Source organism: Sphingobium sp. HDIP04 (assembly GCF_000445085.1).
Classification (GTDB): Bacteria; Pseudomonadota; Alphaproteobacteria; order Sphingomonadales; family Sphingomonadaceae; genus Sphingobium; species Sphingobium indicum.
On the sequence record NZ_ATDO01000095.1, the window covers coordinates 1 to 57,671 of the forward strand.

The 57,671-nt window shown below is 65.2% G+C and carries 48 protein-coding genes and 1 riboswitch (1 of these 49 running past the window's edge); of the genes, 22 read left to right on the plus strand and 26 right to left on the minus strand.

The annotated features are described in order from the left end of the window. The coding region (gene cobT / locus L286_RS37460) for a nicotinate-nucleotide--dimethylbenzimidazole phosphoribosyltransferase (protein ID WP_021223583.1) at positions 1 to 944 on the minus strand (944 nt) is incomplete at its 3' end. Further along, positions 941 to 1,348, minus strand: coding sequence for a DUF1636 domain-containing protein (locus tag L286_RS37465; protein ID WP_021223584.1), 408 nt, complete (start codon positions 1,346 to 1,348; stop codon positions 941 to 943). The genes L286_RS37465 and cobT, both read right to left, overlap by 4 nt. Positions 1,349 to 1,542: 194 nt before the next feature. Then, positions 1,543 to 1,733: riboswitch (cobalamin riboswitch) on the minus strand. Here L286_RS37465 and L286_RS37470 point away from each other — a divergent pair. Together L286_RS37470 and L286_RS37475 are read left to right on the plus strand one after the other, a co-directional pair. Then, on the plus strand, positions 1,726 to 2,358 hold the full coding sequence (locus L286_RS37470; RefSeq protein WP_020819520.1) for an MgtC/SapB family protein: 633 nt from the start codon (positions 1,726 to 1,728) through the stop codon (positions 2,356 to 2,358). (Overlaps the previous riboswitch by 8 nt.) Positions 2,359 to 2,508: 150 nt before the next feature. Next, a complete protein-coding gene (locus L286_RS37475) occupies positions 2,509 to 3,690 on the plus strand; it encodes an acetyl-CoA C-acyltransferase (RefSeq protein ID WP_007686088.1) in 1,182 nt (393 codons plus the stop codon). A gap of 111 nt (positions 3,691 to 3,801) precedes the next feature. Here L286_RS37475 and L286_RS37480 read toward each other — a convergent pair whose 3' ends face one another. The 9 genes from L286_RS37480 to L286_RS37520 form a co-directional block, all read right to left on the minus strand. After that, the gene (locus L286_RS37480) at positions 3,802 to 5,088 is read right to left on the minus strand and encodes a DUF3422 domain-containing protein (protein ID WP_020819519.1); all 1,287 of its coding nucleotides are present in this window, start codon (positions 5,086 to 5,088) and stop codon (positions 3,802 to 3,804) included. 152 nt (positions 5,089 to 5,240) lie between these two features. Then, a complete protein-coding gene (locus tag L286_RS37485; protein ID WP_020819518.1) occupies positions 5,241 to 6,476 on the minus strand; it encodes an SGNH/GDSL hydrolase family protein in 1,236 nt (411 codons plus the stop codon). Positions 6,477 to 6,545: 69 nt separating this feature from the next. Continuing rightward, positions 6,546 to 9,476 carry a TonB-dependent receptor gene (locus tag L286_RS37490; RefSeq protein WP_020819517.1) on the minus strand — a complete coding sequence of 977 codons (2,931 nt, stop codon included), beginning with the start codon at positions 9,474 to 9,476 and terminating at the stop codon, positions 6,546 to 6,548. Between the two features lie 339 nt (positions 9,477 to 9,815). Continuing rightward, positions 9,816 to 11,288: a mannitol dehydrogenase family protein gene (locus L286_RS37495; protein WP_020819516.1), complete on the minus strand. Its 1,473-nt coding sequence runs from the start codon at positions 11,286 to 11,288 to the stop codon at positions 9,816 to 9,818. Continuing rightward, positions 11,285 to 12,697: a glucuronate isomerase gene (gene uxaC / locus L286_RS37500; RefSeq protein WP_020819515.1), complete on the minus strand. Its 1,413-nt coding sequence runs from the start codon at positions 12,695 to 12,697 to the stop codon at positions 11,285 to 11,287. Before uxaC ends, L286_RS37495 begins: the two co-directional genes overlap by 4 nt. Further along, positions 12,694 to 13,971: an MFS transporter gene (locus L286_RS37505; RefSeq protein ID WP_020819514.1), complete on the minus strand. Its 1,278-nt coding sequence runs from the start codon at positions 13,969 to 13,971 to the stop codon at positions 12,694 to 12,696. Before L286_RS37505 ends, uxaC begins: the two co-directional genes overlap by 4 nt. A gap of 127 nt (positions 13,972 to 14,098) precedes the next feature. Further along, the gene (manD, locus tag L286_RS37510) at positions 14,099 to 15,310 is read right to left on the minus strand and encodes a D-mannonate dehydratase ManD (protein ID WP_013053919.1); all 1,212 of its coding nucleotides are present in this window, start codon (positions 15,308 to 15,310) and stop codon (positions 14,099 to 14,101) included. 14 nt (positions 15,311 to 15,324) lie between these two features. Further along, entirely contained in the window at positions 15,325 to 17,697 is a 2,373-nt protein-coding gene (locus L286_RS37515) for a glycoside hydrolase family 3 N-terminal domain-containing protein (RefSeq protein ID WP_020819593.1), read from the minus strand. Beyond that, a complete protein-coding gene (locus L286_RS37520; RefSeq protein WP_020819592.1) occupies positions 17,694 to 20,069 on the minus strand; it encodes a glycoside hydrolase family 3 N-terminal domain-containing protein in 2,376 nt (791 codons plus the stop codon). Before L286_RS37520 ends, L286_RS37515 begins: the two co-directional genes overlap by 4 nt. Positions 20,070 to 20,227: 158 nt before the next feature. On the opposite strand from L286_RS37520, the gene L286_RS37525 reads away from it, so the two are divergent. Then, positions 20,228 to 22,360 (plus strand): alpha-glucuronidase family glycosyl hydrolase, encoded by a 2,133-nt coding sequence (locus L286_RS37525; protein WP_020819591.1) that lies wholly within the window; start codon positions 20,228 to 20,230, stop codon positions 22,358 to 22,360. Positions 22,361 to 22,400: 40 nt separating this feature from the next. Further along, complete coding sequence (locus tag L286_RS37530; RefSeq protein ID WP_020819590.1) at positions 22,401 to 23,441, plus strand: LacI family DNA-binding transcriptional regulator; 1,041 nt, start codon at positions 22,401 to 22,403, stop codon at positions 23,439 to 23,441. A gap of 118 nt (positions 23,442 to 23,559) precedes the next feature. Here the strand turns inward: L286_RS37530 and L286_RS37535 are convergent, their stop codons facing one another. After that, a complete protein-coding gene (locus L286_RS37535; RefSeq protein ID WP_007686114.1) occupies positions 23,560 to 23,973 on the minus strand; it encodes a MarR family winged helix-turn-helix transcriptional regulator in 414 nt (137 codons plus the stop codon). A 364-nt stretch (positions 23,974 to 24,337) separates the two neighbouring features. Here L286_RS37535 and L286_RS37540 point away from each other — a divergent pair, with 364 nt between their 5' ends. The 4 genes from L286_RS37540 (at position 24,338) to L286_RS37555 (ending at position 27,839) form a co-directional block, all read left to right on the plus strand. Further along, positions 24,338 to 25,186, plus strand: coding sequence for a ThuA domain-containing protein (locus L286_RS37540; RefSeq protein ID WP_020819589.1), 849 nt, complete (start codon positions 24,338 to 24,340; stop codon positions 25,184 to 25,186). A 71-nt stretch (positions 25,187 to 25,257) separates the two neighbouring features. Beyond that, positions 25,258 to 26,244 (plus strand): RraA family protein, encoded by a 987-nt coding sequence (locus L286_RS37545; protein WP_020819588.1) that lies wholly within the window; start codon positions 25,258 to 25,260, stop codon positions 26,242 to 26,244. A gap of 55 nt (positions 26,245 to 26,299) precedes the next feature. Beyond that, positions 26,300 to 26,737, plus strand: coding sequence for a hypothetical protein (locus L286_RS37550; protein WP_007686117.1), 438 nt, complete (start codon positions 26,300 to 26,302; stop codon positions 26,735 to 26,737). A gap of 85 nt (positions 26,738 to 26,822) precedes the next feature. Beyond that, positions 26,823 to 27,839, plus strand: coding sequence for a fatty acid desaturase family protein (locus L286_RS37555; RefSeq protein WP_020819587.1), 1,017 nt, complete (start codon positions 26,823 to 26,825; stop codon positions 27,837 to 27,839). A gap of 58 nt (positions 27,840 to 27,897) precedes the next feature. On the opposite strand, the gene L286_RS37560 is transcribed toward L286_RS37555, so the two are convergent. After that, complete coding sequence (locus L286_RS37560; protein WP_007686119.1) at positions 27,898 to 28,608, minus strand: GntR family transcriptional regulator; 711 nt, start codon at positions 28,606 to 28,608, stop codon at positions 27,898 to 27,900. A gap of 54 nt (positions 28,609 to 28,662) precedes the next feature. Further along, complete coding sequence (locus tag L286_RS37565) at positions 28,663 to 29,967, minus strand: MFS transporter (RefSeq protein WP_013053928.1); 1,305 nt, start codon at positions 29,965 to 29,967, stop codon at positions 28,663 to 28,665. A gap of 100 nt (positions 29,968 to 30,067) precedes the next feature. Between L286_RS37565 and L286_RS37570 the strand changes: the two genes are divergently transcribed. Continuing rightward, a complete protein-coding gene (locus tag L286_RS37570) occupies positions 30,068 to 31,054 on the plus strand; it encodes a ketopantoate reductase family protein (protein WP_031286323.1) in 987 nt (328 codons plus the stop codon). A gap of 96 nt (positions 31,055 to 31,150) precedes the next feature. Next, positions 31,151 to 32,680 (plus strand): acyl-CoA synthetase, encoded by a 1,530-nt coding sequence (locus L286_RS37575; RefSeq protein WP_025160651.1) that lies wholly within the window; start codon positions 31,151 to 31,153, stop codon positions 32,678 to 32,680. A 37-nt stretch (positions 32,681 to 32,717) separates the two neighbouring features. On the opposite strand, the gene L286_RS37580 is transcribed toward L286_RS37575, so the two are convergent. Together L286_RS37580 and L286_RS37585 are read right to left on the minus strand one after the other, a co-directional pair. Further along, entirely contained in the window at positions 32,718 to 33,515 is a 798-nt protein-coding gene (locus L286_RS37580) for a hydroxypyruvate isomerase family protein (protein WP_025160650.1), read from the minus strand. Positions 33,516 to 33,528: 13 nt separating this feature from the next. After that, positions 33,529 to 34,419 carry an NAD(P)-dependent oxidoreductase gene (locus tag L286_RS37585; RefSeq protein ID WP_013053932.1) on the minus strand — a complete coding sequence of 297 codons (891 nt, stop codon included), beginning with the start codon at positions 34,417 to 34,419 and terminating at the stop codon, positions 33,529 to 33,531. Between the two features lie 99 nt (positions 34,420 to 34,518). On the opposite strand from L286_RS37585, the gene L286_RS37590 reads away from it, so the two are divergent. Together L286_RS37590 and L286_RS37595 are read left to right on the plus strand one after the other, a co-directional pair. Next, a complete protein-coding gene (locus L286_RS37590; protein WP_020819583.1) occupies positions 34,519 to 35,481 on the plus strand; it encodes a fumarylacetoacetate hydrolase family protein in 963 nt (320 codons plus the stop codon). A 169-nt stretch (positions 35,482 to 35,650) separates the two neighbouring features. Continuing rightward, on the plus strand, positions 35,651 to 38,707 hold the full coding sequence (locus L286_RS37595) for a TonB-dependent receptor (protein WP_013053934.1): 3,057 nt from the start codon (positions 35,651 to 35,653) through the stop codon (positions 38,705 to 38,707). A 76-nt stretch (positions 38,708 to 38,783) separates the two neighbouring features. Here L286_RS37595 and L286_RS37600 read toward each other — a convergent pair whose 3' ends face one another. Continuing rightward, positions 38,784 to 39,908 (minus strand): MBL fold metallo-hydrolase, encoded by a 1,125-nt coding sequence (locus L286_RS37600; RefSeq protein ID WP_020819582.1) that lies wholly within the window; start codon positions 39,906 to 39,908, stop codon positions 38,784 to 38,786. 3 nt (positions 39,909 to 39,911) lie between these two features. Next, positions 39,912 to 40,541 (minus strand): TetR/AcrR family transcriptional regulator, encoded by a 630-nt coding sequence (locus tag L286_RS37605; RefSeq protein ID WP_007683234.1) that lies wholly within the window; start codon positions 40,539 to 40,541, stop codon positions 39,912 to 39,914. Between the two features lie 167 nt (positions 40,542 to 40,708). On the opposite strand from L286_RS37605, the gene L286_RS37610 reads away from it, so the two are divergent. Continuing rightward, the gene (locus L286_RS37610) at positions 40,709 to 41,602 is read left to right on the plus strand and encodes a type 1 glutamine amidotransferase domain-containing protein (protein WP_025160649.1); all 894 of its coding nucleotides are present in this window, start codon (positions 40,709 to 40,711) and stop codon (positions 41,600 to 41,602) included. Positions 41,603 to 41,658: 56 nt separating this feature from the next. Here the strand turns inward: L286_RS37610 and bla are convergent, their stop codons facing one another. Continuing rightward, positions 41,659 to 42,582 (minus strand): subclass B3 metallo-beta-lactamase, encoded by a 924-nt coding sequence (gene bla, locus L286_RS37615; protein WP_020819580.1) that lies wholly within the window; start codon positions 42,580 to 42,582, stop codon positions 41,659 to 41,661. Between the two features lie 94 nt (positions 42,583 to 42,676). On the opposite strand from bla, the gene L286_RS37620 reads away from it, so the two are divergent. Further along, a complete protein-coding gene (locus tag L286_RS37620) occupies positions 42,677 to 43,600 on the plus strand; it encodes a LysR family transcriptional regulator (protein ID WP_020819579.1) in 924 nt (307 codons plus the stop codon). Here the strand turns inward: L286_RS37620 and L286_RS37625 are convergent. From L286_RS37625 to L286_RS37640, 4 genes are all read right to left on the minus strand, one after another. Further along, positions 43,561 to 44,064 (minus strand): flavin reductase family protein, encoded by a 504-nt coding sequence (locus L286_RS37625; RefSeq protein ID WP_020819578.1) that lies wholly within the window; start codon positions 44,062 to 44,064, stop codon positions 43,561 to 43,563. The two genes, L286_RS37620 and L286_RS37625, sit on opposite strands and share 40 nt — an antisense overlap. 138 nt (positions 44,065 to 44,202) lie before the next feature. Further along, positions 44,203 to 44,577, minus strand: coding sequence for an EthD domain-containing protein (locus tag L286_RS37630; protein ID WP_233448190.1), 375 nt, complete (start codon positions 44,575 to 44,577; stop codon positions 44,203 to 44,205). A gap of 42 nt (positions 44,578 to 44,619) precedes the next feature. Further along, complete coding sequence (locus tag L286_RS37635; protein ID WP_021223589.1) at positions 44,620 to 45,378, minus strand: SDR family NAD(P)-dependent oxidoreductase; 759 nt, start codon at positions 45,376 to 45,378, stop codon at positions 44,620 to 44,622. Beyond that, positions 45,375 to 47,750, minus strand: coding sequence for a TonB-dependent receptor (locus L286_RS37640; RefSeq protein ID WP_020819575.1), 2,376 nt, complete (start codon positions 47,748 to 47,750; stop codon positions 45,375 to 45,377). Before L286_RS37640 ends, L286_RS37635 begins: the two co-directional genes overlap by 4 nt. Before the next feature lie 267 nt (positions 47,751 to 48,017). On the opposite strand from L286_RS37640, the gene L286_RS37645 reads away from it, so the two are divergent. Both L286_RS37645 and L286_RS37650 read left to right on the plus strand, forming a co-directional pair. Then, positions 48,018 to 49,247 (plus strand): aromatic ring-hydroxylating oxygenase subunit alpha, encoded by a 1,230-nt coding sequence (locus L286_RS37645; protein WP_020819574.1) that lies wholly within the window; start codon positions 48,018 to 48,020, stop codon positions 49,245 to 49,247. 40 nt (positions 49,248 to 49,287) lie between these two features. Continuing rightward, positions 49,288 to 49,620 (plus strand): hypothetical protein, encoded by a 333-nt coding sequence (locus tag L286_RS37650; RefSeq protein ID WP_013053945.1) that lies wholly within the window; start codon positions 49,288 to 49,290, stop codon positions 49,618 to 49,620. A gap of 39 nt (positions 49,621 to 49,659) precedes the next feature. Here the strand turns inward: L286_RS37650 and L286_RS37655 are convergent, their stop codons facing one another. Together L286_RS37655 and L286_RS37660 are read right to left on the minus strand one after the other, a co-directional pair. Beyond that, entirely contained in the window at positions 49,660 to 50,472 is an 813-nt protein-coding gene (locus L286_RS37655; RefSeq protein WP_025160648.1) for an SDR family NAD(P)-dependent oxidoreductase, read from the minus strand. Between the two features lie 295 nt (positions 50,473 to 50,767). Further along, the gene (locus L286_RS37660) at positions 50,768 to 51,466 is read right to left on the minus strand and encodes a TetR/AcrR family transcriptional regulator (RefSeq protein WP_233431822.1); all 699 of its coding nucleotides are present in this window, start codon (positions 51,464 to 51,466) and stop codon (positions 50,768 to 50,770) included. Positions 51,467 to 51,817: 351 nt separating this feature from the next. Between L286_RS37660 and L286_RS0124715 the strand changes: the two genes are divergently transcribed. From L286_RS0124715 to L286_RS37685, 6 genes are all read left to right on the plus strand, one after another. Further along, complete coding sequence (locus L286_RS0124715; RefSeq protein WP_025160647.1) at positions 51,818 to 52,393, plus strand: VOC family protein; 576 nt, start codon at positions 51,818 to 51,820, stop codon at positions 52,391 to 52,393. A 150-nt stretch (positions 52,394 to 52,543) separates the two neighbouring features. Then, the gene (locus L286_RS37665; protein WP_020819571.1) at positions 52,544 to 54,190 is read left to right on the plus strand and encodes an FAD-dependent monooxygenase; all 1,647 of its coding nucleotides are present in this window, start codon (positions 52,544 to 52,546) and stop codon (positions 54,188 to 54,190) included. 55 nt (positions 54,191 to 54,245) lie between these two features. Next, entirely contained in the window at positions 54,246 to 54,668 is a 423-nt protein-coding gene (locus L286_RS37670; protein ID WP_020819570.1) for a nuclear transport factor 2 family protein, read from the plus strand. Between the two features lie 44 nt (positions 54,669 to 54,712). Next, positions 54,713 to 55,054, plus strand: coding sequence for a hypothetical protein (locus L286_RS37675; protein WP_013053951.1), 342 nt, complete (start codon positions 54,713 to 54,715; stop codon positions 55,052 to 55,054). Then, entirely contained in the window at positions 55,051 to 55,890 is an 840-nt protein-coding gene (locus tag L286_RS37680; RefSeq protein WP_020819569.1) for an SDR family NAD(P)-dependent oxidoreductase, read from the plus strand. The genes L286_RS37675 and L286_RS37680 overlap by 4 nt, the downstream gene beginning before the upstream one ends. An 18-nt stretch (positions 55,891 to 55,908) precedes the next feature. Then, the gene (locus L286_RS37685) at positions 55,909 to 56,637 is read left to right on the plus strand and encodes a hypothetical protein (RefSeq protein WP_020819568.1); all 729 of its coding nucleotides are present in this window, start codon (positions 55,909 to 55,911) and stop codon (positions 56,635 to 56,637) included. Positions 56,638 to 56,759: 122 nt separating this feature from the next. On the opposite strand, the gene L286_RS37690 is transcribed toward L286_RS37685, so the two are convergent. Continuing rightward, positions 56,760 to 57,671, minus strand: partial view of a 4-hydroxyphenylacetate 3-hydroxylase N-terminal domain-containing protein gene (locus tag L286_RS37690; RefSeq protein ID WP_020819567.1) — the 3' portion only. The gene runs 498 nt beyond the window's last position; only the last 912 of its 1,410 coding nucleotides appear in the window; its start codon lies beyond the right edge, outside the window — the gene reads right to left on this strand; its stop codon occupies positions 56,760 to 56,762.

Below are 57,671 nucleotides of genomic sequence, written 5' to 3' on the forward strand. Positions count from 1 at the left end.
ATCTGCGCGGCGACCGCGGCGCCGCTCCCCTCGCCCAGCCGCATGTCGAGCCGCAGCAGCGGCTCCAGCGCCAGAGCGGCCAGCAGGCGTTCATGCCCCGCTTCCGCCGACATATGGGCGGCCATGCAATGGTCGACGATCGCCGGATTATCCTTCGCCAGCGGCGCGACCGCCGCGCAGCCTATGAACCCGTCCAGCATGACCGGCACGCGCAGCATCCGCGCCGCCAGCACTGCGCCGGCCAGCGCCGCGATCTCGCGCCCGCCCAGCCTCCGCAAGGTTTCGAAGGCGTCGGCGCAATGCGCCCCGTGCAGGGCGAGCGCCAGCGATACCGCATCGGCCTTGCGCGCCAGCCCTTCGCCATCCACGCCTGTCCCGCGCCCCACCCAATGGGCCGCCGCACCCCCAAAGGCCTGCGCGCAGAGCGCCGCCGCCGGCGTGCTGTTGGCAATGCCCATCTCGCCCGGCAACAGCAGGTCGAGGCCCTCTTCCGCCGCCGCCGCTCCGGCATTGATCGCGCTCAGGCAATCCGCCTCGCTCATGGCCGCCTCCGCGCAGATGTCGCCGGTCGGCCGTTCCAGATCGAGCGCGACGACGGCCAGTTCCGCGCCGCAGGCCTGGGCCAGCGCGTTGATCGCCGCGCCGCCATGACGGAAATTGGCCACCATCTGCGCCGTGACCTCTGCCGGGAAGGCGCTGACGCCCCGCGCCGCGACGCCATGATTCCCCGCGAAGATAGCGGCGCGGATGCGCTCCGCCCGGGGCCGTTCCCGCCGCTGCCAGCCCGCCATGAACAGGGCGATCTCCTCCAGCCGCCCCAGCGAACCGGCGGGCTTCGTCAGCACCCGCTGCCGCTCCGCCGCCGCTGCGGCAGCGCCTGCGTCCAGGGCGGGAAGCTCCGCCAGAGCGGCGGCAAAGGCGGCCCGGTCGACGAAGCGGATCATGAACAGACGAAGCCGTCGGGCGGCGTGCGGACGATGAAATGCCCCTTCACCCCCTGCGGCCAGTCGGCATAGCGCACCACGCCCTCCTCGCTTTCGGCGTGGCGCGCCGCATAGTCCAGTATCGCCCGCGCGGCTTCCTCATCGGGGGTGAAGTCGCCCAGCACATAGCCGACCTTTCCGGTCCCGCGCACATGCACCGCGCAATGGCGATCGCAGGCGAAGAGGCAGGGCATGTCCTGCACCGCGACAGCCGCATAGGCGGGATCGCCGTCGCGAACCCTGTGAAGCGCCTCGACCAGCAGGGCGCCGCCTCGCCGCCCTGCCGCATCCGCCCGCTGCTCCGCCGAAAGACGGCAGGTCGAACAGACGACCACCGACGCCCCAGGCCCGACAGCCCGCAGCATCAGCAATGGCCCCGCAAATCAGTCATTCCACATCCTCCAGCCCGGCGGCATGCGCCCCATCGGGAACCGGGCAAGGGAGGACAGGCCGGCACCAGGGCAGGCGACAGGACTCCCCCCCGCGCGGTCGCACCGGCAAGGCGATGGCTGTCGCTCGGCGAGGAGACCCCCGTTCGCCCGGCACACCCTGTCCGGTCGAAGAACGACGGCGTCAGGCAGGTCTCCTGGCTCGCGGGTCGATGCTGTCCGGCCGCCTTCTCGAAACCCTGTCGGTTCAATGGCGCGATGGCCGGAAGGCTCGCCGCTTACAGTTGCAGGGGCAGCGCGGGCATTTCACCCGACTTCCCTTTTCATCCCCTTGCAGGGAACCTGTCGCGCCAGTGCTGATAAAGCCGGCTTCGATCAATCGCAAGGCCGGAAATGGGAGGGTGGCGACGCGGTCGGGCCTCGGCTTCCGCTGCCGTCCGTCCTGGAGGGAACGGCAGCCGCCCTTCGCGGGTTTCATGGCCATGTTGGCCAACGATTTCGGCACCACGCTCGTCCGCCTTGTCCTTGCGACGCTGCTCGGCCTTGCCCTGGGCTTCGAGCGGGAACGCAACGGCCATGATGCGGGCCTGCGCACCCATGGCCTGGTGTCGCTGAGTTCGGCCATGCTGACGCTGTCGGCGCTCGAATTGGTGGAAGTGCACCCGGACGGGGATCCGATCCGCGTGGTTCAGGGACTTGCGCAGGCGATCGGCTTCATTGCGGGCGGCCTTATCTTCGTGCGCGGCGGGGATGTGCGCAACATGACCACGGCCGCCAGCCTGTGGATGGCTGCGGCCGTCGGCATCACGGCCGGGGCGGGCCAATATGTGCTCGTGCTCGTCGGATCGCTGATCGCGCTGATGCTGCTTTCCTTGCTCCTCCTGGTCGAAAAGCGCATCGCCCGGCGAAGCCGCAAGGCGGACAGGCTGGAGGGCGACGCCATGCCCAACCGGCGCGGTTCCGTGGTCCCGGATCGCGAGGGTTGAACGGCAAATCCGCGCCGCCTTCCCCGGCTGCGCGCCCGGCGGTATAGGAAAAGAGCGAACCGATGCGAATGGAAAATCAGGGTTGCGATTCGCCTGCGACGCCGCGCTTCGCCCCGTCCGGAATCTGCCCAGGCGCCTGAGGAAAGAAAAATGAACAAGGACATCATCATCGCGGGCTATGCCCGGACGCCCATGGGCGGTTTTCAGGGCGCACTGGCCAGCGTCTCCGCCCCGGAACTGGGCGCCGTGGCGGTCAAGGCGGCGGTCGAACGCTCCGGCGCCGCGCCGGAAGCCATAGACCGCATCTATATGGGCTGCGTCCTGCCCGCCGCGCTTGGCCAGGCGCCAGCGCGGCAGGCGGCGCTGGGCGCGGGCCTGCCTCAATCCGTCGAAGCGACCACGGTCAACAAGATGTGCGGTTCGGGCATGCAGGCCGCGATCATGGCGGCCGAAGCGCTGAGCGCCGGGACGGTGGACATCGTCGTCGCCGGCGGCATGGAGAGCATGACCAACGCGCCCTATGCGCTGCCCAAGCATCGCTCCGGCGCGCGCATCGGCCATGATCGGATCATCGACACGATGATGATGGATGGGCTGGAGGACGCCTATGACCGCGGCAAGCCCATGGGCGCCTTTGCCGAGGACACGGCCCGCGACTATCAGTTCACCCGCGCGGAAATGGACGCCTATGCGATCGAAAGCCTCGCCCGCGCCAATGCGGCGATCGACAGCGGCGCCTTCGCTGGAGAGGTGGTGCCGGTCATCGTCAGGACGCGCGGCGGCGAGGTCCAGGTCGACAAGGACGAACAGCCCGGCAATGCAAGGCCGGAGAAGATTCCGTCGCTCAAGCCCGCCTTCGCCAGCGACGGCGCGATCACCGCGGCATCCTCCGCCTCCATCTCCGACGGTGCGGCCGCGCTGGTGCTGACCCGCGCCGACGTGGCGGAGAAGCTGGGCCTGGCGAGGGAAGCGCGCATCGTCGCCGCCGCAGCTCATGCCCATGCTCCCGCGCTGTTCACCACGGCCCCGGTCTTCGCGATCCGCAAGGTGCTGGAGAAGGCGGGCTGGTCCTCCGGCGATGTCGACCTCTACGAAGTGAACGAGGCGTTCGCCGCCGTCGCCATGATCGCGATGCGCGACCTCGATATTCCGCGCGACAGGATCAACGTCAATGGCGGCGCCACGGCGCTGGGCCACCCCATCGGCGCAAGCGGCGCGCGCATCATCGCAACGCTGGTGGCGGCGTTGAAGGCGCGGGGCCTCAAGAAAGGCGTCGCGGCGCTCTGCATCGGCGGCGGCGAAGCGACCGCCGTCGCCCTCGAAATCCTGTAAGCGACATCCGGGGCCGGCGCGATCCGGCAGGCGCCTGTCCTTGATCCATGTCCATCAAGTCATGAATTTGGCGTAGCGCAACTTGTCGCGAGGGAAGGTTCTGCACGCGGCCTAATGCCCGCTGCCGTATGGCCGCTTGACCTTCCTGATCTGGCCGATTCCCAGGAAGACCGTGACGATCGTCACCGGGAACAGCGCGACATCGATCCAGGCGGGCAGGTGCCATCCCTGAAGCTCCAGCGCTTCCTTCAGATGGTGCCAAAGGCCAAGGGCATAATAGCTGATGGCCACCACCGACAGCCCCTCCACCGTATGTTGCAGCCGCAATTGCAGCGCGGTCCGGCGGTCCATGGAAGCCAGCAGGTCGCGGTTCCGGCGGGCAAGGGCGGTGTCGACCCGCGTGCGCAGCAAGGCGCTGGTCCAGGCGGTCCGCTGCGCCAGATCCTCCAGCCGGCGGGTGAAGGCATCGCAGGTGCGCATGGCCGGCAGCAGTCGCCGCTCGGTGAAGTCGTCGAGCGAGCGGTAGCCCCGCACCGGCGCGACGGCGAGGCGGCGAATGCGGTCGCGGCAGATTTCCGCATAGGCCTGCGTCGCGCTCATGCGGTAGCGGGTGCGCGCCACGATCCCGGCCAGCTCCGCGCTCAATGCGGAAAGTTGCTCCAACACCTGATCGGCATCCGCATCCTTCTGCGCGACGCGGCTCGTGATCGCCGTCAGCCGCTGTTCCAGCGCGGTGAGCAAGGGCGTCGCCTGTTGCGCTTCGGGCAGGCCCAGCAAAGCGATCTTGCGATAATTGCCCAGTTCCTGAAGCCGCTGGACCAGTTGCGAACTTTCGCCGCCCTGCAATCCCTTGTCATGGATGAGCAGCCGGCCGAAGCCGTCGGCGTGCAGGCGAAAGTCGCTCCAGATGCGGGCTTGGCCGTCCGCCACGTCGGAAATGATGAGGTCGTCGGTGGCGAAATGCGCCGCGATCGCAGCGGGCGGCAGCTCGTTCATGACCATCGCGATCTGGGTGGAACGGATCACCCTGCCCGGCATGTCCGCCATCCATGCGGGCACATCGCCAAATGGCGAGAGGTCGAACAGCGTCGCGCCCTCGACCGCCGCCAGGAAGCTGTAGGTCATGAATTCGGTATGACGCTCCCAGGAGAAATGGAGGTCGCCGATCCGCGCCGCGAGGAAGCGGTCGCCGGGCTTGAGAGCGGGAAAACGGTCGGACAGGAGGGCGATGCCCTTCTCGGCCTGCTGCTCGTCGACCAGCAGCACGAATTGCAGGGCAAGGGCAGGCGCATCGAACCGGGGCAGGCCGCGAATATGCATTTCCCGCGACAGGGAAGCCCGCAGCGGATGGTCCCGCTGGCTGAGCGCCGCAAAGGGATCGCTGGTCATGTCGTCCATGGGCCGGTTCTTCCTTGGCAGGCTTGCGTTATTAAGTCCGACAATATCGTCCTTGTCGATTCATAATGCGGCGGGATCGCCATTGGCAATCCGCCCTGCCCTAAAGGATGACAGGCAAATGGGCGGAGATCGGTCAGGCCGCCCGGCCCCTGCTATTTGAACAGGTCGAGCGGGATCGCCTCGGCCATGGCGCGATAGCCTTCGGGCGAAGGATGCAGCGCATCCCCGACATCATAGCGCGGAAGCAGGCGGTCGGGACGGGCGGGATCGCGCATCGCCCGGTCGAAATCGATCACCCCGTCGAAATTCCCCGGCTCGCGAATCCAGCGGTTGACGGCCTGCCGGTCGGCTTCGTTGCGGGCGTCGGGATGATAATAGTCGTTGCCCACGAAGGGCAATATGGTTCCGCCGATCACCTTGATGCCCCTGGCGCGCGCCCGCATGACGATCTGGCGATAGGCGCCGATGATGCGCGATACCAGCCGCGCATGTTCCGCATCGCTCACCTGCGTTTCACGCGTCAGCGTGCCGATGTCGTTGATGCCCTCCAGCAGGATCAGAAAGCGCGCGCCCGGCTGCGCCAGGACGTCGCGGTCGAGCCGGGCCAGCGCATTGGGGCCAAGGCCGTCGTTCAGCAGGCGGTTGCCGCCTATGCCCTGGTTGACGATGGCCAGATGCCGCGTCGCCGGATCGGCCTGGAGCCGCCGGGCGAGATTGTCGGTCCAGCGGTCGTTGCCGTTCGTGGTCGACCCTCGTCCATCGGTAATGGAATCGCCCAGCGCGACGATCAGTTGCGCCGCCGCGCAGCGCTCCACCTCCAGCCCGGCGAGCGAGAACCAATGCTCCACCGTCTGCGCGCCCGCCATGGCGGGGTCGGTCAGATGATCGCCCTTGAGCAGCCAGGAGGTCGCCCGCGATCCGGGGTGAGAGGTCTGGCCCGAAGGCTCCTCATCAAAGGCGATGCTGATCGCCAGATCGTCAAAGGCGCGGACCGGCAGCGCCACCGGATCGGACAGATATTCGGCGCCGGCCGGGATCGTCACATCGCCGCGCCCGTCGAAGCGTAGCGGAATGAGGGTCTTCGCATCGATGGCCGGCGATCCGGCACGCAGCGCCCGCGCAATGCTGGCGCCCCTTATGTGCAGGGGGGCGGTGCCGGCGAGGTTGGACAGGCGCACGCGCAGCCGGTCGCCCGCGATGGAGGGCCGGACGATCTGCCGCAGGCTGCTGTCCGCCAGCATGCCCGGCGCCAGCGCATTGTCCCCGGTCGGCGCCATCTGGGCGGAGGCCCAGGCCGCCGTCCAATGTCCCGGGCATGACGCCGCCCAGGCCGGGGTCGCGACGCAGGCCGCCAGCGGGAGGAGAAAGGCGGCAAGGGTCAACCGCATGGGCTTGTCCTCATCGAATGAAGAAAGGGGGCCGGTCTTGCGACCGGCCCCAGGCTCCTTGGGGGAGGATCAGAAATTCGCGCGAATGCCCGCCAATATGGTCCGCCCCGGATAGTAGATCGAATAGGGCGCATTATCATATTCGAAGGTGGTGCGGATCGGCTCGTTGGCGATGTTCAGCACATCCAGCGTCAGGCGCATCGCCTTGTTGAGGAAGGGCAGTTGATACCCCGCCGACAGGTCGAGCTGACCACGGGCATCATTGCGCAGGGCGGCGCCGGTAATGCCGTTCTGCGGCGCGTTGACCGCGATCGACTTGTCGTTCCAGACATAGTTCAGACTGACGGACAGGCCGTTATTTTCATAGAAGCCCTGGAGATTGTACGACCATTTGGAAACGCCGGTCGCCACCAGCCTGGTCGCCTGACCCGGCATCAGCTTCGACGATTGCTTGAGGTAAGTGCCGTTGGCGGAGAAGCCCAGGCCCTTCACCAGGAAGTCGAGCGGCTGCACCCAGGTCGCCTCGACGCCCTTGATCTTGAGGTCGCTGAGGTTGATCGGCCGGTTCACCGAAACGATCAGGTCGTTGATCGCAACGCCGGTCGATGCCGCGCGGTTGGTCAGCGCCTGCTGCTGGGTTGCGATCAGGCTGTCATAGGGGATGTTGAGCGACCCGAAGGTGACGTCCTGGGACTGGGTGACGGTGAAGCCCTGGACATTCTTCTGGAACAGCGACAGCCCGACATAGCCGATGCCGCCGGTGTAGATTTCGCCGCCCAGATCGTAATTGTCGGAAGTATAGGGCTTCAGCGTCGGATTGCCAGCGGTCGCCACCAGCGCCGATGGATCGGTGAAGGTCACGCCCGGCAGGATCTGGCTGGCGTCCGGCCGCGTCATGGTCCGCGAGGCGGAGGCGCGCAGCTTCACATTGTCGGCGATGTCGTAGGTCAGGTTGATGGACGGCAGGAAATTGTCATATTTCGACCGCGAAGTGATGTCGACGATCGCCGTGCCCACCTGGCTGGGACCGACCACCAACTGGTCCGTGGCGGCGTAGCGCATGCCGGCATTGATGTGCAGGTCGCGATCCGCGATGGTGGTGACGCCGTTCAGTTCAAAATAGGCGCCCCACACCTTTTCGTCCATGTCGCCGGTTGCGCCGCCGGTCACCGCGCCGCGCGTTTCCGGCGCGCTGTCGCGATAGCTGTAATAGTCGGTCGCATCCTTGATCGCGCCGAAATCAGGCATGATGAAGGCGTTATAGCCGATATTGCGGTTCGCCAGATGGCCGAAATTGCCCACCGTCATCGGCATCAGATATTGCGGAATGGCGCTGGTCGGAATCGATCCGGTGGCGCCGGTGCAACCCGTGCCGCAGACCGAAAGCTGATAGGCCTGGCTGTTATCATAGGCGCGGATCGAACGGGTCGCCCGGTCATAAGCGGCCCCGACCTTCACGTTGAACGCGGCATCGCCCAGCATGACGTCCAGATGCGCGCCCTTGGTTTCCGTCTTGCGACGGACCAATGCGATGTTCTGGCGATACCATTGCCAGCCCAGATTGGGATCGTTCAGGTCGACATTGGTGGTGATCGACGGATAGTAGCCCTGCATGTTGTCATAATAGACGTCGACGCCGGAATTGGGCGGCGTCTGGAACGCGAAGGTCGGCTGCTCGCGGAAGAAGCGGCTCTTGGAATAATTGGCGCTGAGATCGACCTTCAACGTGTCGGTCGGCTGCCAGCTCAGGCTGGGATTGATGTTCCAGAATTTGGTGGTCTGCTTGAATTGGCTCGCCTCCAGGAAGAAGGAGGAGTTGGCGAAGGTGCCCGACGTCACGACGCCGTTGTCGTCGACGGTGAGGTCGATCGGAATCATGCCGCCGGTCGCCTGCGCGCCTGTGCCCGGGCCGGAATTGCGGACCTGCCAGTTCATGTTGATGCGTGAATAGTCGCGCTTCGACCTGGCCCAGATGCCGTCCAGGGCAAAATGCAGCGTATCGCTGGGCCGCCATTCGAGCGAGGCCAGGGCGGAGATGCGCGAACGGTCGCCATCGGTCAGCGTATTGCGGCCCAGGCGCGGCAGCAGCGCGGTGCTCAGCTGGTTGCGGGTCAGGCCGGATGTCGCGACGACATCGACCGGCTGACCGGGGATGAGGCCATGCCCGGCATTGGCGGGCACGGTCGATGCCCAAAAGAAGTTGTTGCCGCCAGCATCGGGCACGCCATTGACCGGACCCAGATTGCCGTCGGTCCAGCCGACCGTGTCGAAGCCGTCGATGCGCGTCTTCGTCTTGACGCCAGCGACGCCCACCAGGATGCCGAACGTGTCGGTCGTATGGCTGGCGACGATCGCGCCGCGCGGGCTCAGCTTTTCATTGCTGTCGGTATATTGGCCCTGCGCGACCACGGTGACATGGGTGCCCGGCTTGTCGAAGGGGCGGGCGTTGCGCAGGTTGACGGTGCCCGCAATGCCGCCTTCCAGCGTAGAGGGCGATGGCGTCTTGGCAAGGTCGAGGCGGGTGAAGAGTTCGGACGGGAAGAAGTCGAGGTCGACTTCGCGATTGGCGCTGCCGCCGTTCGTGCCGCCGTCCGACGCGACCTGAAGCTGCGATCCGTTCAGCAGCACGCGGGTGAAGCTGGGGCCAAGGCCGCGAATCGCGACCTGCGTGCCTTCGCCGCTGATGTCGCGGTTCAGGCGCACGCCCGGCATGCGGTTCAGCGTTTCAGCCAGGTTGGTGGCGGGCAGCTTGCCGATGTCTTCGGCAAAGATGGAATCGCCGAAGGCTACGGCGTTCTTCTTGGCGTTGGTCGCGCTCTGCAAGCTGCCGCGAATGCCGGTCACGACGATGTCGGCGGCTTCATCCTGCTGGGCGACGGGTTGAGCGGCGGGCTGGGCCGCGCTGTCCTGGGCGATCGCCGCCTGGGCCAGCGTCAGCGCGCCGAAGGCCGAGGCCGCGCAAAGCGCCATGCGGAAAGAACGAATATGAGAATCGGCCATCAAAAATCCCCTCCTGAGCGCAGCTTCCGCCTATCCGGTAAGCCTGTCTGGTAGCGCTATCAGTCAGCCTTTGATAAACCCTGAGTTATTTTTGTCAAGCCCGGAACCGACTTTATTGGTAACGGTACAAGCGGACTTTCTGGATCTGGAAGTCCCAGGCGCAATCGATCCCGGCGAGACTCGGACCAGCTTCCACAGGCGCCAAGGTGACGGCGATGCCCGGCCGGCGATCGGTCGATCCTCTGGCCCTGTCTGTATGACGCCACCTGCGTTAACGGTATCAGGCGTTGCAACGAGTCTCTGAATGCCGGGCGCCAAAGTCGACCCTGGCGAATTGCATCATATCCGTTCCTGGAAGGTGGAGAGCGCCGCCAACGCCCCGTGCGTTTCGAGGATGGCGAGCCACCGGATCAGCGCCATGCGGAAAGCCGCATTCGCGGCCAGGGCGGGCGGCACCACCGCGTCGAGGCGCAGGATCGCGGCGACCCGCTCCTCCGCCGTATCGGCATCCGCGAGGCGGGCAGCGATCGCGCCTGCCAGGGGATCGTCGACACCATGCGCGTTGCCCAGATCGTCCCGGCCCGCCTGCCAACGCATCCAGGCCGCGACGGCGAGCGAGAGCGCCTCTATCCCCTGCCCCGCCGCCAGCCTCGCGGCGATGGGGGCGAGCAGGCGCTGGGGCAGCTTCTGCGATCCGTCCATGGCGATCTGGCGCGTGCGATGGCGCAGCGTCGGATTGTCGAAGCGGGCCATCAACGCGTCGCGATAGGCGGCGAGGTCCAGTTCCGGCGGCGGCGACAGCGTCGTCTGCGCCTCGTCCCACAGCGCCTCGACAAAGGCGCGGATCGCCGGCAGCGCCAGCGCCTCATGCACATGGTCGATGCCCGCAAGGCCGCCCAGATAGGCGATGCCGCTATGCGCGCCATTCAGCAGACGCAGCTTCGCCTCCTCCCACGGGGCGACGGCGGCGGTCAATTGCACCCCTGCTCCGAATTTCGGGCACGGGCCGCAAAATCGGTCCTCGATCACCCATTGGATGAAGGGTTCGGTCTTGACCATCGCCCGGTCTTCCACCTCCAGCCGCACGGCGAGCGCGGCGACATCGTCCGACGTGGTGGCGGGCACGATGCGGTCGACCATGGTTTCGGGAAAGGCCCCCTCTTCCCCGATCCATTCGGCCAGCGCGGGATCGTGGCGGCGCGCCAGCGCCAGCACGGCATTGCGCAACCGCTGCCCGTTATGCGGCAGATTGTCGCAGGAAATCGCCGTGAAGGGCGGCAGGCCCAGGGCCTTCCGCATCGCCAGGGCCGCCACCAGATAGCCCGGCGCCGTCTGCGGCCTGGCCAGCGAGGCGAGATCGGCCGCCAGTTGCGGATCGTCCTCGATCAGCGCGCCGGTCGCTGGATCGAGCCTGTAGCCCTTCTCGGTAATGGTCAGCGTCACGACATGGGTGTCGGGCGACGCCAGGGCGTCCAGCAAGGCCTGCGGCTCCTCCGGCGCGACGATGACCCGCTGGACCGCGCCGATGATCCGCACCCGCTCGGACGAGCCGTCCCGCACCAGCATGGCGTAGAGGCCGTCCTGCGGCACCATCTGGTCGCGCACCTGCGGCGAGCGCAAGGAGGCGGCGATAATGCCCCAGCGCAGGTCGCCGGCATTCAGCACGTCGTCGAAAACCGCCGCCTGATGGGCGCGGTGGAAGGCGCCGATGCCCAGATGAACGACGCCAGCCCTCACCGCAGCGCGATCATAGGCAGGCCGGATCACATCGGCGGGCAATGTGCCGAGCGTCGCGGAGGATAGGCGCCTCACAGCTTATAGGCCTGCTTCACCAGGTCGTAGGACAGGGCGCGGGCGAGTTCGAAGGCCTCGTCTTCTTCCAGTCGGTGTTCGGCCACCAGCCGCGCCAGCCAGGCGCAGTCCATCCGCCGCGCCATGTCGTGCCGCGCCGGAATCGACAGGAAGGCGCGGGTGTCGTCGTTGAAGCCGACCGTGTTGTAGAAGCCCGCCGTCTCGGTCGCGCGCTCGCGGAAGCGGCGCATTCCTTCCGGACTGTCATGGAACCACCAGGGCGGACCCAGCCTCAGGGCGGGGTAATGGCCCGCCAGCGGCGCGAGTTCGCGGGAATAGACATCCTCGTCCAGGGTGAAGAGGATCAGCGTCAGGCGCGGATCGTTGCCGTAGAGGTCGAGCAGGGGCTTGAGCGCCTGGACGAACTCTCCGGCCGCCGGAATGTCGCCGCCCTTGTCCCTGCCGAAACGCGCCAGAACGGCTGCATTATGGCTGCGATGCACGCCTGGATGAAGCTGCATCACCATGCCGTCCTCGATCGACATGCGCGCCATTTCCACCAGCATATGGCCACGGAACAATTCGGCGTCGCGGTCGCTGACGGGACCGGACATGACGCTGGCATAAAGCGCCTCGATCTCCGCCTTGCCGAGATGCGCAGTGAAGGCCGTGGGATGGCCATGATCGGTGGAGGTCGCCCCGGCGGCGCGGAAATCGGCGCGACGCCTTTCATGGGCACGCAGATAGCCGGCGAAACTGCCCGCATCCTCCCCCGCCATGGCGCAGAAGGCGCGGACATTGTCGGCAAAGCCGCGCACCGCCGGATCCATCACCGGGTCGGGCCGATAGGCGGTGATCACCCTGCCGCCCCAGCCGGACGCCCGGATCGCGCGGTGATGGTCCAGCGGGTCCAGCGGTCCTTCGGTGGTGGCGATGACCTCTATGCCATGGCGTTCGAACAGGGCGCGGGGACGGAAAGCGGGCGTCTTCAGCGCAGCGTCGATGATGTCGTAATAATGGTCGGCGGTGTCCGCCCCTAGCCGGACGTCGATGCCGAAGGTTTCGGCGAAGACCCAGTCGAGCCACATGCGGGACGGCGTGCCCCGGAACAGGTGATAATGGGCGGCGAACCTGTGCCAGATGGCGCGGGGATCGGTTTCCGTGGGGCTGCCGTCCCTGGTCGGAACGCCCAGCTCCTCCAGCTTCACGCCCTGGCTCATCAGCATGCGGAAGACATAATGATCCGGGACGATCAGCAGTTCGGACGGATTGGGGAAGGGGTCGTCATAGGCGAACCAGCGCGGATCGGTATGCCCGTGCGGGCTGACGATGGGCAAATCCCTGACCGTGGCATGGAGCGCGCGGGCGATGTCGCGGGTGCGCGGCTCGGCGGGGAAAAGGCGGTCGGGGTGGAGCTTCAGCGGCTTCATGAACGGGGTTCCGAAAGGGTGACGGGCGCGTAGCGCGGCACGATGAGGTGGACGACCAGCAGCGCGACCAGATAGGCGCAGGCCGCGACGATGAAGATCGGCTGGAAGCTGCCGACGCTTTCCAGGATCATGCCGGCGAACTTCGCCATCAGCATGCCGCCGATGGCGCCCGACAGCCCGCCAAGGCCGATGACCGATCCCGCCATCCAGCGGGGAAAGAGGTCGCCCGGCAGCGCATAGACATTGGCGGAAAACCCCTGGTGCCCGGCGCAGGCAAGGCCGATCAGCCCGACCGCCACCCACAGGGCCGGCGCCTGCGCAGCGAAGGCGATGGGAAGGGCGCAGAGCGCAGCGCAGAACATGGCCGTCTTGCGGGCGCGGTTGATGCTCATGCCCCGGCCCATCAGGCGCGACGACAGCCAGCCGCCCGTGACCGACCCGACGTCCGCCAGCAGATAGACGGCGATCAGCGGCGGGCCGAAGTCCAGCATCTTGACGCCATATTGCTTGTTGAAGAAGTCCGGCAGCCAGAAGAGGAAGGTCCACCACACCGGATCGATCAGGAAGCGGGCGGCGATATAGGCCCAGGTCTGGCGGTGGCGGAACAGGGTGCGCCATTTGACCGGGCGCTGCGGCTCCTGCGGATCGGCTTCGATCCAGGCGAGTTCCTCCTGCGACAGGCCCTTCTTCTCCCGCGGGCGGCGATAGAAGCCGAGCCATGCCGCCAGCCAGGCCACCGTCAGCAGGCCGGTCAGGATGAAGGCCCAGCGCCAGCCCATGGTGACGGCGATGACGGGCACGATCAGCGGCGTCAGGATCGCGCCGACATTGGACCCGGCATTGAAGATGCCGATGGCGAAGGCGCGCTCCTTCTTGGGGAACCACTCATTGGTCGCGGCGATGGCGGCGGGGAAGGTTCCCGCCTCCCCGACGGCCAGCGGAATGCGCGCAAGCAGCATCCCCGCCGTAGAGGTGAAGAAGATGTGCATGACGTGGCCGACGGTCCACAGCCCGACTGCCAGCGCATAGCCCGCCCGCGCCCCGATGCGGTCGATCAGCCGCCCGAAGAAGACATAGGCGATGCCGTAGCCCGCCTGGAACCAGATGGCGAGGTCGGCATAGCCGCTCTCGCTCCAGCCGTAGCGGGCCTGGAGATCGGGCTTGAGCGTCGGCAGGACCAGCCGGTCGACATAGCTCAGCACCACCGCCGCGAACAGCAGGGCGCAGACGATCCAGCGGACCTTGCCGGAGGGTTTGGGGATGGATCGGGTCATGGTCGGTCCCTATGATCCGTCATCCCCGCGCAGGCGGCGATCCATTTCACGCCCCAAGTCCCGCCGAACGCCGGGAGATGGATTCCCGCCTGCGCGGGAATGACGGAGAAAGAGGGGCAGGCACGGATCACCAACTGAACATCGTGCCGTCTTCCAGCCGGTTCACCGGCAGGAAGGCGCGCTTATATTCATATCCGGCGGCCAGTTTCTCGTCGATGTCGACGCCCAGGCCCGGCGCCTCGCCCGGATGCATCATGCCGTCGGAGAAAGTGTAGGCATGGGGAAAGACCGCGTCGGTCTCAGGCGTGTGCCGCATATATTCCTGAATGCCGAAATTGGGGACGCTGAGGTCGAAATGCAGCGCTGCGGCCATGCACACCGGCGACAGGTCGGTCGCGCCATGGCAGCCGGTGCGCACCTGATAGAGATCGGCCAGCGCGGCGATCCGGCGCAGATGGGTGATCCCGCCCGCATGGACCACGGTCGCGCGGATATAGTCGATAAGCTGGTTCTGGATCAGATCCTTCGCGTCCCAGATCGAATTGAAGATCTCCCCCACCGCCAGCGGCGCGGTGGTGTGCTGGCGGATCAGCCGGAACGCCTCCTGGTTTTCCGCCGGCGTCGCATCCTCCAGCCAGAAGGGGCGATATGGCTCCAGATCCCGGCCCAGACGTCCGGCCTCTATGGGGGTCAGGCGGTGATGGATGTCGTGCAGCAGGTGCACGTCCCAGCCCAGCGCTTCGCGGGCGGCCTTGAACAGTTCGGGGACGACGCGAAGATATTTGGACGTGTTCCAGACATTTTCGGTCGGCAGGTCGGCGTCGGCGGGTTCGTAGAAATATTTGTCTTTCGACACGCCATAGGTCGACGCCATGCCCGGCACGCCGCATTGCAGGCGGATCGCCTTGTAACCCTGCGCCTGATATTCCAGCGCGGCGTTGATCGTGTCCTCTATGGTCGTGCCGTTGGCGTGACCATAGACCATCGCCCCCTCCCGGCTGGCCCCGCCCAGAAGCTGATAGACCGGCAGGCCCGCAATCTTGCCCTTGATGTCCCACAGCGCCATGTCGACCGCCGCGATGGCGGTCATCGTCACCGGACCGCGCCGCCAATAGGCGCCCTTGTAGAGATATTGCCAGATGTCCTCGATCCGGTGCGCGTCGCGCCCGATCAGGCAGGGAACGACATGATCGGCCAGATAGCTCCCCACCGCCAGTTCCCGGCCGTTGAGCGTGGCGTCGCCCACGCCATGGACGCCTTCATCGGTGATGATCTTGAGCGTGACGAAATTGCGGCCGGGACAGGTGACGATGACCTTGGCATCGATGATCTTGGGCATTGGGATGGTCCTGTTCAGATGATTTCGAGCGTGGTTTTCTGGAGGTTTTCGCTGTCCGGCCCGGTCATGATGTCGAACAGGCCGGGTTCGACCACTTCCTCCATGTCCAGATTCCAGAACGCGAAGGCGGCGGGCTTCAGAGTCATGCGCACGGCGCGGCTCTCGCCGGGGGCCAGCGTGACGCGTTCGAAGCCCTTTAGCTCCTTGATCGGCCGTGTGACGCTGGCGGTCCGGTCGCGGACGTAAAGCTGGACGACCTCGTCGCCGGGCCTCTGCCCCATATTGCGGACGTCGACCTCCACCGTCACCTCGCCGCCCGTGCCGATGCGCGGCGACGACAGGCGGGGCGGCCCAAACTCGAAACGGGTGTAGCTGAGGCCGAAGCCGAAGGGGAAAAGCGGCGAAATATCCTCGAACACATAGCCGCGCCGGGCGGACGGCTTGCGGTTGTAGAAGATCGGAATCTGCCCCGCATCGCGCGCCACGGTGACGGGCAGCTTCGCGCCGGGATTGACGTCCCCGAAAAGGATGTCGGCCATGGCGGTGCCGCCTTCCTGCCCCGGATACCAGCATTCCAGCAGCGCGTTGGCGCCCTCCGCAACCGTGGGATAGCTGGGCGGGCGGCCATTGATCGCGCACACCACCACCGGCTTGCCGGTCGCCTTCAGCGCGGCGAACAGTTCGTTCTGCTCGCCCAGCAGGTCCAGGCTCGTGCGGTCGCCCAGATGGTTCTTTGCAAAGCCTTCCCGGCTGGTCTGTTCCGTGTCGCCTATGGCGAGCAGGACGATGTCCGCTGATTTCGCCACCTCGACCGCCTGCGCGATCAGTGCGCGGTTCTCCGCCGGATCGGCCAGCAGCACCTCGTCCGCCGAGCGATCCTCGCTCCGCGTGATGAAGACGCCTTGGGCGTGGACGACCTCCGCCTTGCCCTTGAGCTTCGCCTGCACGCCTTCCAGCAGGGAGACGGCCTGGCGCGGAACGCTGCTATAGCCGCCCAGTCGCGCAATGGCGGCATTGGGACCGATCACCGCGACCCGCTTGTGCGCGCCGGGCATGAGCGGCAGCGTGCCGTCATTGCCGAGCAGCACGATGGAACGCTGCGCCGCCTTCAGCGCCAGCGCGCGCGCCTCCGCATTGCCGGCCAGTCGCTCATGATCCTTGCGCGGCCAGGGATTTTCGAACAGGCCCGCGCGGAACTTGAGCGTCAGCATCCGGGTGCAGGCCAGATCGACCGCCTCAAGCGGCACTTTGCCCGCGCGGACCTGTTCGACGAGCGTCCGATAGGCCTGGCCATCGGGCAGCTCGCAATCCACGCCCGCCCGCAGAGCGGCGCGCGCGGCCGCCTCCGGGTCGGGCTGGACATGGTGGATCGTATCCAGTTCGTGGACCGCGCCATAATCGCTGACGACGGCGCCGTCGAAATGCCATTCGCCGCGCAATATGTCGTTCAGCAGCCAGCGGTTCTGGTGCGAAGGCACGCCGTCTATCTCGTTATAGGACGGCATGACGGCGGCGATGCCGGTGCGCTTCACCACTTCCCGGAAGGGCGGAAAGAAATTTTCGCGCAGTTCCCGTTCGGAGATCGGCGCGGGTGCGATATTCTCGCCGCTCTGGGGTTGGCCATGGCCGGTCATGTGCTTGAGCGTCGCCATGACCTTGTCCGGGCCGATCTGCCTGCTCCCGCCCTGAAGGCCGCGCACGGCGGCCACGCCCATCTCGCCGCAGAGATAGGGGTCTTCGCCGAAGGTCTCCTCGATCCGGCCCCAGCGCGGGTCGCGGGCGATGTCCACCACCGGCGAAAGCGCCAGATGGACGCCGCGAGCCCGCACCTCGCGAGCGATGACCGACTGGACATCCTCCATCAACTGGCGGTCGAAACTGCCGGCCAGCCCGATCGCCATGGGAAACATGGTCGCCTCGGTCGCCATAAGCCCGTGCAGCGCCTCCTCATGGAACAGCACGGGGATGCCGAGCCGCGTCTCCTCCATCGCCCATTTCTGGACGGCGGTGATGAAGGCGACCGTCTCGGCGGGCGTCCGCCAGCGCGCACCCACGCCGCCCGCCTGGGTCGATCCGTTGGGCGCGCCGCGACGGTCGGACGGGCGGGTGATCTGGCCGAAGCCGTCGGGATAGGCCTTGCTCGCCTTGGCGGGAGAGAAGGTCAGATCGTCCATGACGTCCGCCTTGGTCGCCCAGAGCGCGATGATCTGGCCGACCTTCTCCTCCAGCGTCATGCGCGCCAGCAGATCCCTGACGCGCAGGTCGATGGGGGCGGCGGCATCCTTGTAGAGCGGCCCGCCCTTCCCCTTCGCAACGGCGGGCGCAGCGGCGAGCAGCGAGGTCGAGGCAAGCAGGCCCAGCGCCTGGCGGCGCGCGAAACCGCTCATGGCGCCACCGTCAGCGTAGCGGATTTGAGCGCGACCGAACTGTTGCCGGTCATGATCTCGAAATCGCCCGGCTCGACCACGCGGTCCATATGATCGTTCCACATCTGGAGCGCTTCCGGCCCGATCGTGAAGGTCACCGTGCGCACCTCGCCGGGCTTCAGCGTCACGCGCTGAAAGCCCTTCAACTCCTTGATAGGCCGGGTGACCGAACCGACCTTGTCCCGCACATATAATTGGACGACCTCGTCGCCCTCGCGCCGGCCGCTATTGCGCACGTCGACCGACACGCGGGTCGTGCCGCCGACGCCGATCTTCGCGGCCGACAGGCGCGGCGCGGACAGGTCGAAGCTCGTATAGCTGAGGCCGAAGCCGAAGGGGTAAAGCGGATCGGTCGTATCGAAGAGATAGCCGCGCCGGGCGCTGGGCTTCACATTGTAGAACATCGGCAACTGCCCTGCCGAACGCGGGATCGTCACCGCCAGCTTGCCGCCCGGATTGACGTCCCCGAACAGCACGTCCGCCACGGCATGGCCGCCCTGCTCGCCCAGATACCAGCCTTCCAGAATGGCGTCGGCCTGTTCCGAAACCTTGACGGTGGAGGCCGGACGGCCGTTGATGAGCACCACGGCGATCGGCTTGCCCAGCGCCTTGAGAGCGTCGAACAGTTCCTGCTGCTCGCCCACCAGGTCCAGGCTGGGGCGGTCGCCCAGATGATTGTCGGCCCACCCTTCCCGGCTCGATTGTTCCGTGTCGCCCAGCGTCAGGACGATGCGGTCGACATGGCGGGCCGCCTCGACCGCCTGGGCGATCAGGCGGCGGTTTTCCGCGGGATCGGACCGGGTGACCTTGTCGGCCCACCAATCGTCATTCTCCGTGATCCTGACGCCCTGCGCGAAGACGATCTTCGCCCGATTCCCGACTTTCGCCCTGATGCCTTCAAGAATCGAGACGCTATGCGGGGGCTGGCCATAATAGCCGCCCAGCCGCGCCACGGCGGCGCTGGGACCGATGACGGCGATGCTGCCCTCCGGCTTCAGCGGCAGCATGCCGTCATTCTTGAGCAGGATGATGGAACGCTGCGCCGCCTTCAGCGCCAGAGCGCGCGCCCGCGCATCATTGGTGATCTTCTCCGAAGTGGCGGCGTCGGCATAGGGATTTTCGAACAGGCCGGCGCGGAACTTCAATTCCAGCATATGCCGCACGGCACGGTCGACCAGCCCCTCGCCGATCTTGCCCTCGCGCACCTGGCGGCCGAGCGTCGCGTAGGAAAGACCGTCGGGCAGGTCCGCATCCACGCCCGCATCCAGCGCGCGGCCCGCCGCCTGCTCCAGATCGGCGGCGACATGGTGGATGCTCATCAACTGGTCGACCGCCGAATAGTCGCTGACCACCGCGCCCCTGAAGCCCCATTCGCCGCGCAGCACATCGCGCAGCAGCCAGCGATTGGCGTGGGAGGGCACGCCGTCGATCTCGTTATAGCTGGCCATCACCGCCTCGATCCCGGTGCGTTTCACCACCTGTTCGAAGGGCGGAAAGAAATTCTCGCGCAGTTCGCGTTCGGAAACCGGCGCCGGACCGACATTGGTGCCGCTTTCGGGCTGGCCGTGGCCGGTCAGATGCTTGAGCGTCGCGAAGACCTTGCCCGGCGGCAGCAGGCGCGACCGACCCTTGCCTTGCAACCCCTCGACAGCGGCGACGCCCATCTCTCCCACCAGATAGGGGTCTTCGCCATAGGTTTCCTCGATCCGGCCCCAGCGCGGATCGCGGGCGATGTCGACCACCGGGGAAAGGACCAGGCTGACGCCGCGCGAACGGATTTCGCGGGCGATGACGGCATTCACCTCGCGCAGCAGGTCGGGATCCCAGGAGGAGGCCATGGCGATCGACTGCGGGAAGCTGGTAGCGCCAACAGCCGCATAGCCGTGCAGCCCTTCCTCATGGAACAGGATCGGGATGCCCAGTCGGGTCTGCGTCGTCGCCCAGCGTTGCAGCGCGTTGACCAGCGCCACCGTCTGGCGCGGATTGCGGCCGGGGACTTCGCGGGGGGAGAATGCCCCCTTGGCATCGGAGGGACGCGTGAACTGTCCCATGCCATGGGGAAAGCGCTGCGCCAGTTTCGATGGGTCGAGCTGCAAGCTGTCGTCGAAAATCCTGACCTTTTCGGTCCAGACCGCCGTGATCTGGGCGATCTTCTCCTCCAGCGTCATGCGGGAGAGCAAGTCGTCCACCCGCGATTCGATGGAGGCGTTCGCATCCTTGTACAGCGGACGGGCGCCCGTGGACGCGGGCGCCGCCGGAACGGGAGCGGCGGGCGTCGCGACCGCCAGCGTCAGCAGCGAAACCGCGCCCAACAGCTTGCGCACCCGGATCACGAAACAGCCTCTCCCCTTTTTTGCGGCGGCTTCCAGCTTTTTGCTTGCCGCATCCCAACTGATAGCGTTAACATTGCTCAGACAAGAGCGGCCTGTCAATGCCCTTCGATCCGAAGCCTCGGTTCGGGCGAAGACGGGAAGGAGAGGAAAGGGGATCTATGTTCGCGCGCCTGTTCTGCTGGACCATCGCCACGGCCGTCATGACGGCGCCCGCTTTGGCGGAGGACGGCTATGATCTGTGGCTGCGGCACGAAAAGGTGCAGGATGGCGGCAATCTGGCGCGGCACGCCGCGGCGGTCGTCGCGCCGGGTCGCAGCGCGACCGCGCTGGCCGCCCGCGACGAACTGATGCGCGGCCTTGCGGGCGCGAACGGCGCGGCGCCGGCATTGGTTGAAAAGCCCATGAACGGCGCGATCTGGCTCGCGACTCCGGCTTCCGCCCCCGATCTGCCGGTGAAGCTCGACGGGCTGGGCGAAGAGGGCTATGCCATTCGCTCGGTCACGCTGAACGGCCAGTCCGTGACGGTGATCGCCGCCAATGGCGATGCGGGGCTGCTCTACGGCGCCTATGCCTATTTGCGGCTGGCGGAAACGGGCGCATCGCTCGACCGGCTCGACATCCGCAGCGCGCCGCGCATGAAGCTGCGCTTGCTCAACCATTGGGACAATCTGGATGGCACGGTGGAGCGCGGCTATGCCGGGCAATCCATCTGGGACTGGTGGCGCCTGCCCGACTGGAAGGGGCCGCGATACACCGACTATGCCCGCGCCAACGCCTCCATCGGCATCAACGGCACGGTCCTCAACAATGTGAACGCCAGGTCCGACAGCCTGACCGCGCCCTATATCGCCAAGGCGGCGGCGCTGGCGGACGTATTCCGGCCCTATGGCATCAAGGTCTATCTGTCGGTGAAATGGACCGCGCCGATGGAACTGTCCGGCCTCAGGACCGCCGATCCGCTCGACCCCGCGGTCGCCGCCTGGTGGAAGGCGAAGGCCGACGAAATCTACAGGGCCATTCCCGATTTCGGCGGCTTCCTGGTGAAGGCGAACAGCGAAGGGCAGCCGGGGCCGCAGGATTACAAGCGCACCCATGCCGATGGCGCGAACATGCTGGCCGCCGCCGTGAAACCGCATGGCGGCATCGTGATGTGGCGCGCCTTCGTCTATGCGCATGACAATCCCGACGACCGCGCCAAGCAGGCTTATAGCGACTTCAAGCCGCTGGACGGCCAGTTCGCGGACAATGTGCTGGTGCAGGTGAAGAACGGCGCGATCGACTTCCAGCCGCGCGAACCCTTCCATCCTCTGTTCGGCGCCATGCCCCGGACGCCGCTGATGATGGAATTCCAGATCACCAAGGAATATCTGGGCCAGTCGACCCACCTCACCTATCTAGGCACCCTGTTCGAGGAGACGCTGAAAAGCGACACCTTCGCCCGCGGCAAGGGATCGACGGTTGCCAGGGTGATCGACGGATCGCTGGAGGGCCATAAGCTGACCGGCATTGCCGGCGTCGCCAATATCGGCGCCGACCGCGACTGGAGCGGCTCGATCTTCAACCAGGCGGACTGGTACGCCTTCGGCCGCCTCGCCTGGAACCCGGATCTGTCGGCGGAGGCGATCGCACGCGAATGGGCGGCGCAGACTTTCTCGACGGATGCGAAGGTGGTCGATCCAATCGTCGCCATGATGATGGGATCGCGCGAGGCGGCGGTCGATTACATGACCCCGCTCGGCCTGTCCCATGTCATGGGCACCGGCCATCATTATGGCCCGGCTCCCTGGATTTCAGAGCTTGCCCGGCCCGAATGGAACCCGGTCTATTATCACAAGGCGGACGCGCAGGGGATCGGCTTCGACCGGACGAAGACCGGCAGCAACGCGATCGCCCAATATGCGCCGCCGGTCGCGAAGATGCTCGCTGACCCGAAGACGACGCCGGAACGCGACCTCCTCTGGTTCCACCATGTCGGCTGGGACGCGAAACTGAAATCGGGCGACACCCTGTGGAACGGCCTCATCCGCCATTATGACGCGGGGGTCGCCTATGTCGCGGCGATGCGCCGTACATGGGACGGCCTGCGCCCCCATGTCGATGCGGAACGCTTCGCCCAGACCCAGGCTTTCCTGGGCATCCAGCATCGCGAGGCGAAATGGTGGCGCGATGCCAGCATCACCTATTTCCAGACGCTGTCCAAACGCCCCCTGCCCCCCGGCACGGCGGCGCCGGAACATGACCTGAACTGGTACAAATCGCTCGCTTTCCCCTATGCGCCGGGCAATCCATGACTGGTTTTAGGGGGCGGCAGAGGCTAGTCGGTGAACGACCATGAACGAACGTAAGCCGCCGACAATCCGGGAAGTCGCAGCGCGGGCCGGCGTGTCCGTGATGACCGTGTCGCGCGTCGCGAACAAGCAGAGCTGGGTCAGCCCCCAGACCCGCGCGCGGGTGGAACAGGCGATCGCGGAACTGAACTATGCGCCCAACGTCTCCGCCCGCGCGCTGGCGGGCGGCGACGACCGGCGGGTGGCGCTGCTTTACCGCAACACGACGACCTCCGCCTATCTGGGCGAATTGCTGCTGGGCGGGCTGGATGAGGCGGCGAAGCATCACCTCCACCTGGTGGTCGAACAATGCGAGACCGGCGCCACGGCGGACGACATCATCGCCCAGATCCTCCAGGCCCGCGTTTCCGGCGTCATCGTGCCGCCGCCCCTGTGCGACTGGGACGAACTGGCGCAGGCCCTCACGCGGCAGGACATTCCCTGGGTCGCGATCGCGCCGGACGAGAACCTTGGCATGATGGTGGTCGCGATCGACGACCGCCAGGCCGCGAGCGAGATGACGCGGCATCTGATCGACCTCGGCCACCGCCGCATCGCCTTCATCCAGGGCAATCCGCAGCACCGTTCCAGCGCGCGGCGGCTGGAGGGCTTTCGCGCCGCCATGACCGCGCAAGGCCTGGCGGTGGAAGAGGATTATATCGTGGAAGGCGATTTCAGCTACCGTTCCGGGCTGGAGGCGGCATCGCATCTGCTGAGCCTGGAAACGCCGCCCACGGCGATCTTCGCCTGCAATGACGATATGGCCGCCGCGACCATCACCATCGCGCATCAGCGGCAAATCAGCGTGCCCGCGGATCTGACGGTCTGCGGTTTCGACGATACGCCGCTCGCCGCCGCGATCTGGCCCACGCTCACCACCATTCGCCAGCCGATCCGCGACATGAGCCGCGCCGCCATGACCCTGCTGGCGGAGGCGATGAAGCGCGGGGACGAAATGAACGGAAGAGGGCTGGCGCGGCTGGACTACAGCCTGGTGCGCCGCCAATCCGACGCGGTCCCGCGCCTGAACCACAGGCGGGCGTAGCGACTTCCGCTCACAAGCCACGTGTTCCAGCGAAGGCGGAAGCGCGAATCAATTGCGGAACCGGGCTGCTACCGTCGCAGGAGCGCGTTTCCCTCAATATGTTGAGACCGCAAATTTCTCAGGCGAAGCGCGCCAGCAACTCGTTGAGCAGCGGTCGCAATCGGCGGATCTCATCGCGATGCGTGGCGGACAGCTTCGCCAGCAGGTCCAGCGCGCGCGGCGTCAATTGCAGTTGCGACCGGCGGCGATCCGTGGCGCTGGCATGACGCGTCACCAGCCCCAGCTTTTCCAGCCGGTCGACCAGGCCCGTCGCGCTGTGCGGCTTCAGCAACAGGCGCCGCGCCACATAACCCACCGTGGCGTCCTGGGCAGGCGCGGCCCGCAGGGCCAGCAAAGCCTGATGCTGCTGGGGGGTCAGCCCCATCTGCGCCGCCCGCTCGCTGCTGAACGCCTGAAACTGTCGCAACGCGAAGCGGAATTCCGCCAGCGCCGCATAATCCCCATCCTGCAACATGGCGCCGTCTGCTTCCATAAGACCTTCATCTTCATATCGCGCCGCATTTCATAGGCGGCATCCAGCACCAAAGAGGGATTTGCCCGATTCGGGAAGCCCGCAACGGCATGATGGCGCGGGTTCCCGCAGATGCGCGGCCACTCTGCCCCCATCCGATGGGGAGAAACGACCCGTTTTCCCCATCGTCCTGCCGGGTTCGGGCCTGTTTGCCCGAAGCGCAAGAAAAATAGCGAGAGGGATTGGTATATCCGCCACATTATGGCAGATCATATAGGATATTATCGACCAAGAGAGTCGCAAGACCATCTATGCTGGCGAGGGTGAGTTGAAAGGGATGTTCACAGGGCAGTTCCCCAGGCGCCGACATGCGGCATTGGCGGCGATGGCCGTCGCCTTCCTTTGCCCGGCCGCAGCCGGAACGGCTCCCTTGCCGCCGGTGCGCATCTTGCTGTTCGCCGGGCCGAAGCAGCACGGCGCCCCCGGCCGCCACGAATATGAGAAGGACATGCGCGAACTCGCCTGGCTGCTGGAGCATTCCGGCGCGGCGCGGCAGGTGAAGACGCAGGTCATCGTCGGAGAGAAGCCGCGCGACCAGGCCATGCTGGAAACGGCGGACGCCATCGTGATCGACGGCAATGGCGACTGGCTGAAGCGCGAAACCGGCGCGATCTTCCAGCAATATGCCGAAACCGACGGCCTGGGCTACAATGCGGAGACCACCGCCGCGCTCAAGGATTTCGATGCGCTGCTGAAGCGCAGGAAGACCGGGCTGGTCGTCTATCACTATACGATGTTCGTGGATAACCGGGCGGGCCGGCTCTATCTCAACGATTGGCTGGGCGGGGTCTGGATTCCCTATGTCTCGCACAATCCGGTCGACACATGGGCGATCAGGCCCATCCCCGGCAGGCATCCGATCCTGCGCGGCGTCAAGCCGTGGACGCCGCGGGAGGAGATGTATGCGCGCTATTTCCTGCCCGACAACAGCCGCCGCACCCCATTGCTCACCGCCAGGCCGTCGCAGGCGGCGAACGGCACCGGCGGTCCGGTCGCCTGGGCCTATGAACGGCCCGACGGAGGACGTTCGGTCGTGTGGGGCGGCAACGACTTTCATGACAACATGCATCTCTATCCGCAGCAACGGCGGTTCCTGGTGAACGGAATCCTGTGGGCCGCGGGGGTGGAGGTGCCGCAGGGCGGCGCGAACGACCAGATGCCGCCGGAATTCTGAAATGGACGGGTACGACCGGCGGCCGCGCAGGCCAGCGCCGCGCCGCGTATGGAATGGGGAGATGCTGAACCATGGGATTTGACCGGCGGCTGATGGGCGCCGCCCTTGCCCTTTCGGCCATGCTGCTGTCGCAGCCGGCATTGGCCGAGGACGGCTTCTTCACGCGCGAGCAGGTGATCCGCCATACGCCGGCCTGGACCGGCGAACGCTTCCCGGACGGCCGGCCGAAGGTGCCCGACGACATTCTGGAGCGGATGCGGGAAGTGACGCTGGAGGAAGCCTGGGCGACGCTGCGCAGCGCCGGGTTCAACCATCAATATGAGGATGGCTGGCTGTCCATCTTCCCCGGCAAGGTGCTGGTCGGGCGGGCGCTGACCTCCCAATGGCTGCCCGGCCGCCCGGACATCCAGGCAGTGCTGGAGAAGCAGGGCGTAGCCGACAAGCGCAAGGGCGCCATGAACGCCTGGCCGGTCGACATGCTGCAAAAGGGCGACGTCTATGTCAGCGACCATTTCGGGCTGAAGCAGGACGGACCGTCGATCGGCGACAATGTCGGCAACGCCATCTACGCCCGCAGCGGCAACGGCATCGTCTATGACGGCGCGGTGCGCGACATCAACGGCCTCAAGGAACTGCCGAACTTCGTTTCCTTCGTCCGCTCCTACGACCCGTCGCACCATTTCGGCGCGATGGCGACGGGCGCGCGGCTCAACTCGACGATGGTGGGCATCAATGGCCCGATCCGCATCGGCAAGGCGACCGCCATGCCCGGCGATGTCGTGCTGGGCCGCGACGGCGGCGTGCTGTTCATCCCGCCGCAACTGGCCGAAAAGGTGGTGAAGCTGTCGGAGAACACGCGGCTGCGCGACATGTTCGGCCATATGCGCCTGCGCGAGGGCAGATATACCGCCGGCCAGATCGACACGCGCTGGACCGACGCGATCGAGGCGGACTTCTTCGCCTGGCTCCAGGCCAACCAGAACAAGCTGCCCGTGAAGCCCGAAGCCGTGAGGCAGATCATCCGCGATCATGAAGCGGGCATCCCCTATGAGGGATGACCGGCCCGCAACCCACCCTTCCCACCGAAAACGCTTGAGAAAGGCTCCTGCCGCCATGGACTTCCGCCTCCCCTTCGCCGCCGCCCTGCTGGGTCTCTCCCTGGCCGGCGCCGCCCAAGCCGCGACGCCCGCCGAAGTCGTCGCCCGCCATGTCGAAAGCATGAAGCTCGGCAAGTTGCAGCCGATCATGGACGATTATTCCGCCGACACGGTGGTCGTGACGCCCCAGGGGCTGGTCGCGGATCAGGCGCCGGCCAGGGGTCCGGGCATCTATTCAGGCCAGGCGCAGGCGCGCCGCGTCTTCGCGACGCTGACCGACAAGGATCATCATCCCGGCATCAAGGCCATGGAAACGACGATCGAACCGGCCGGCCCGGACAGCGTCATCCTGCATTGGGTCCAGTTCAAGGGGCAGCCCCAGCAGGTATCGGGCAAGGACGCCTTCATCGTGCGCGACGACAAGATCGTGTTCCAGGCCATTTTCGTCGACTGACGCAGGGTGCGCACTTGACGCTCGATCGCGCCGCTCATAGCGTCCCCCGCGACTGGCTTTGCGCGGCATTCGGAGACATGGGCCCATGGAAGAGGTCGCCAAGGAGCGTCCACCCGGATATCGCTATTCGCGGCGCGGCACCCTGGCGCTGGTCCGCGAACTGTCGGTCATCGACAACCGTCGCAACGCCCTGCTGCTCGTCCTCCAATGGGCGATAGCGATCGCGGCGGGCGCCGTCGCCATCCATGTGGACCGAATCCCCGTCTATCTGCTGGCCGGCTTCGTCATCGGATCGCGCATTCAGTGCCTGGCGGTCATGATGCACGACGCCTGCCACGGGATGCTGTTCAGCAATCGCCGCCTCAACGATCTGATCGGCGACATCTTCGTCGCTTATCCGCTCGGCTTCAGCATCGACCTGTACCGCGCCAATCACATGTATCACCACCGCTACACCAACACCTTGCGCGATCGCGACTATCGCGTGCAGCGGCGGGACAGCGACCAGCACTTCCCGAAAAGCGGCGCCGCCATGGCCTGGCTGCTGGTCCGCAGCGTGACCGGCCTCAACTTCTATCGCATGGCGCGGGACAGCCGCGTCTGGGCGCCCTTCGCCAATTTCCACAATCCCGGACGCTTCGGTTACGACTTCAGCCTGGGACTGCGCATTCGCTATGTGCTGTGGGCGCTGCTTTTCTACGGCCTGATCCTCCTGTCGCCCTTCCGCTGGAAGATACTGGGCCTTTTGCTGATCCCGCAATTCATCTGGGCAAATGTCTTCAACCGGATACGGGCAATGGCCGAACATAACGGCGTCGCCGACGAGCGGGAGCTGAACGGCACGCGCACGGTCATCCCGACCCTGCTCGATCGGTTCCTGATCGCGCCGTTCAACGTCAGCTATCACCTGGAACATCATCTGTTCCCCTCGGTGCCCTGGCCCAATCTGCGGCGGCTGCACGCGCATCTGATGACCGATCCGACCTATGCGGCGGACGCGCACATCACCCGCGGCTATTGGGGCATGATCAGGGAATTGATGCCGCCGCGCGCCTCTGCGGGCGAAAGCGGACCTGTCGTCCCATCAGAGGCGAAGTCCTGAGGTTCCGCGCGCCATGCGGGCGGGCGCGGACGATAATCCCTCCGGCGCCCTCATGATTTCAAACCTTCTCGGCCGCTTCAGCAACGGGTCCGTAGATCGTGCTGAGCAGCATGTTGTTGTGCCCCGAAAGCATCTCGAGCGCCCGGCGCTTGTCGCGGGAGAGGCAAAACTGGGCCAGCAGGCTGTGCTTTTCATAGGCCTGGTCGGGATCGACGTCCGTCTTCAGCATCAACGAGCGATAGCGGCGCGTCTGCTCGTAAAGATCCTGATATATGGCGATGAGATGATCCGAACCGCATGCCCCTATCAGGGACAGGTGGAAACGCCAGTGCACCCGCTCGAACGTGTCGATCCTCTTGTCGATGTCCGTGGGGGGATTGTCCGTGAACATCTTGAGCCGGTGGAGGCTCGCCACGATCTCGACTTCCCAATCCTCCGTGCCGCGATCCATCGAAAGGGCGAGCGCGCCCTGTTCGACGACCGTCCGCGCCGTCATGATGGACTGGAGATCCTGGGGACTGACCGGGACGACGCGGAACCCCCGCTGCCCCGCGAAGGTGACGAGGCCCCGCCCCGCCAGATTGGCCAGCGCCTCCCGGATCGGCGTCGGACCCAGCCCGGTCCCCTCCGAAAGCGCCCTGATGTTGAGCCTGGTCCCGGGCGCGATGTCGCCGGAAAGGATCGCGTCGGAAAGCAGGCGGGCGGCTGCCTCCGTATGGGTCGCGAATGCGGATTCGGCGGGGGGGGATTTCCGTGGTTCGTAGGACATATGGGTTTCAGGATCGCATGGAGTCAGGAAGCGGGCAAGTCGATTAGGGCGCGTTTAGCCGCTGGCTGCGGACGATGGCAACTTCGGCAGAGCGAAGAGCAGCAGTGCGGCCGTCACCAGCGCGCCCGCCGACAGGAGCAGGGCGAGCGTGTAGCTGCCGGTGGCGTCGTACATATAACCCGAAGCGGCGGGACCGATGGACCCTCCGACCAGGAAGACCGCAAAGAGCGCTCCGTTCACTGAGCCGAAGCGGCTGGTGGCATAATAGCGGCCGACGAGGAACGACATGATGTCGTTTTCAGAACCGATGCCAATCCCCGCCGCGATGGCCGCGATCAGAGCGACAACCGCCACATGGGCGCCGCCCGCGACCAGCGTCAGCATTCCCGCCGCGACCATCGCGAACAGGCATTGGGCCAGCGCCACGGCCGGCAGTCGGTCGAGAAGATAGCCCACGACGATCCGCCCGAAGATCAGCGCCGCGCCAATCGTTCCGGCCATTCCGGCGGCGCGGGTCGCATCGACGCCCGCATCGGTCAGCATCGGCACGAAATGCACCACGGTCGTCAATATCCCCCAGGCGGAAAGAAAGAAGGCCAGCGCCAGCAGCAGGAACGTGCGGTCGCGCAGCAGCGGCGGCCCATCGGCGGAAACGGCGGCTTCCTGTCGGGGGACGCGGGCGCCCGTGGGCCGCGCAGGCGGCAGGATCGTGCGCCGCCAAAGCCAGATGAGCGCCCCGATGACGGCGAAGCCCGCCAGCTCGATGCCGGCCAGCGCCATATAGCCTGCCCGCCAGCCGTGCGCGGCGATGATGGGCGTGAGGAACAGGGGGATCAACCCTCCCCCCAGTCCGGACCCCGCGAGGGACAGGCCCAACGCCAGTCCGCGACGGCGCTTGAAGCCCGCGATGATCATCTTGGTGATGACGGGCGCCGCGGTGCCCGCCCCCAGCAACGCCACCAGCGCCATCAGCGCCACATAGGAGAAGAAGTCGGCGCTCAACATTCCCAGAAGCAGCAAGCCGGCGGCCAGCCCCAGCAGAGAGGGGAGCAGCACGGGCAGGACGCCGAAACGGTCGACGCAGCGGCCGACGAAGGGCGCGCATAGCGCCGTCAGCATGGAGGCGACGAAGGGCGCGATGCTCACCGTTCCGCGTCCCCAGCCGAATGCGTCGGCCACCGGCTTCAGGAAAAGCCCGGTCGAGAACAGGAAGGTGCTGCTGATTCCCACGGTGATGCCCAGGAATGCAACCAGGATGATCGGCCAGCCATGTCGCAGTTCGGCCTCGCCCTCGGCTTCCCCGGCTGCACCGAAAAGCCCGATGTCGGGGTTTATCGCGCCTGTCGATCTTCCGTCCATTCTGGCATCCTCCATCGTTGAAATATCGATAACATGTCTGAACGTCGATTGACAATCGGTATATTCAAGGAATATCGATAAATCAAACATGGGGATGCCAATGAGAATCGCGGTATATGGAGCAGGAGCGGTGGGCGGCCATTTCGCCGCGCGGCTGGCCGCCGCCGGCCATGAGGTGTCGATCGTCGTGCGCGGCGCGGCGCTGGCGGCGATCCGCGTCAGGGGATTGACCCTCCTCTCCGGTCCGGAGCGGCTGGACGTCCGCGTGAAGGCGTCCGACGATCCCGCCGATCTCGGTCATCAGGACCTGGTGATCTCCACCCTCAAATCCTCGTCGCTCCATGTCCTGGCGGAGGGCGTCCAACCCTTGCTGGCACCGGACACGCCGGTCGTCTTCGCCCAGAACGGCATTCCCTGGTGGTACGCGCACGGGCTTCCGCAATCCCCCCTTCTGCCCCGGCTGGGATGGCTCGATCCCGGCGGCGCGCTGGAGGAGCATGTCGGGCTCCGCAGGACGATCGGCGGCGTGATCTTCTCTTCCAACGAGGTGATGGAACCGGGCGTGGTGCGCAACGATTCTCCGGAATATAACGCCCTGTTCGTCGGCGAGCCGGATCGGTCGGAAAGCGACAGGATCGTGAAGCTGAGGACGATCCTTGCGGACGCGGGACTGGCCAGCCCGTCCCACCATGACCTCCGCGAGGTGCTCTGGCGCAAATTGATCGCCAATATGACGGTCTCGGTGCTCTGCATGATTACCGGCCAGACGGCGCGGGAAGCCGTCGAGGATCCGATATTCGGCGATGCGGTGCCCAGATTGATGGCGGAGGCCGTCGCCATCGCCGCCGCCCAGGGATATTCGATCCCGCCCATGCCGCCGGGCTATCGCGCGCCCGATCACAAGCCCTCCCTGCTCCAGGACTTCCTGCTTGGCCGGACGCTGGAGATGGATGCGCTGGTCAAGGCCCCCATGGCGTTCGCCCAGGCGGCCGGGCTGGCGAGCCCGACGCTCGACATGCTCGGCGCGCTGGCCCAGCGGCTGGCCGCGAATGCGGGCTTGTACCGGCCTGTCGCAGCGGCGGGTTGACCAGGGGCGTCGCGCCCGGCGCCTGCCCGCATGGCACGCAATGGCCAAGCCGCCAAGGCGTGGCCCGACATCCACCACGACCAATGGAGTGCGCAGATGACAGCCACGCTTCTCTCAGGCAACAGGGTGATGCAACCCGCCGCCTTCGAACGCGAAATCGAACGCGCGGCGGCCGCGATGCAGTCCAGCGGCGTGGCTCCTGGCGATGCCGTCGCCCTCTTGCTGCGCAACGATTTCGCCTTTTTCGTCGCCAGCCTGGCCGCGCGCTGGATCGGCGCGTTCGCCACGCCGATCAACTGGCATGCGACGCCGGACGAAATCGGCTATATCCTTGAAGACAGCGGCGCGCGGCTTCTGATCGCCCATGACGACCTGGCCGCCCCGCTGGCCGGCCGGCTGGCGGGCATGACGCTGGTCTGCGTGCCGACGCCGGCGGAGATCGCCGCTGCCTATCGCCTCCCGCCTTCGACCGCGCCGGCGGGGGCAATGGCTTGGGACGCCTGGCTGCCCGGCGAAGCCAGTCCCGCACCGCCGCGGGGGCCGGGCGGCGCATCCTCCCTGATCTACACCTCCGGCACGACGGGAAAGCCCAAAGGCGTGCGGCGCAGGCCGTTCGAACCCGGCCACCTGGCCGCGCAGGCGCAGATCGCCGTTCACGGCTATGGATTGGACCCCGCCGAAACCATCCGGGTGCTCATGACCGGACCGATGTACCATTCGGCCCCCAATGCCTATGGGCTGGTGTCGGCGGAACTGGCGGAGAAGATCGTGCTGGAACCGCGTTTCGATGCGGAGGAGCTGCTGGCCCTCGTTCAGCAGCACCGGATCACGCACATGCATGTGGTGCCGACGATGTTCGTGCGCCTGCTCAAACTGCCCGCGGAGGTCCGGGCCGGCTATGATCTTTCCTCCCTGCGGTTCGTCGTGCATGGCGCCGCCCCCTGCCCCACGGAGATCAAGCGCCAGATGATCGACTGGTGGGGGCCGGTCATCCACGAATATTACGGTTCGACGGAGACCGGCCTTGTCACGGGGCATGGCTCGTCCGATGCCCTTGCCAGGCCCGGAACGGTCGGGCGCGCGCTTCCCGGCGTGACGCTCCGGGTGATCGGGGAGGATGGCAAGGACGCCGGAACCGGCGAGGCGGGCGACATCCACGTCCGGTCAGAAGCCGTGCCGGACTTCACCTATCATGGCCATCCGGACGAAAAATCGGCACTGGAACAGGCCGGCTTCGTCACGGTGGGGGACATTGGCTGGCTCGACGAGGACGGCTATCTCTTCCTGTGCGACCGGCGGCGCGACATGATCATCTCCGGCGGGGTCAACATCTATCCCGCGGAGGTGGAGGCGGCGCTGCTCGGCATCGGCGGCGTGCGCGACTGCGCGGTATTCGGCATTCCAGACCCCGAATTCGGCGAAGCGGTATGCGCCTATGTCGAACCGGACGAGGAAGCGACGCTGGATGCGGCGGGAATCCAGAGGAGCCTGGCCGGCAGCCTGTCCCGCTACAAGATTCCCAAGGTGGTCCGGTTCGAAACCCACCTTCCCCGCGAGGATTCCGGCAAGATATTCAAGCGTCGCCTGCGCGAAGCCTATTGGGCGAATGAGGGGCGCGCGATCTGAAAAGCGACGTCAGCCGCCACGGCGGCTGACATCCCCCTTATGCGGACGGATGCAGCCGGCGCATCTCCGCGAGCCAGCCGAGTCCGGCCGTCGTCGGCCCGGCCGGACGATATTCGGCCCCATGCCATCCGCCATAACCCGACGCCCGGAACCCGGCGAACGCCGCGGCGAAGTCGATCGATCCGGTCCCTGGCTCGTTCCGCCCCGGCGCATCGGAAAACTGGACATGCGGCGCGATATGGCCGTGCGCCGCCCATGCGCGAGCGATGTCGTCGCCATTCATCGCGACATGATAGAGGTCGAAAAGCAATCCGAACCCAGCCGAACCGATCAAGCGAACCATATCGGCCGCTTCGTCGATGGAGGCGAACAGCGCGTCGGGCATCTCCACGCGGTTCATCGGTTCCACCAGCAGCACGGCATCGGGCGCGAGGCGGCCCGCAAGCGCGAGCGCCTGGCCGGCATTGCGCCTGTAGGTTTCCAGGCACGCTTCCCTGTCATGGCCGGGCGGAATGCGGGAAGGCCCGACATGGACGAACCGGGCATCCATTTCCCTCGCTGCGCGCAGTCCCCGCTCAGCGGCGGAAGCGAACTCGGCCTCGCGGCCCGGAACGCCCGACAGGCCGGGGCCGCCCGCGAAAAGATCGCCGAGCGGCAGGTTCATGAGCACGACCGGCATTCCGGCGGCGCGCGCGGCCTGCGCCATCTCCGCCGGATCGCCCTCGTCGATCACCTGTATCTCGACCCCGTCGAAGCCCGCCCGGGCGGCCGCGGCGAACCGCTCAAGCAACGGAAGCTCCCGGAACATCATCGACACGCTGGCGCTGATCTTCATCGTCATTCCCCTTTCAGATCGCATCGCCGATTGATTGCATGGCCCGCAGCGCGCGGTGGACGGCGCTATGGTCCAGCGAGCGGTCCGGCCCGTCGGCGGCACGCGCGAACATGTCCTCCGCCCCGGCGAGCAAGGGCAGCGACAGGCCCAGATCGGCGGCCATCGCGGTCGCCATGCGCAAGTCCTTGAGCTGCGTGGCGACGGTGCCGCCCGGCACATGGTTTCCGTTCAGCATGCGCGCGCCGTGCTGGCGAAGGACCGTGGAGTCGGCAAATCCGCCCTCCAGCGCAGCGAACGCCTCGGCCGGCCTGCCTCCGCCGCGCTCGATGAGCAGCAGGGCCTCTGCGACGGCCTCTATGGTGATCCCGACGATCATCTGGTTGGCAAGCTTGACCAACTGCCCGCTCCCGACGCCGCCCACCGGGTTCACCCGGCCCAGCGTTTCCAGCAGGGGCCTCATCTTCTCGACCGTCGCCGGAACGCCCCCGGCAAAGATGGTCAGCCTGGCATCGATCGCCCCGCGCTCGCCGCCCGACACCGGGGCATCCATGTAATCGATCCCCAGGGCGGACAGGCGGTCGGCCTGCCGGCGGGCCGAAGGCGGGTCGATGGAACTCATCATGACGACGGTCGCGCCCGGCCTGATCCATCGCGCCACGCCGTCGTCGTCGCCGAAGAGGAGCCTGTCGCAGGCTGGGCCATCACTCAGGACGATGAACACCGAATCGGCGTCGGCCACGCACAGCCGCGCCGTATCGGCGACCGACACCCCGTCCTCCGCAAGCGCCGCCGCCTTATCCGCCGTGCGATTCCACGCGCTGACCGCATAGCCCGCCCGCGCCAGGTTCCGCGCCATCGGCGCCCCCATCAGCCCCGTACCCAGCAGCGCCACGCGATCGATCACAGCAGTCCCCTTTCAATTTGCTTGATACCCGATCCATATATCGTCATTAATTAGGAATATCGATAATTTTTCACGCTCATTCCTGATGGGGAGGCATTTATGCGATTCGTGACCTATGAGCATGGCGGCAACCGTTTCGTCGGAGCGTTGGTCGGCGACGATGCCGTCAAGAATTTGACGGCCGCAAGCGCGGCGTCCGGCCGAGGGGATCCGGCGTGGTTCACTGGCATGCAGGCCCTGATCGAGACCGGCGACGCCGGGATCGACGAAGCCCGTCGGCTGATGGAGAGGGATGGACATGTCGTGCCGCTTGCCGATGTCCGCCTGCTCGCGCCCTTGCCGCGCCCGCAATCGATCCGCGACTTCTTCACCTTTCCCGACCATATCCGGCAGTCATATGCCGGCATGCAGCGCCTGGGCGCCAGGCTGGCCGGAATGCCGGCTCCTACCGTCCCGCCACTCACCGAATTGCCCGCGCTTTATCTTGAGAAGGCGATCTACCACAAAGGCAATCCCCTGACGGTCGTCGGTCCGGATACGGAAATCCTTTGGCCCAGGTACAGCAAGTTCATGGACTTCGAACTGGAACTGGCGATCATAATCGGCCGGCCGGGGGCCGACATCAAGGCGGAACGGGCGGCAGCCCATATCTTCGGCTACACCATCTTCAACGACTTTTCCGCGCGCGATGCGCAGATGGCGGAGATGCCCGGCATGATGGGCCCGGCCAAGGGCAAGGATTTCGACCGCAGCAATGCGATCGGCCCCTGCATTGCCACGCCGGATGAATTTGCCGACGTCCACGACATAAGGATGCGCGCATCGGTGAACGGCGAATTGTGGGCCGAAGGGTCCAACAGCGCGATGCTGCATCGATTCGAGGACATTATCGCCTATGTGTCGCGTGACGAGACGCTTCATCCGGGGGAGCTTCTGGGCTCCGGCACGATGGGCAATGGTTGTGGCGTCGAACATGACCGCTTTCTGGAAGATGGCGACGAAGTCGCGCTCGCCATCGACGGCATCGGCGTGCTGACCAATCGCGTGCGCAGGCAGGACTGACCGGCGGCGGAGCCATTGTGCATGTCGCGCCAGTGCTCCGCTTGACCTTTTTCCAAATATCGATATTTAATAATAACAGCGATTATAAATTAATATATCGTTCGCGAAGCCAGCCCGTCGACAAGGAATGTCATCTGCCCGTCGAGCGGGGCCAGGAGGGGATAGGGACATGACCAGGATATTCATCCGCAAGCGCACCGGCTTTCTTCTAGGCGCGGCGATGGCCGGCTTGATTGCGCCGTCCGTCGCCCAGGCGGAGGAGGCATCGAAATCCGCGCCTCCAGCCGCCGAAGGGGGCGGCCGGGCATCCGCGCCGGCCAGCGTGATCGACATCGTGGTCACCGCCCAGCGCGAGAGCCAGTCGCTGCAAAGCGTTCCCATTTCCGTCAGCGCTTTCACTGCCGAGACATTGCAGCGCCAGCAGATAGACAATTCTCTCGATCTTCAGCTTTCCCTGCCGAATACAATCTTCACCAAGAATAATTTTTCAAAGTCCAGCTTCACGATTCGCGGCATAGGCGACCTGTGCGTCGGCAGCTCATGCGACAGCGCGACGGGGATCACGAATAACGAACTTCCACTGTTCGACACCCGGCTGTTCGAGGTCGAATATTTCGATCTGGAGCGGGTCGAAGTGCTTCGGGGGCCGCAAGGAACGCTTTTCGGCCGCAACGCGACCTCCGGCGTCGTCAACTTCATTACCGCCAAGCCCGATCTGAACGGCGTGCACGCTTCGGGCGAGATCGAATATGGCAATTATGATTCCAGGAAGGTGAAGGGCATGCTGAACCTGCCCTTGACGCAGAGCCTGGGCGCGCGCTTCGCCGGAATATACGTCAATCGCGACGGCTATACGAAGAACCTCCATGACGGCGCCAGGCTGGACGGGCGCGACATCTACGCCGTCCGCGCCTCCCTTCGCTGGGAACCGTCCAGTTCCACGACGATCGACCTCCTGGGCTATTATTTCCATGAAAAGGACAATCGCCTTCGCATCCAGAAGCAGAAATGCCTGCGCGATCCCACGGGCGTGCTCGGCTGCCTTCCCGGCCGGCTGGGCAATGACTATACCAACAACAATGCGACGTTCGGCGGCACGCTGACGTCCCGCGAATATCTGACGATGCAGGGCGGCCCGGGCATCGGCGCGCTTGCCCTGGGCAGCCTCTACGGTCCCGACTCCAATCTTGGAAATCCGCTCATCGCCGACCCCAGGACCGTCAACACCGACTTCCATCCCACCTTCTTTTCCGATGAGATCCAGGCGCAATTGCGGATCGAACATGATTTCGGGCCGGTCACCCTTAAGGTGTCGGGCCAGTATCAGCGCACGCGCACCGCCGCGTCGCAGGATTATAATCTGAGCGTCAACAACGCCGCGCTGTTCCTTCCGGGCCTTTCGACCCTGCAAGCCTATGGCAACGGCGTCGCAGGCCCCTCGCTCGCGCAATTCGGACGGGTTGCTGCCGCGCTGATCCCCAACGGCCCGGCCGGCCCCTATTGCACGTCGATCGTCGAGCCGAGCGCCACGGGCGCGTTCGGGGGCCACAGCCTATGCTCCGCGACGCCCCAGGATTTCGACCGCACCAGCCTGTTCGGCCGGGCCTTCACCGGCGAGGCGATCGTCGCCAGCAAGTTCGACGGGCCGTTCAACTTCCTGGTCGGCGGCATATACAGCGATTATCGCAATCACAATGCCGACTACAACGTCAACGCGTTCAATATCGATTATGCGGCAGGCGTGCTCGGCGTGCTGACGTCGCTCGGCCAACAGGGAGGGCAGGCCGCCGCGGGCCAGCCCGTCACCTATCCCACCGTGTTCCTCGCCTCCCCCTATGTCCGCAACAATTCCCAGCTATTCCAGCTCAAATCCTACGGCCTGTTCGGCGAAGCCTATTTCGAGCCGAACGACCGGCTGAAGCTGACGGCGGGGCTGAGATATAATCATGACGACAAGTCCAATCGCGCGCGCAACACCATCATCTCCTTCCCCGTGCCCTACGGCACGGCGAACGCGTTCGATTCCCCCTTCTTCGCCGCCTATGACGCCGATGCCGGGCGGCCGGGCATCCAGCCCGTGCAGCAGCGCGACGCGACCTTCGGCGAGTTCACCGGCCGGGCCGTGATCGATTTCCAGGTCACGCCGAGGAACCTGCTCTACGCCTCCTATTCGCGGGGCTACAAGTCGGGCGGCATCAACCCGCCGCTGCTGCCGATCTTCAACATCTCCGACAGTTTCGAGCCTGAATTCGTGAACGCGCTGGAGGTCGGATCGAAGAACAGCTTTCTCGGCGGCAGCCTGCGGCTCAATGCATCCGCCTTCTACTATCAGTACAAGGGACTCCAGCTCAGCCGCATCGTCAGTCGCACCAGCGTGAACGACAATGTCGACGCGGACATCTACGGCATCGAGCTTGAAGCGATCGCCCGCCCGATCCCGGCGCTGACGGTCAACATCAACGCCAGCTACCTCCATACCAAGGTATCGTCGGACAGATACATCACCAATCCGCGAGACCCGTCGGGCGGCCGCAGCGACGCCGTCATCGTCAAGGACATCTCGAACGGTTCCAACTGCACGGTCGTCCCCAACACCGCCGGCAATTCCGCCGCGTCAAACAATTTCGTCAATTTCGTGAATGGGGAGATCAACGCGGGCCGGGTCGTCAACTCCTCGACCGGGCGTCCCTTGTTCCGGCCGGGCGCCGGCCTGCAAGGGACCACTCCCTTCCCGGCGGACAGCGGGCTGAACGGCGCGACGGGGGCCTACAGCATATGTTCGGCCCTGGCCTCCTACGTCGCCAGCGCGGGCGCGGGGCCAAGCGGAGTCTCCGTCCTCACCGACGGCGTTCCGGTGAACCTGCGCGGCAACCGCCTGCCGCAGGCGCCCGACTTCAAGGTTTCGGCGGGCGCGCAATATGTCGTCGACATGGGAACGGGCGGGTCCACCCTCGTGCCCCGCGTCGACGTCATCCTCACCGGCGGCAGCTATGGATCGGTGTTCAACGGAAACGCCAATCGCATACCCAGCTACGTGATCGTCAACGCGCAGCTGCAGCTCAACGGCCGCGACGATCGCTGGTTCGTGCGCGCCTTCGTGCAGAACCTGACCGACAGCAATGCGATCACCGGCCTCTACGTATCCGACCAGCCTTCGGGCCTCTTCACCAACATCTTCACGCTCGAACCGCGACGCTATGGGATCGCCGCCGGGGTGAATTTCTAGAGGCTGGGCTGCGTGGACAAATTCCAGACCCACCGGACTGAGTGATTTGGGTGGGAACCGGCCATTCCTCTATTCGTCACCCCGGGCTTGACCCGGGGTCCCGCTGCCTTGGTCGAGGCGCTGTTTTACAAGAAAAGCGGGACCCCGGATCAAGTCCGGGGTGACGGAAAACTGATGTTCGCAACTGGCCAACTCCCGACATTTCGAATTCGTCCACGCTGCCTTGGGAATCGGTGAAAACCTCGCCCGGCCTGGCGGCGACGAAGCGGGCGGGGTCGACGCCCGCCGCGGCCAGCGCCTCGCCAAGGCGAAGCACCGGCTCATCGCGCGGCTCGTCGGTGAGGCGGAATGTGCCCCAATGGATGCCAAGCGCCCGCCGCGCGCCGACGATCTGGAAAATGCGCACCGCTTCGGCGGGGTCGACATGCTGGGCAGCCATGAACCAGCGCGGCGCATAGGCGCCGATGGGAAGGAGAGCAAGATCAGGCGATCCCAGATGCGCAATCCGGGCGAAGATCGCGCCATCGCCGAAGCCGGTGTCGCCCGCGAACCAGACGGTGCCGGCCGGCGTCGCGAGGAAATGGCCCGACCAGAGCGCCATGCGCCGGTCCGCCAGCGACCGATTGCTCCAATGGACCGCCGGCGTGAGGGTGGTGGCGATGCCTGGCGCGAGCGTGATCGCATCCCACCAATCGCCGGTCGCCAGCCTGGCATCGGGAATATGGGCGCGCACTATGGCGTCATTGCCAAGCGGCATGACCATGAGCGGCCGGTCGCGGGCATGCAGCCGCGCAAGCGTCCCGAGGTCGAGATGGTCGTAATGGCAATGGCTGACCAGCACAGCGTCGATCCGGGGCAGGTCCTCGAAGGCGACGCCCGGCGCGGTGACGCGCCTGGGGCCAGCAAAGGCGACGGGGCTGGCGCGGTCGGACCAGACCGGATCGGTCAATATGTTGCAGCCGGCTGCCTGGATGAGCACCGTAGCATGCCCGACCATCGTCACCACCAGCGCCTGGCTGGACGGCGCCGGGCGCGTGGGGGTGACGGGAACGGAGCGCGGCCAGGGCGCCGCCCGCTTGCCCAACCGCCAGCGCAGCAGGTCGCCCAGACCGCGATCGGTGGACGCCTGGCCGGGATTGAAAAAGCGCAGGCCATCGAAATGATCGCTCGGCGGCCCGGCATAATAGGGATTGCGCGGCATTGCCTAACGCCGCTTGATGCCGCCGAGGAGTATCCGCCCGACCCGCTCCGCCAGGGAAGGGACGGGCGGCACCACCGACAGCCCGTCGAGCAGGAGCAAGACCAGGCCGTGGACATTTGCCCAGGCGGCGAGCGCGACTATGGCGGCCGCCTCCTCATCGTCGGGCGGTGCATCGAACACGCCCTCCGCAATGCCCTGCGCGATGACCGAGAGGAGGACCGCATGCGAGCCTGCGGCAGCTTCGCCGACCGGATAGGGAAGGGCGGCGCGCGATGCGGCGAGCGCCGTGCCGAACATGAGGCGATAGCGCGCCGGATTGTCGAGCCCGAAGGCGACATAGGCCGCGCCGATCGCGATCAGGGCCTCCTCAATGCCTTCGGACTGCTGGGCCGCGGCCAACATCGCGGCGCGCAGGTCGACGAAACCCTTTATCGCGATTGCGCCCAGCAGGTCCAACTTTCCGGGGAAATGGCGATAAGGCGCGTTGTGGCTCACCCCTGCCCGGCGAGCGACCTCCCGCAAGGAAAATTCCCAATTCTGCTCCTCCGCGACGATCGCGGTCGCGGCGTCGACGAGTACCCGTCTCAGATCGCCATGATGATAGGCAGGGGCGGCGTTCGGCTCGGCTGGCATGATGGCTCCAGAAAGATGTTGACACTGTCTACATGCCATATGTAGACAGTGTCAACATAAAGGCGCGAGATTCGACGCTTCGAATGCGACCCGCGCCGCATGCCGGACCCGGCCCGCCATTGGACGGAGCGGAAGCAGTCCGGTCCCCTTCGATCGAGGAATCCATCATGGCCCATATTCTCTTTCCCCTGCCCTCGCACGATTTCGATCCGACCGAGGTCGGCGTCACATGGCGCGTGCTGACCGCCGCCGGGCACGGCGTGAGCTTCGCCACGCCCGACGGCAAGGCCGGCGCCGCCGACCCGATCATGATCACGGGGCGCGGGCTGGATCCATGGAGTCCGATCCCGCTGATCGGGCGGATCACGGTGATCGGCCGGATGCTGCGCGCCAACAAGGATGCCCGCCGCGCCTATGCCGAGATGATCGCCAGCCCCGCCTTCCGGTCGCCCCGCCGCTGGGACGAGCTTTCGGTGGACGGCCATGACGCGATCGTGCTGGGCGGCGGCCATCGGGCGCGCGGGATGCGCGAATATCTGGAAAGCCCGGTCCTGCAAAAGCTGGTGGCCGACTTCTTCGCCGCCGACAAGCCCGTGGCGGCGATCTGCCATGGCGTGCTGCTCGCGGCGCGCAGCAAGCGGGCGGACGGGCGCTCGGTTCTCCACGGCCGCAAGACGACGGCGCTGAGTTGGAGGCATGAACGGACCGCGAGCGCATTCGCGCATGTCGGCCGCTTCTGGGACCGCAACTATTACCGCACCTATCCGGAGGAGGATGGACAGCCAAAGGGCTATATGTCGGTCGAGCAGGAGGTCATCCGCCACCTTGCCGATCCTGGCGATTTCATCGATGTGCGACCCGAGGATCCGCATTTCCGTCGCAAGACATCCGGACTGGTCCGCGACAGCTTCATGGACCACAGCCCGGCGCTGGTGGTCGAGGACGGCAATTATGTGTCGGCGCGATGGCCCGGCGATACGCATTGTTTCGCCAGCACATTTGCCCGGCTCCTGTCCCGCAGCCCGGCGGAAGAGGATGCGCGCCGGGCGCGGGTCGCCTGATCCGCCCCATCCGGATCGACGAAGGCCTGCCGATCAAGGATGTCTCATCTGGAACGCTATTTCGACGTCTCTCGCCGCTCCTCGGCCAACCGCTTCGCGAGCAGGCGGCGCGAACGTTCCGCATAGGACCGGCAGGCCCCGGATCCACTGCCATACCGCCCCGCGCCTGCATTGTCGGGATGCGCGGAGATCAAAATGTCGCACTTCAAAGCGCCCATGCGCCTGTAGCTGGCTTCGAAGCCCTTGACGATCGGCGCGCTGGAAGGCGCGGTGAAACGGTAACGGTCGGCCGACACCGGATTGAGGCTGGAGGCGAAGACGATCGCCTTGCACCTCTTGCCCTCGCAGGCGTTCCAGCTCCATGTCATGCTGCCCATCGTGTGGCCCGGCGTCGCATGCGCGGCAATGGATGCGCGGCCGATCCTCAGAACCTCTCCGTCCTTCACGACGCGCAGCCGCGACACCGCCGGCCAGGCGCCGCCATAGTCGAATTGCGGATCGTCCTTCGCATGCGCGCCTGCCCGCAGGCCCTCCGCGCCGCGCCGGCTGGCCACCACGGTGGCGCCGGTGTCGCGCGCCAGGGCGGCGATCCCGCCAGCATGATCATAATGCGGCTCGGTACTCAGAATAAATTTGATGTCTTTGGGGTCGAAGCCCAGCTTGCGAACATTGCTGAGGATCATCGGCGCCGCCTGCGGAAGCGCGCCGTCGATCAGCACCAGGCCCGCACCCGTGTCGATCAAGGCGACGCTGAGACCCGCGAAGCCGACCAGATAGCTGTTGCCGAAAATCCTTTCGGGCGGCAGGGGCGCAAGCCATTCCTTGGCTCTTTCGACCGCCATCGGCCGGGTCAGAGGGTCATCGGAGGCGCGGGCGCCGCCCGCCCGGTCCACGGCGGCCATGGCTTCCGGCTCCGGCCCTGTCGCTGCCGCCGCCGGGCTGATGGCCAGCGACGCGGCGATTGTCATCGTTGCGATCATCCTCGTCTCCCTTCCCGGCGGGGATGCCGATTCAACCTCCTTCCCGCAAAGCATGATTTCTCGACAAAGCCATGAGAATAATTGATGACGGGTCATGGACCGCGCCCAACTTCCACTGAACGCTCTGCGCGCCTTCGAAGCGGCGGCGCGTCACCTCAATTTCACCCGCGCCGCGATCGAGCTTTGCGTCAGCCAGGGGGCCGTCAGCCATCATGTCGCGCAGCTTGAACGCCGGCTCGGCGTGCGCCTCTTCCACCGCCTGCCGCGAGGACTCTCGCTTACCGACGAGGGGCGCGCGCTCGTCCCCGTGCTGGCCGAAGCGTTCGACCGGGTGGGCGCGACGCTGGATCAATATGCCGGCGGCCGATTTCGGGAGGTGCTGAAGGTCGGCGTCGTCGGCACGTTCGCGACCGGCTGGCTGTTGCCGCGGCTGGACGCCTTCGCCCGCGCCCACCCCGCCATCGACCTGCGCATTTCGACGAACAACAACCGCGTGGATCTGGCAGGGGAAGCGCTGGATTTCGCGATCCGTTTCGGCGACGGCGCATGGCACGGCACCCAGGCCGAACCCTTGATCGAAGCGCCAATGACGCCGCTGTGCGCTCCGGCCATGGCGGCGCGGCTGAGGTCGCCCGCCGACGTCCTGCACGAACGGCTGCTGCGTTCGTACCGGCCGGATGAATGGGCGCTCTGGTTCGAGGCGGCAGACATCCCCGTCCCGCTTTTCCGCGGACTCGTTTTCGACAGTTCGGCGCTGATGGTGTCCGCCGCCATGGCCGGTTTCGGCGTCGCGCTCGCGCCTCCCGCGATGTTCATCCGCGAACTTGCATCGGAACTGCTGGCTCAGCCTTTCCCGATCATGATCGACGCGGGCCGCTATTGGCTCACCCGGCTGATGTCGCGACCCGAAACCCACGCCATGCGGTGCTTTCGCGAATGGCTTGGCGAAGAGATCACGGCCCCGATCGCGTCATGGCCCTATGTCCGCGAGCAGGGCGGCGGCGCCAATTTGCCATAGGTGCCCCTGTGGAACAACAGCGGCGCGCCCGGATGATGCACGTCCAGCGCATGCACGCTGCCGAGCACGAGATGATGGTCCCCCGCGTCGTGCACCGCATATATGGTGCAGTCGATCCAGGCGATGGCGCCGTCGAGCACCGGGGAACCGAGCGCCGAGGGACGATGCGCCACGCCGGCGAACTTGTCCGGATCCTTCGATGCGAGGGTGCGGCACAGGGCCTCCTGATCATCGCCCAGGACATTGACGCAGAAACGTCCCGCCTCCGCGATCCTGGGCCAACTTGAAGAGGCCTTGTCGGGAAAGAACGCCACCAACGCCGGGTCGAGCGACACCGATGTGAAGGATCCCACGATCATGGCGGCGGGCCTGCCGTCCGGGGGCATCGCCGTGATGGCGCAGACGCCGGTCGGATAATGGCCCAATATGCGGCGAAAGGTCGCGGGTTCGATGGCGAGCGTCATGACGATTTCAGACTTTCCAGACAAGCGGGATTCTTTTCTGAGCGGCGACGGAATCCCGGAAACAGGACCGTGCGGTTCCATCGGCGATGGTGAAGGGGCAGCGCGGTAAGCGCGTCGGCCTTTCCCGCCGCGCCCTGCCTATGGGATCGCGGATTGATGAACCTCGACCACATACATCTTGACGCTGCCGGCTTCTACGAACTTGTCTTCATCCGCGCGAATGACCTGCATGATGTCTGCATCGAAGAACGCCTGGATTCCCGCCTCGGCGTGCGCGCGCGTCGGGTAGACGGCTTCGGTTATGACGTCGAAATCGGCACTTGCCGCGCTTGCACGACCATCGCCCACCGACGCCAGCAGCGGATCATCCGCCCGGATGTAGTTACGCCGGTACACGCCGATCGGGGGAAGTATCCGTCTGGCCAAGGGCGCATGCTTTTCTTCATAATAGCGGATGAATTCATCCAGCGACATTCCCGGCTTTCTCCTCATCGATACCAACAGCTTGAACATTGCGCCCTCTCCTGCTGCATATGATCGTTCATCAGGGCGCGATCAGATCGCTCCGCCGCCGTCGACGGGCAGTTCGGCGCCCGTGATGTAGGCGGCCTCCGCCGACGTCAGGAATGTCACGGCGTCCGCAATCTCATCGGGCGTCCCCATCCTGGCCAAGGGCATGGTCGCCACGATCGCGTCGTTGAAGCCGGCGGGATTCAGTTGGATCATGGGCGTGTCGATGGCGCCCGGATAGATGCCGTTCACGCGAATGCCATGCTTCGCCAGTTCCAGGGCCGCGCATCTGGTCATGCCCCGGACCGCCCATTTCGATGCCGAATAGGCGAACATGCCGGCTATTCCGCGCAGCGCGACGCCGGACGATATGTTCACGATCGAACCGCCCCCCGCATCGGCGATCAAGGGCGCGGCCGCCTTCATCCCCAGGAAGACGCCCAGTTGATTGACGTCGACGCTTCTCGCGAACTGCTCCCGGTCCGTTTCGAGCATGCGCAGCGGAATGAAAATGCCCGCGCAATTCACCAATGCCGTCAGCTTGCCGAAGGCCGCCAGCGCCGTCGAACAGGCATCGTCCCACTGGCTTTCGCTGGCAACGTCCAGAAGCTGGAACCTTGCCGCCGCTCCCAGTTCCGCCGCCAGCCGCTCGCCGGCGGGATTGCGGTCGGCAAGGACGACCGATGCGCCGGCCGCGACGAATTTCCGGGCTATGGCCGCGCCCATGCCGCTCGCGGCGCCGGTGACGATCGCCACCGTGCCGCCGAGCCGCCTGTTCGACGCAGGCTCCACCCCCTCGCTCATCGCGTCCGCACTGTGAGGGATATGCCGTATGTGGCGGGCGTCCCCACGCGTCGCGCGATGGTGTCGTTGGCGAAGTTGACCGACGTCTCGTAGAGTTTGTTCGTCACGTTGCGGCCGAACAGCGTAAGCCGCCAGCTATCGTCATGCCCCGCGACGCCCGCGCGAAGATCGAGCAAGGCCCGACCGCGCAGCCTGTAGAGGGTTTCCGGATTGTCGGGCAGGGTGAAGGTGGAATTGGACGCGCTCTGGAAGTTCAGGCTGCTTCCGACAAATGCCTTGAAGCTGCCCGCGTTCCATTCATATTGCGCGTCGGCTGACCCCTGCCAGGTGGGCGTGAACGGGACGCGCGATCCCCTGAAATTGCCGAAGTCGCCGGCGCCGTTGAAGGTCGTGAAATCGGAAACGACCTTGGTCTTGATATAGGTCGCCGCGGCCGAGAGCGAGAGGCCGGGATAAGGCCGCGCCACCAGGCTCGCCTCCGCCCCGACCGAGCGCACCTTCGGCACGTTGACGAGCAGTTCCAGCAGGCCGAAGACAAGATCCTCTATGCGCGCGCGCTCCTGCTTGTCGCGATAGTCGTAATAGAATCCGGCGAGATTGAACTGGAGGTGCTTGTCGAAAAGCGGCAGCTTCGCCCCGGCCTCATAGGCGTCCACCCGCTCCTGCCGCGCCGGCACATATTGCGAGGTGGAGGAGGCCGAGATGTTCGAGAAGGCGCCCGCCTTGTACCCCCGGCTGAAGGTCGCGTAGAGCAGAGCGCCGCTCGGCGCCTTGTAGGACATGCCTGCCAGGAGCGAGATATTGTCCTCGTTCAGCGAGGACTGATTGCCTGCGGGCAAGAGTTCGGGCGCGGGCGTCAGGGAATAGCATTGGTTCTGGTCGACGACTTCGACCGGCGTGTTCTTGAGGCCGAAGGCCGCGAATATTTCCTGGAGCCGGGTGAATATCCGTCCGGTGGCGTTTTCAACGCTGCCATCATAGCTGCATTGATAGGCCGACCGATTCTGCTTCGTATAGCGGATGCCGCCCTTGATCGACAGGCCATCGACGACCTCATATTCGGCATTGGCGAAGACCGCATAGGTGCGCGTCTTCTGAAGCGCCTGCGATATGGCGGCCGAGATCGGAGGCAGGTCGGGAAAGGGCGTGGATGCCGAGGCGTCGAAAATGCGGTACTGATGGCGGTCGTCCACATTCGCGTAATCGTAATTGGCGCCGATCAGACCCCGGAAGCGGTCCGTATCCAGGCTGAGCCGAAGTTCCTGGCTGAACGTCTTGATCCTGCCAAAGGCCCGACCCGTGAAGTCCACGAAGGCCGTTCCGTCATAATCCTGGAATCGGTCAAGATCCTGATGCTGATAGGATGTTATCGAAATCAGCTTCAATTGGTTCGACAATTCATATTCGCCGCGCAGCCCGACCTGCCAATAGCGATCGTTCATCGCCTTCGGCCATGACGAATCCCAATCGGCGGCGCGAGGGTTGTTTGGCGCGATCGGCGAGGCGGCGACTTCAGGCGAAACGGGGCCCGGATTGTCCGGAACGATCTGCACCAACTGGGTCGCCGTGGTGTCGGACCTGTTCCGCCAGGCATTTGCGGAAAACCTTAGCGTCAGGCGTTCCGTCGGCGTCCAGTCGAGCAGCAGGCGGCCCGCCAACTGGTTCTGTTCGCCCCGCTTGTCCCCCGGCCTGGTGAGGCTATATTGCCATGCTCCGCCCTGCACCGTCCGCAAGGCTACCCGTGCCTGGAGAGTCGAGCTGATCGGACCGCTAACGAAGCCCTCCACCGAAGTCTTGCCGAAGCGTTCGACGGAAACCTGTCCGCCCGCCTCAAATATAGGAGTAGGCTTCGCAGCGATATAATTGATCGCGCCGCCAGTCGAATTTTGTCCGTAAAGAGTTCCTTGCGGTCCCTTCAAGACTTCGATCCGTTCGAGGTCCAAGGCGGCCGCTTCGGTCATAACCGGAAAGGGAAGCGGCGATTCGTCGATATAGACGGCGACGGCCGGCGCTGAACCGAAACCCGAATCGTTGAAGCCGATGCCGCGCAGCGAATAGACCGGCGTATTGTTGAGCGAGGGCGCGAAGGTAAGCCCGGGCACGACCTTGGCCAGATCGGCGACGTTGGCGATGCCGCGCTGCGTGAGTTCTGCGCCGCCCAGCGCCGTGATCGACATCGGCACGGCGTTGATCGATTCCGAACGCTTCTGCGCCGTGACGACGATGTCGGGTATGGAGGCGAACGGCGCGCCGTCCGCCGACGATTGCGGACTCGCGGCGACGCTCCCCGTCTGCTCATCCGCCGATGCATAGGCAGGACTCGACAAGATCGTCGTGGCAACAAGCGCGGTTATCAAATGAACCTTGGCCATATCATCCCCTCCAGAATGTCGTATATTATAGATATTATAGACGGGATTGGGGCAGCGAGCCGGCAGCTATCCCGTGCAGGCATTTCAATATCACCTCCCGGTCATACCGTAAAGTATTTTATGTTTCGGCGCGGAAAGCGCCATCTTGCGCGTGCCGCCGCACCATGCCATCATAACTGAAATTATGGAGTTCGCCGATGCGCGAGGTCGGTGACCATCCCTGAAGAAAGAGCAGCCCCGTGGCGGTTCGAACAGGAGAGACGACCCATGAGCAGGAATTCGGCGGCTCCCGTGGAATCGCCCATTCGCCCCGCGACCGCCGAAGGAGCGGGCGGGGGGCTTTCAGTGCCGCTGGAACCCTATCGCTCGCCCGAATTCTTCGCGGCGGAACGGGAAAGGCTGTTCGGGCGGGCCTGGCTGCTGATGGGCCGGATCGAGGAACTGCCCACCCCGCGCAGCCATGTGGTGAAGAGGGTCGACATCTGCAACGCGTCCATCCTCATCACCCGGGACGGCGGCGATAGTGTCCGCGCCTTCCACAATATATGCCCGCACCGCGCCAACCTGCTGGTCAGGACGGAGTCCGGAAGCGGCGGCACGCTTGTCTGCAACTATCATAATTGGTCTTTTTCACTCGACGGATCGTTGAAGGGCGTGCCGGGCGAATCCATGTTCGGCGGCCTGGACAAGAAGAAATGCGGCTTGAAGCCGATAGCGCTTTCGGTCTGGGAGGGATGGATCTTCATCAATCTCGATCCCGAACCGGCCATGACGCTGGAGGAGTTTCTCGGCGACATGGCGCCCTATCTGTCGGGACTGAGCTATCCCTATGCGGACACGCCGGTCGTTCTTGAAGTGAAGGTCAAGTGCAACTGGAAGGTCGTCATGGATGCCTTCGCGGAGGCCTATCATCTGCCCGCCCTCCATCGCAACACGATATGCGAGTGGTTTTCGGACCGAAGCAACGCGTTCGGCAAGCCCCTCACCACCAGGATCATGGGACTTCACGCGGTCAATTCCATGTACGGGAACCCCGACTATGCGCCCGGCGACCGAAACGCCTTCGAACGGATCGTGGAAAATCCCGCCCATATGGCTTCAGATCATGTAGAGACCTTGAACCATTACCGGGCCCATGCGGCCGTCAATCCGACAAAGACCGACCGCTGGTCGATGGATGTCAATTACATATTCCCCAATGTTCATATCGATTCGATCGGAACCGGCTTCCTCGTGCATCATTTCTGGCCTGTATCCGTCGATGAGGCGATCCAGGAAACCAGGATGTACGTGCGTCGGCCCAGGACAATCAGGGAACGAATAGCGTTCGAATTCCACCTGGCCCGCGCCTTCGACGTCTATCTCGAAGATCTGAGCAATGTCGAATATACGCAGGTCGGGATAAATTCTCGCGCGACGGACACGATCCCGCTGTCGGAAGCGGAAATTCTCATCCACCATTCCATCGCGAAATTGCAGGAATGGATCAGCGGCTGACAATCGCGGCATGGACAGGCAATCAAACAAGGGACCGCTTATGCTTCTTCCGGAAAAATTCGCTGAATGGGAAGGCTTCGTTTCGGCATGGTGCCTGCCCGATACCCACGCCCGCTTCCAGGCGCGGTACGAAGGCGATCCGGCCGACCTCAGGCATTTCTACGATTCGCTGATGCCCAGGGTCGAGGAGGCTCTCGCCTATCTGGACGATTTCCCGCTCGAAGCGATGGAGGAGCCTGAGCGCAATCTGATGAACCTGCTGATGTCGCTGTCGCATGTCGCCTATGGCCTGGAACGCCATGGCGCGCCCCGCGCGCCCAATGCGGTCTACCCAAGCAGGATCAGGCTGGTCCGGAGCGTTTCGCCGGCCTAGAATATGCCGCTGGGCCAGCCTGAAGCCGCTTTGCCTCCGTCAACGGCCGGACGTCATCTCCTCTTTCCTCGGCGTGGTCGCGCCGGTCGACAGGTGCAGGCCGGCGTCCGAGATCAGCGTCACTCCGGTGATATGTTCGGCGCCCTCCCCCGCCAGGAAGACGACCGCCTTTGCAATATCTTCGGGAGTGCCGGCCCGCGCCAGCGGCGTGAGGCATTGCTGGGCTTCGATCATCTGCTGCAACCCATCCTGCCCGAACGGGTCCGAGAACCAGCGCGACGCGATGAAACCGGGACATACGGCGTTTACCCGGATTTCCGGCCCCAGCGACCTCGCCATCGCCATGGTCATCGTGTTGAGCGCGCCCTTGGACGCCGAATAGGCCATGCACGATCCGACGCCCAGAAGCCCACCGATAGACGAGACATTGACCACCGCCCCAAATCCCTGCGCTTTCATAAGGGGGCGGCATGCGCGCACCATCTGGTAGGCGCCGACCACATTGGTTCGATAGATGGCCAGGAAATCCTCGGCGGAAAGCCCGTCCAGATCGTCATGGGCGACCAGCTTCGTGCGGGCGGCGTTGTTCACCAATATGTCGACCCTTCCCCATCGGTCGACGGTTTCGGCGACAAGGCGCCGGCAGTCCTCATCCTGATCGATATTGCCCTGAACCGCCGCCGCCTCGCCGCCGGCGACGACGATCTCGTCCGCCACGCCTTGCGCTTCGTTCCGGCTACGCGAATAGTTGACGATGACCTTCGCGCCCTGCGCCGCGAGCCTTCGCGCCACGGCCGCGCCCAGGCCCGTCCCGGCGCCCGTCACGATTGCCACCTTGCCCTCGAACGTCATTGCGCGGCCCTCTCCTCCTTGCAAATCCGCATGCGGCCATGCCTGGGGGAAGATATTTTCCTCTCCTGACAGGTTCCCGCCCGCGGCCTTGCCGCCTATTTTCGGCATAACGTAATATTGTTTATGTTATCTGGCAAGCCGATGCCGGGCCGGATCACGATGCGAGTCACGCGCGCCTGCTCAACCAGGCCGCAAATGCATGGTCAAGAAACCCGGCGCGGTCATGAGAGCATGGGCGCGACCAGCTCCAGCCCCGAAGGCATCCGGCGAATCGGGCGACGGGTCGGTCGGCAGGTCAGGCAGCGGCGGCGCTGTTCTTCGCCGTCGACCGCTTGCCACCTCTTGCCCCCTGGCGAGGCGGCGACCCGCTTTTCGGCGCGGCTTGCCGCGATCCGCCCGGCTCCGACTCCAGCAGGACGGCCAGCACTTCCTCGCGGAACAGCTTTTCCTCCTCCTTGGTCGAGGAAAGCAAGGGCGTGATCGCCGCCGTCAGCAATATGCGGGCCCGCGTGCGCGCCTCCTTCCGGCCGAAGCCGATATGCTCGAAGGCGTCGGCGATGAAATCGAGCACGATCTTCTCAGCCTGCTTCACCGACGACGCCGCCCTGGGATCGGAGGCCGACCATACGCGCATCGCGCGATCGAGGGCGAACAGGCTGCTCTTGAGGCTGCGGGAGGCGAGATGGCGTATGCGGACCATCGGGTCGGGAGACTCGGCCGCAAGCTCCGCGACCAGGCCCTGCACCTGCGCCACGTTGAAATAATCGGCCAGTGCGCCGAGATAATCATCCATGTCGCTGAAATGATGATAGAAGCTGCCTGTGGACACCTTCAATCGCTTGGTCAGCTTGGTGAGGCGCATGCCGGCTATGCCCTCGCTCATCAGAAGCTGCTGCCCCGCCTCCATCCAATCGGCACGACCCAGCCATCGAGAACCACTCGCCACTGCCCGCTGACGCTGCCCCTTGACCATCTGACCTTCGCTCCACACCATATATTCCGCTATGGACTACCCCCGATCGGCCGGAAAGCCAAGGCGGCTCTTGGCCGGGAAGCGTCCGGCCCGGTCCGACGAGCCGCCGAGAGCGGAGGCAGCGGCGGAAAACGCCGCGAAAGCCAGCCCGATTCCAGTCCGGGATCGTCGCGGGCGCACCGGAAAACCCCTGCGCGGGCAAGGAAATCCAAGATGGCGGATGTATCCCCGCCCGAAATGCAAGCCGCAAATCGAGCCGAATGCCGGGCTTGCAACAGGAGATAAGTTATTTTATGCTATAGCTCAAACATGTTGATGGAACGGCGCGCGCCGGGCATCCTTGCAATGCATGAAGAATATGGGAGAGGCGGAATGGCCGAAGCGAAGGCGAAGCAGGCTGGCGGCGGGAAGACGCGCCGGAAGGTCGTCCCCACCCACATGGCGCATTTCGTCGTGAAGACCGCCCAGTACGAGAAGATGATCGACTGGTATCTGACCTTCTTCGACGGAGAGGTCGTGTTCTCGAACGAGATAGCGACCTTCCTGACGTTCGATCAGGAACATCATCGCGTCGCCATCGTCAACATGCCCGGCCTCCTGCCGCAAAGGGACGATACCGCCGGCGTGCATCATGTCGCGTTCAGCCTGGCGTCCCTCGAAGACCTGCTGGAAAACTACAAGCGCCTGAAGGAGAGGTCGATACTTCCCTGGTGGTGCGTCAATCATGGACCCACGACGTCTATGTACTACAAGGATCCCGACGGATCGCAGGTCGAATTCCAGACCGACAATTATGAGACCTTCGGCGAAACCGTAGAGTTCATGAAGTCGCAGGCCTATGCCGACAATGTCGGGGGCGTCGATTTCGATCCCGAGGAACTTGTCCGGCAGTTCGAGGCGGGAATAGCCGTGGATTTCCTGCTCAAGCGGCCGGACGTGCGCGGCTGAAAGCCATCGCGGACTTCAGCCCTGGGGCGTGGAACGGAAAAAGGCTGGCATGAGGCCGCAGCGATTTCGCGGCCTCAGCATCGGAAAGCCCCGGTCGGGTCCATGTGGACCTTTGGGGCGGCCTGGACATAAAGAGAGAGGACAAAACTGATGGATGTGCCGGTACTGATCGCGGGGGGCGGCCCGGTCGGGATGATCTTGAGCCTGGAACTGGCGCATCACGGTGTCCGGTCCATCCTGATCGAACGCAATCCCACGACCACGCGCCATCCCAAGATGGACCTGACCAACGGGCGCAGCATGGAATTGCTGGCGCGTCTGGGCGTGGTGGATATTTTGCGCGCGGCCGGCGTGCCGTCGGGCAATTGCTTCGACATCGTCCGCGTCAGCCACGGACTTCCCGGCGTGGGAAAGGAATTGTTCCGCTTCGCCTATCCCTCGCCCGACGAAGTGCGCAGAATGTCGCGGGAAACGAATGACGGCACGCTGACCCGCGAACCGCCGCTCCGCATATCGCAAATCCTGCTGGAACCCGCCCTTCTGGATGTGATCAGGCAAAACCCCCTCATCGATGCGCGGTTCGGCTGGACCGTGCAGTCGTTCGAACAGGATGAGGACAGCGTCCGCGTCGCCATTTCGGAAACCGACGGCACGGCGACCGAAACGATCGAATGCGCCTATCTTGCGGGATGCGACGGCGGGGGAAGCAATGTCCGGCGCGGCCTTGGCATCAAATATGAGGGCGATTTCGCGGTCGGCAGCTTCTATATGGTGCATTTCAGGTCCGATGCGCTGGACGCCCTTCAGCCTGACGGGCCATGGTGGCACTGGCTCACCAATGCGGGGGGCATGGTCGCGCAGAATGACCGGGATCTCTGGACCCTGCACACGCCGGTTCCGGAGGGCATGGCCCCCGAATCCGTCGATCCGCGCGCGCTGCTCAGAAATTGGGCCGGACGGGACTTCGACTTCGAAATATTGGTGGCCAATCCCTGGACGCCGCACATGGTCGTCGCCGAACGCTATGGCGAAGGCCGCGTATGGATGGCGGGCGACTCCGTGCATCAGTTCATGCCGACCGGGGGATATGGCATGAACACGGGCGTGGGGGACGCCGTCGACCTGGGCTGGAAGCTCGCGGCGGTGATCCATGGCTGGGGCGGGCCGGCGCTGCTGCGGTCCTATGAAGAGGAACGGCGCCCGATCGCGATCCAGAACCGCGCGGCCTCGCGTCGCCACCTGGATGTCAACATCGCCATATGGTCCGCTTCCCCGGCCACGACGGACGACGATAAGGCCTGGGACCATATGGCGGAGGAGATCGAGCGCCTCGGCAATGCCGAAAATGAAAGCTGGGGCATCGAACATGGCTATCGCTATGCCGGATCGCCGATCATAGCGCCCGACGGCACGCCGGAGCCGCCCTTCGATCCCGACAGTTACCGGCCGACCACCTGGCCGGGCGCGCGGCTGCCGCATTATTATCTGGAGGACGGCAACGCCCTGCACGATCTTCTCGGCCCCGGCTTCAACCTGATCAACTGCCGCGGCGCCGATACCGGGCCGCTGGAGGATGCCGCCGCCCAAATGGGCCTGCCCCTGAAGATCGTCGGTCTCCACGATCCCAAGGTCTGCGCGGCGATGGAGCGTCCCTTGCTGCTCGTTCGCCCGGACCAGCATGTCGCATGGCGCGGGACGGAACTCCCCGCGGATTGCCTGGCGCTGCTGCGTCGCGTAACCGGCTGGCAATCCGCCCTGGAACGCGAAATCCCGGAAAGAAGCCACGCCCGCGCCTGAAAGCACGGGCTTCGGGGGCAAGAACGGCGCCAAAGCCACGGAAAGGTGGAACAGGATGGATAATCCGACCGAGATCAAGGCGGCCTGCGGCGACATCATCGCCGCCTTCGCCCACCATGTCGACCATCGCGAATTCGGCGACGCCGTGGCGCTGTTCGCCGAAGACGGCGCATTCCTCAGGCCCGATCTGGAGGCCAGGGGACGTGACCAGATCGCCGCCCTTTGGGCCGACCGCCCGGCCAGCTTCGTCACGAAACATTTGTGCCACGCTTCCTTCTTCCATGATGTCGGCGAAGAATCCGCCCGCGCCGTGACGCCCTTCATGCTCTACACGGCGGAGCGCGAAGGGGATGAAACGGCTCCGCTGGAAGGGCCGGCGGCCATCGCGGAATATCACGACCTTTTCGTGAAGACCGATGAAGGCTGGCGGATCGCCGAGCGCCGCGCCGTCCCGATCATGCTGCCCCGGCGCGCATGACAGCCACGGACAAAAGCCGTGCAGTGACCTGAAAGGAGAATTCCGTGCCCAGATATATCGCCGTAGCGCTCACCAATCCCGTGGAAGGGAAAGAGGCCGAATTCAACCACTGGTACGACACCGTCGCCATCCCGTCCTACCGGAAGATACCCGGCCTAGTGCCGCTTGGCCGGTTCCGGCATCACAGCCGCGGCGACGATTCCGATATGCCGACATATTGGAAATATGCGTCCTTCTACGAAATAGAGACCGACGATTTCGATGGGTTCGTCGCAACCGTGAAGAAGACGCTGGATAATATCCCCGAATATCATCTGTCGGAATTTCTCGACCGGAAGAGTTGGTTCGAACCCGTCTACGAAGCGCTTTCCGGGGACGCGAAATGACCCTGGAACCGGCCATGTCGCTGGAAGGCCGGGTTGCGCTGATGACGGCGGCCGGATCGGGCATCGGGCGGGCGAGCGCCCTTGCTGTCGCCTCCCTCGGCGCGTCCGTGATGGTGACCGACATCAACGCCGATTCCGCCCGCGACGTCGCCGACCGGATAGTGTCGGCGGGCGGCCGGGCCAGGCATATGGCGCTGGACGTCGCCCAGGAGGAGCAGATCGCGGCCGCCGTTGCTGCCGCCACCTCGGCCTTCGGCAGGCTCGACATATTGCACAACAATGCCGCCTATCAGGGCGCCGACGCGATAGAGGGGGACATCGACGTCGTTTCGATGACGGTCGATTTCTGGAACCGCATGATGGCCGTCAACCTCACAAGCCATATGCTGGGGTGCAAGCACGCCATCCCGGCCATGCTGGAGAATGGAGGCGGCTCCATCATCAACACGGCGTCGATGTACGGCCTCGCCGCCTATCAGGCAATGCCGTGCTACGGCATATCCAAGGCGGGGGTCGCCATGCTGACGAAATATGTGGCCGCCTCCCACGGCAAGCGGGGCATAAGGTGCAACGCGATAGCGCCGGCCGTGATCCTGACCGAAGGCGTCAAGCGGTTCCTGCCGCAAGAGCTGGTCGATATGAACGAGAGCCATGCCGCCCTTCCCTATCTGGGCAAGCCGGAGGATGTCGCTGCGATGGTCGCCTTTCTCGCGTCGGACGCCGCCAGGTTCATCAGCGGCCAGGTGATCGCCATAGACGGCGGCACGACCGCCCAATTGCCGACCGTGACCGCCGCCCGCGCCCTTGCCGAAAAGGCGCGGACGCATGGCCGATAACAGGCAGGAGAGGATGCAATGCATATATGGCGCCAGATCATGTTCCTGCAACGGGCGGCGGGAACCAGCCGGGCCGAATTCCTGGCCAGATGGCCCGACGTCACCGACGCCATTGCGAAAGGCCACGGGCCAAAGCCGCGGCGGATCGTCGAAAACCATCCCTTGGACCCGATGGAGCAAGGGCTTTGCGGCGATGTGATCCCCGCCGCATATGATGGCGTGTATGAATTCTGGTTCTGTTCGGAAAAGGAGGCGATGGACGCGCTGCCTTCATGGAACGCCAGCCGCGACCTCAGGCTGAAGATGGACGGATGGATCGACAAGGACAACAGCCTGCAGTGGCTCGCCGAAATACATATGAGGATCGATCTGCCGGGGACGGCCGCTACATTGATCCTGGCGGGAAAGGCGGCCGACGGATATGATGTGGAACGCGCGCAGCAATATTGGCGCGACATTCATCCGAAGGTCTTTCTCGCCGAAAAGGACTTCGCTGAATATATAACGGGCTATGTCCAGAACCATGGCCGCGACCGGGCGGCGTTGCAAGGTCTCGATCTGTTCGACCGTTACGAATTCATGCCCCTTTGCGGTCATATGGGGCTGCGGTCGCTGAGGGACATCCTTACGGCCTATACCCTCCCAAGCTATGCCGGCCCCATTCGCGCGGACGAAGCCGTTTTCGGCAAGCCGGACGGCGCGCTGGCATTCGCCTCCACGAAATCGCGGTCGACCGAGCCGCGATAGGCCGATACCGGGCCACCTGCAGCCGGAGCATGATCCTCCCGGATTGAAGAGGATCATGCGCCGATTTTCCCTTTCCCTCATTTTCCCGGTCGCCGGACGACGCCGGCTGACATGAAGCTGCCTCAGCTTATCCCGGCCGCCTTGCGCGCCGCCGCCTTGGCCTTTTCCATGTCGAATGTCCGGTTCATCATCGTCCGTTGCGCGGGAAGGCCGCCGCCCGACTGGAGCGCCACGACGAACCACCATCCGCCATAGGCGTCGGCCGTGAGATCGCGGATGAGGTTGTAGACGCGCATCCGCGCCTCGATGTCCACATCCTTGCGGGTGTAGAGATATTTCCGGATGAACTTGCCCGACTCCTCATTGCGCAGGTCGGCTTCCATCGGGACGGTGATGACCAGCCCCCCCGCCAGGTCGTGCAGATATTTGATCGTCTGATGGAAATTGGCGGCGAGATAATATTTGGTCGCATTGACGGCCAGCGTGTTCGGAAACACCATGCCGGAAGGCTGGGACGTTTCATAATGTTCGCAGGCATAGTCCAGGCCCATCCTGATCATCTCTTGATAGACGATCAGTTCGCTCAGGCTGCTCTGGACGACGGGATCCTTGTCCTTCCCCTGCATCTCCGATACGAGCTGGGCAAGACCGATATAGAGTTCGCCGTTGCGAACCGACTCGACCAGGCCGCCCGTCCGTTCCCAAAGGCCCAGCGAACGGGCCAGAACGCTCGCCAGTTCCACTTCGCCCGCCAGGAACACGCGATCCCATGGCACGAAGACATCGTCGAACACCACGAAACCTTCCGGCATGCTGTGATGGGAGCTTGCAGGATAGTCAAATTCGTTCAATTCCGCGGGCGCGAAGCTGCGATTGATGATGGAAACCCCCGGCGTGTTGACCGGGATGGAGAAAGACACGGCATAATCCGCCTCCTCCGGGCGCATGCCCTTGGTGGGCATGACCACCAGCTCATGGACCAGCGAAGCGGCCGTGATGTGCAGCTTTGCCCCCCGCACGACGATGCCGTCCTC

Excerpts from the sequence above, each read along its gene's own strand:
- manD (WP_013053919.1), bottom strand. The coding sequence starts at position 15,310 with ATGCCCAAGATCATCGATGCCAAGGTCATCGTCACCTGTCCCGGCCGC.
- L286_RS37680 (WP_020819569.1), top strand. The coding sequence starts at position 55,051 with ATGACCCTGGAACCGGCCATGTCGCTGGAAGGCCGGGTTGCGCTGATG.
- L286_RS37485 (WP_020819518.1), bottom strand. The coding sequence starts at position 6,476 with ATGCGGTTGACCCTTGCCGCCTTTCTCCTCCCGCTGGCGGCCTGCGTC.
- L286_RS37540 (WP_020819589.1), top strand. The coding sequence starts at position 24,338 with ATGGCCGTCGCCTTCCTTTGCCCGGCCGCAGCCGGAACGGCTCCCTTG.
- L286_RS37635 (WP_021223589.1), bottom strand. The coding sequence starts at position 45,378 with ATGAGCGAGGGGGTGGAGCCTGCGTCGAACAGGCGGCTCGGCGGCACG.
- L286_RS37480 (WP_020819519.1), bottom strand. The coding sequence starts at position 5,088 with ATGGACGACATGACCAGCGATCCCTTTGCGGCGCTCAGCCAGCGGGAC.
- L286_RS37595 (WP_013053934.1), top strand. The coding sequence starts at position 35,651 with ATGACCAGGATATTCATCCGCAAGCGCACCGGCTTTCTTCTAGGCGCG.
- L286_RS37590 (WP_020819583.1), top strand. The coding sequence starts at position 34,519 with ATGCGATTCGTGACCTATGAGCATGGCGGCAACCGTTTCGTCGGAGCG.
- L286_RS37670 (WP_020819570.1), top strand. The coding sequence starts at position 54,246 with ATGGATAATCCGACCGAGATCAAGGCGGCCTGCGGCGACATCATCGCC.
- L286_RS37640 (WP_020819575.1), bottom strand. The coding sequence starts at position 47,750 with ATGGCCAAGGTTCATTTGATAACCGCGCTTGTTGCCACGACGATCTTG.
- L286_RS37475 (WP_007686088.1), top strand. The coding sequence starts at position 2,509 with ATGAACAAGGACATCATCATCGCGGGCTATGCCCGGACGCCCATGGGC.
- L286_RS37560 (WP_007686119.1), bottom strand. The coding sequence starts at position 28,608 with ATGTCCTACGAACCACGGAAATCCCCCCCCGCCGAATCCGCATTCGCG.
- L286_RS37645 (WP_020819574.1), top strand. The coding sequence starts at position 48,018 with ATGAGCAGGAATTCGGCGGCTCCCGTGGAATCGCCCATTCGCCCCGCG.
- L286_RS37530 (WP_020819590.1), top strand. The coding sequence starts at position 22,401 with ATGAACGAACGTAAGCCGCCGACAATCCGGGAAGTCGCAGCGCGGGCC.
- L286_RS37525 (WP_020819591.1), top strand. The coding sequence starts at position 20,228 with ATGTTCGCGCGCCTGTTCTGCTGGACCATCGCCACGGCCGTCATGACG.
- L286_RS37600 (WP_020819582.1), bottom strand. The coding sequence starts at position 39,908 with ATGCCGCGCAATCCCTATTATGCCGGGCCGCCGAGCGATCATTTCGAT.
- bla (WP_020819580.1), bottom strand. The coding sequence starts at position 42,582 with ATGATCGCAACGATGACAATCGCCGCGTCGCTGGCCATCAGCCCGGCG.
- L286_RS37655 (WP_025160648.1), bottom strand. The coding sequence starts at position 50,472 with ATGACGTTCGAGGGCAAGGTGGCAATCGTGACGGGCGCCGGGACGGGC.
- L286_RS37610 (WP_025160649.1), top strand. The coding sequence starts at position 40,709 with ATGGCCCATATTCTCTTTCCCCTGCCCTCGCACGATTTCGATCCGACC.
- L286_RS37685 (WP_020819568.1), top strand. The coding sequence starts at position 55,909 with ATGCATATATGGCGCCAGATCATGTTCCTGCAACGGGCGGCGGGAACC.
- L286_RS37580 (WP_025160650.1), bottom strand. The coding sequence starts at position 33,515 with ATGAAGATCAGCGCCAGCGTGTCGATGATGTTCCGGGAGCTTCCGTTG.
- uxaC (WP_020819515.1), bottom strand. The coding sequence starts at position 12,697 with ATGAAGCCGCTGAAGCTCCACCCCGACCGCCTTTTCCCCGCCGAGCCG.
- L286_RS0124715 (WP_025160647.1), top strand. The coding sequence starts at position 51,818 with ATGGCCGAAGCGAAGGCGAAGCAGGCTGGCGGCGGGAAGACGCGCCGG.
- L286_RS37665 (WP_020819571.1), top strand. The coding sequence starts at position 52,544 with ATGGATGTGCCGGTACTGATCGCGGGGGGCGGCCCGGTCGGGATGATC.
- L286_RS37515 (WP_020819593.1), bottom strand. The coding sequence starts at position 17,697 with ATGAGCGGTTTCGCGCGCCGCCAGGCGCTGGGCCTGCTTGCCTCGACC.
- L286_RS37505 (WP_020819514.1), bottom strand. The coding sequence starts at position 13,971 with ATGACCCGATCCATCCCCAAACCCTCCGGCAAGGTCCGCTGGATCGTC.
- L286_RS37650 (WP_013053945.1), top strand. The coding sequence starts at position 49,288 with ATGCTTCTTCCGGAAAAATTCGCTGAATGGGAAGGCTTCGTTTCGGCA.
- L286_RS37555 (WP_020819587.1), top strand. The coding sequence starts at position 26,823 with ATGGAAGAGGTCGCCAAGGAGCGTCCACCCGGATATCGCTATTCGCGG.
- L286_RS37490 (WP_020819517.1), bottom strand. The coding sequence starts at position 9,476 with ATGGCCGATTCTCATATTCGTTCTTTCCGCATGGCGCTTTGCGCGGCC.
- L286_RS37660 (WP_233431822.1), bottom strand. The coding sequence starts at position 51,466 with ATGGTGTGGAGCGAAGGTCAGATGGTCAAGGGGCAGCGTCAGCGGGCA.
- L286_RS37570 (WP_031286323.1), top strand. The coding sequence starts at position 30,068 with ATGAGAATCGCGGTATATGGAGCAGGAGCGGTGGGCGGCCATTTCGCC.
- L286_RS37550 (WP_007686117.1), top strand. The coding sequence starts at position 26,300 with ATGGACTTCCGCCTCCCCTTCGCCGCCGCCCTGCTGGGTCTCTCCCTG.
- L286_RS37625 (WP_020819578.1), bottom strand. The coding sequence starts at position 44,064 with ATGACGCTCGCCATCGAACCCGCGACCTTTCGCCGCATATTGGGCCAT.
- L286_RS37575 (WP_025160651.1), top strand. The coding sequence starts at position 31,151 with ATGACAGCCACGCTTCTCTCAGGCAACAGGGTGATGCAACCCGCCGCC.
- L286_RS37605 (WP_007683234.1), bottom strand. The coding sequence starts at position 40,541 with ATGCCAGCCGAGCCGAACGCCGCCCCTGCCTATCATCATGGCGATCTG.
- L286_RS37465 (WP_021223584.1), bottom strand. The coding sequence starts at position 1,348 with ATGCTGCGGGCTGTCGGGCCTGGGGCGTCGGTGGTCGTCTGTTCGACC.
- L286_RS37565 (WP_013053928.1), bottom strand. The coding sequence starts at position 29,967 with ATGGACGGAAGATCGACAGGCGCGATAAACCCCGACATCGGGCTTTTC.
- L286_RS37630 (WP_233448190.1), bottom strand. The coding sequence starts at position 44,577 with ATGTTCAAGCTGTTGGTATCGATGAGGAGAAAGCCGGGAATGTCGCTG.
- L286_RS37545 (WP_020819588.1), top strand. The coding sequence starts at position 25,258 with ATGGGATTTGACCGGCGGCTGATGGGCGCCGCCCTTGCCCTTTCGGCC.
- L286_RS37620 (WP_020819579.1), top strand. The coding sequence starts at position 42,677 with ATGGACCGCGCCCAACTTCCACTGAACGCTCTGCGCGCCTTCGAAGCG.
- L286_RS37535 (WP_007686114.1), bottom strand. The coding sequence starts at position 23,973 with ATGGAAGCAGACGGCGCCATGTTGCAGGATGGGGATTATGCGGCGCTG.